The 57,671-nt window shown below is 53.5% G+C and carries 55 protein-coding genes and 1 riboswitch (2 of these 56 cut by a window edge); of the genes, 33 read left to right on the forward strand and 22 right to left on the reverse strand.

Translation table 11 applies throughout. The annotated features are described in order from the left end of the window. A protein-coding gene (locus OGY18_RS13675; protein WP_032934199.1) for an AraC family transcriptional regulator crosses the window boundary here: on the reverse strand, window positions 1–600 show its 5' portion. 300 nt of this gene lie to the left of the window's left edge; 600 of the gene's 900 nt are visible here — the first part of the coding sequence; its start codon is at window positions 598–600; its stop codon lies off the left edge, out of view. 194 nt (window positions 601–794) lie between these two features. Here OGY18_RS13675 and yqhD point away from each other — a divergent pair, with 194 nt between their 5' ends. From yqhD to OGY18_RS13695, 4 genes are all read left to right on the forward strand, one after another. Further along, window positions 795–1,958, forward strand: a complete 1,164-nt coding sequence (gene yqhD / locus OGY18_RS13680; protein ID WP_286553357.1) for an alcohol dehydrogenase — start codon at window positions 795–797, stop codon at window positions 1,956–1,958. Between the two features lie 104 nt (window positions 1,959–2,062). Next, the gene (gene dkgA / locus OGY18_RS13685) at window positions 2,063–2,890 is read left to right on the forward strand and encodes a 2,5-didehydrogluconate reductase DkgA (protein ID WP_008785816.1); all 828 of its coding nucleotides are present in this window, start codon (window positions 2,063–2,065) and stop codon (window positions 2,888–2,890) included. Window positions 2,891–3,078: 188 nt separating this feature from the next. Then, a complete protein-coding gene (locus OGY18_RS13690) occupies window positions 3,079–4,533 on the forward strand; it encodes a DASS family sodium-coupled anion symporter (protein WP_286553358.1) in 1,455 nt (484 codons plus the stop codon). 44 nt (window positions 4,534–4,577) lie between these two features. Then, complete coding sequence (locus tag OGY18_RS13695; RefSeq protein WP_181510211.1) at window positions 4,578–5,033, forward strand: HIT family protein; 456 nt, start codon at window positions 4,578–4,580, stop codon at window positions 5,031–5,033. A gap of 68 nt (window positions 5,034–5,101) precedes the next feature. Here the strand turns inward: OGY18_RS13695 and OGY18_RS13700 are convergent, their stop codons facing one another. Continuing rightward, a complete protein-coding gene (locus tag OGY18_RS13700) occupies window positions 5,102–7,273 on the reverse strand; it encodes a YgiQ family radical SAM protein (protein ID WP_003024532.1) in 2,172 nt (723 codons plus the stop codon). Window positions 7,274–7,472: 199 nt separating this feature from the next. Here OGY18_RS13700 and OGY18_RS13705 point away from each other — a divergent pair, with 199 nt between their 5' ends. After that, complete coding sequence (locus tag OGY18_RS13705; RefSeq protein ID WP_286553361.1) at window positions 7,473–8,948, forward strand: TrkH family potassium uptake protein; 1,476 nt, start codon at window positions 7,473–7,475, stop codon at window positions 8,946–8,948. A 16-nt stretch (window positions 8,949–8,964) separates the two neighbouring features. Here the strand turns inward: OGY18_RS13705 and ftsP are convergent, their stop codons facing one another. From ftsP to OGY18_RS13725, 4 genes are all read right to left on the reverse strand, one after another. Beyond that, complete coding sequence (gene ftsP / locus OGY18_RS13710; protein WP_008785819.1) at window positions 8,965–10,377, reverse strand: cell division protein FtsP; 1,413 nt, start codon at window positions 10,375–10,377, stop codon at window positions 8,965–8,967. A gap of 71 nt (window positions 10,378–10,448) precedes the next feature. Then, window positions 10,449–11,186, reverse strand: a complete 738-nt coding sequence (gene plsC, locus OGY18_RS13715; protein WP_003024540.1) for a 1-acylglycerol-3-phosphate O-acyltransferase — start codon at window positions 11,184–11,186, stop codon at window positions 10,449–10,451. A gap of 195 nt (window positions 11,187–11,381) precedes the next feature. Further along, on the reverse strand, window positions 11,382–13,640 hold the full coding sequence (gene parC, locus OGY18_RS13720) for a DNA topoisomerase IV subunit A (protein WP_003828391.1): 2,259 nt from the start codon (window positions 13,638–13,640) through the stop codon (window positions 11,382–11,384). A gap of 118 nt (window positions 13,641–13,758) precedes the next feature. Next, window positions 13,759–14,157 carry a YgiW/YdeI family stress tolerance OB fold protein gene (locus tag OGY18_RS13725; RefSeq protein ID WP_003024544.1) on the reverse strand — a complete coding sequence of 133 codons (399 nt, stop codon included), beginning with the start codon at window positions 14,155–14,157 and terminating at the stop codon, window positions 13,759–13,761. Between the two features lie 150 nt (window positions 14,158–14,307). On the opposite strand from OGY18_RS13725, the gene qseB reads away from it, so the two are divergent. From qseB to OGY18_RS13745, 4 genes are all read left to right on the forward strand, one after another. Further along, window positions 14,308–14,967, forward strand: coding sequence for a quorum sensing response regulator transcription factor QseB (gene qseB / locus OGY18_RS13730; RefSeq protein WP_003024547.1), 660 nt, complete (start codon window positions 14,308–14,310; stop codon window positions 14,965–14,967). Next, entirely contained in the window at window positions 14,964–16,313 is a 1,350-nt protein-coding gene (gene qseC, locus OGY18_RS13735; RefSeq protein ID WP_286553363.1) for a quorum sensing histidine kinase QseC, read from the forward strand. Before qseB ends, qseC begins: the two co-directional genes overlap by 4 nt. Window positions 16,314–16,422: 109 nt before the next feature. Next, complete coding sequence (locus OGY18_RS13740) at window positions 16,423–17,004, forward strand: NAD(P)H-dependent oxidoreductase (RefSeq protein WP_003828397.1); 582 nt, start codon at window positions 16,423–16,425, stop codon at window positions 17,002–17,004. 30 nt (window positions 17,005–17,034) lie between these two features. Continuing rightward, window positions 17,035–17,349, forward strand: coding sequence for a putative quinol monooxygenase (locus OGY18_RS13745; RefSeq protein WP_003024557.1), 315 nt, complete (start codon window positions 17,035–17,037; stop codon window positions 17,347–17,349). Between the two features lie 106 nt (window positions 17,350–17,455). Here the strand turns inward: OGY18_RS13745 and parE are convergent, their stop codons facing one another. From parE to nudF, 5 genes are read right to left on the reverse strand one after another with little or no spacing between them, the layout of a single operon-like run. Then, the gene (gene parE, locus OGY18_RS13750) at window positions 17,456–19,348 is read right to left on the reverse strand and encodes a DNA topoisomerase IV subunit B (protein ID WP_003024571.1); all 1,893 of its coding nucleotides are present in this window, start codon (window positions 19,346–19,348) and stop codon (window positions 17,456–17,458) included. Window positions 19,349–19,376: 28 nt separating this feature from the next. After that, window positions 19,377–19,958, reverse strand: a complete 582-nt coding sequence (yqiA, locus tag OGY18_RS13755; RefSeq protein WP_003024575.1) for an esterase YqiA — start codon at window positions 19,956–19,958, stop codon at window positions 19,377–19,379. Continuing rightward, on the reverse strand, window positions 19,958–20,785 hold the full coding sequence (cpdA, locus tag OGY18_RS13760) for a 3',5'-cyclic-AMP phosphodiesterase (protein ID WP_008785825.1): 828 nt from the start codon (window positions 20,783–20,785) through the stop codon (window positions 19,958–19,960). The genes yqiA and cpdA overlap by 1 nt, the downstream gene beginning before the upstream one ends. 24 nt (window positions 20,786–20,809) lie before the next feature. Beyond that, the gene (locus tag OGY18_RS13765; RefSeq protein ID WP_003024582.1) at window positions 20,810–21,232 is read right to left on the reverse strand and encodes a DUF1249 family protein; all 423 of its coding nucleotides are present in this window, start codon (window positions 21,230–21,232) and stop codon (window positions 20,810–20,812) included. Beyond that, on the reverse strand, window positions 21,229–21,861 hold the full coding sequence (gene nudF / locus OGY18_RS13770) for an ADP-ribose diphosphatase (RefSeq protein ID WP_286553365.1): 633 nt from the start codon (window positions 21,859–21,861) through the stop codon (window positions 21,229–21,231). Before nudF ends, OGY18_RS13765 begins: the two co-directional genes overlap by 4 nt. Before the next feature lie 205 nt (window positions 21,862–22,066). On the opposite strand from nudF, the gene tolC reads away from it, so the two are divergent. The 3 genes from tolC to OGY18_RS13785 all read left to right on the forward strand — a co-directional run bounded on the left by tolC (window position 22,067) and on the right by OGY18_RS13785 (window position 25,542). Beyond that, window positions 22,067–23,551: an outer membrane channel protein TolC gene (gene tolC, locus OGY18_RS13775; RefSeq protein ID WP_003828407.1), complete on the forward strand. Its 1,485-nt coding sequence runs from the start codon at window positions 22,067–22,069 to the stop codon at window positions 23,549–23,551. 147 nt (window positions 23,552–23,698) lie between these two features. Then, window positions 23,699–24,376, forward strand: coding sequence for a DUF1190 family protein (locus OGY18_RS13780; RefSeq protein ID WP_003024591.1), 678 nt, complete (start codon window positions 23,699–23,701; stop codon window positions 24,374–24,376). Window positions 24,377–24,381: 5 nt separating this feature from the next. Further along, entirely contained in the window at window positions 24,382–25,542 is a 1,161-nt protein-coding gene (locus OGY18_RS13785) for a glutathionylspermidine synthase family protein (protein WP_003828411.1), read from the forward strand. Window positions 25,543–25,627: 85 nt separating this feature from the next. Here OGY18_RS13785 and ygiD read toward each other — a convergent pair whose 3' ends face one another. After that, window positions 25,628–26,416 carry a 4,5-DOPA-extradiol-dioxygenase gene (gene ygiD, locus OGY18_RS13790; protein ID WP_003828413.1) on the reverse strand — a complete coding sequence of 263 codons (789 nt, stop codon included), beginning with the start codon at window positions 26,414–26,416 and terminating at the stop codon, window positions 25,628–25,630. Between the two features lie 147 nt (window positions 26,417–26,563). Between ygiD and zupT the strand changes: the two genes are divergently transcribed. Next, a complete protein-coding gene (gene zupT / locus OGY18_RS13795) occupies window positions 26,564–27,337 on the forward strand; it encodes a zinc transporter ZupT (RefSeq protein WP_003024600.1) in 774 nt (257 codons plus the stop codon). A gap of 65 nt (window positions 27,338–27,402) precedes the next feature. On the opposite strand, the gene OGY18_RS13800 is transcribed toward zupT, so the two are convergent. Then, complete coding sequence (locus OGY18_RS13800; RefSeq protein ID WP_003828416.1) at window positions 27,403–27,579, reverse strand: hypothetical protein; 177 nt, start codon at window positions 27,577–27,579, stop codon at window positions 27,403–27,405. A gap of 397 nt (window positions 27,580–27,976) precedes the next feature. On the opposite strand from OGY18_RS13800, the gene assT reads away from it, so the two are divergent. Genes assT through dsbI form a run of 3 tightly spaced genes read left to right on the forward strand, consistent with a single transcriptional unit; the run spans window position 27,977 to window position 31,157 of the window. Continuing rightward, window positions 27,977–29,773 (forward strand): arylsulfate sulfotransferase AssT, encoded by a 1,797-nt coding sequence (gene assT, locus OGY18_RS13805; protein ID WP_286553367.1) that lies wholly within the window; start codon window positions 27,977–27,979, stop codon window positions 29,771–29,773. Between the two features lie 23 nt (window positions 29,774–29,796). Then, window positions 29,797–30,465, forward strand: coding sequence for a thiol:disulfide interchange protein DsbA/DsbL (locus tag OGY18_RS13810; RefSeq protein WP_063941833.1), 669 nt, complete (start codon window positions 29,797–29,799; stop codon window positions 30,463–30,465). A gap of 14 nt (window positions 30,466–30,479) precedes the next feature. Then, window positions 30,480–31,157, forward strand: coding sequence for a protein-disulfide oxidoreductase DsbI (dsbI, locus tag OGY18_RS13815; RefSeq protein ID WP_003828423.1), 678 nt, complete (start codon window positions 30,480–30,482; stop codon window positions 31,155–31,157). A gap of 84 nt (window positions 31,158–31,241) precedes the next feature. On the opposite strand, the gene ribB is transcribed toward dsbI, so the two are convergent. Continuing rightward, entirely contained in the window at window positions 31,242–31,895 is a 654-nt protein-coding gene (gene ribB, locus OGY18_RS13820; RefSeq protein WP_003828424.1) for a 3,4-dihydroxy-2-butanone-4-phosphate synthase, read from the reverse strand. A 106-nt stretch (window positions 31,896–32,001) separates the two neighbouring features. Then, window positions 32,002–32,151, reverse strand: a riboswitch (FMN riboswitch). A 132-nt stretch (window positions 32,152–32,283) separates the two neighbouring features. Here ribB and ubiK point away from each other — a divergent pair. Next, on the forward strand, window positions 32,284–32,580 hold the full coding sequence (ubiK, locus tag OGY18_RS13825; RefSeq protein ID WP_003828426.1) for a ubiquinone biosynthesis accessory factor UbiK: 297 nt from the start codon (window positions 32,284–32,286) through the stop codon (window positions 32,578–32,580). 33 nt (window positions 32,581–32,613) lie between these two features. Here ubiK and glgS read toward each other — a convergent pair whose 3' ends face one another. The 4 genes from glgS to OGY18_RS13845 all read right to left on the reverse strand — a co-directional run bounded on the left by glgS (window position 32,614) and on the right by OGY18_RS13845 (window position 38,877). Continuing rightward, window positions 32,614–32,820 carry a cell surface composition regulator GlgS gene (gene glgS, locus OGY18_RS13830; RefSeq protein WP_008785836.1) on the reverse strand — a complete coding sequence of 69 codons (207 nt, stop codon included), beginning with the start codon at window positions 32,818–32,820 and terminating at the stop codon, window positions 32,614–32,616. Between the two features lie 296 nt (window positions 32,821–33,116). Continuing rightward, window positions 33,117–34,550, reverse strand: a complete 1,434-nt coding sequence (gene hldE, locus OGY18_RS13835) for a bifunctional D-glycero-beta-D-manno-heptose-7-phosphate kinase/D-glycero-beta-D-manno-heptose 1-phosphate adenylyltransferase HldE (RefSeq protein WP_003828429.1) — start codon at window positions 34,548–34,550, stop codon at window positions 33,117–33,119. 59 nt (window positions 34,551–34,609) lie between these two features. Continuing rightward, on the reverse strand, window positions 34,610–37,450 hold the full coding sequence (gene glnE / locus OGY18_RS13840; protein WP_164562475.1) for a bifunctional [glutamate--ammonia ligase]-adenylyl-L-tyrosine phosphorylase/[glutamate--ammonia-ligase] adenylyltransferase: 2,841 nt from the start codon (window positions 37,448–37,450) through the stop codon (window positions 34,610–34,612). A 125-nt stretch (window positions 37,451–37,575) separates the two neighbouring features. Continuing rightward, entirely contained in the window at window positions 37,576–38,877 is a 1,302-nt protein-coding gene (locus OGY18_RS13845; RefSeq protein ID WP_048215523.1) for a CYTH domain-containing protein, read from the reverse strand. Between the two features lie 241 nt (window positions 38,878–39,118). Between OGY18_RS13845 and OGY18_RS13850 the strand changes: the two genes are divergently transcribed. Both OGY18_RS13850 and OGY18_RS13855 read left to right on the forward strand, forming a co-directional pair. Next, on the forward strand, window positions 39,119–39,739 hold the full coding sequence (locus tag OGY18_RS13850; protein WP_003828434.1) for a TIGR04211 family SH3 domain-containing protein: 621 nt from the start codon (window positions 39,119–39,121) through the stop codon (window positions 39,737–39,739). A 62-nt stretch (window positions 39,740–39,801) separates the two neighbouring features. Then, a complete protein-coding gene (locus OGY18_RS13855) occupies window positions 39,802–41,037 on the forward strand; it encodes a multifunctional CCA addition/repair protein (protein WP_286553374.1) in 1,236 nt (411 codons plus the stop codon). A gap of 109 nt (window positions 41,038–41,146) precedes the next feature. Here OGY18_RS13855 and bacA read toward each other — a convergent pair whose 3' ends face one another. Together bacA and folB are read right to left on the reverse strand one after the other, a co-directional pair. Next, entirely contained in the window at window positions 41,147–41,965 is an 819-nt protein-coding gene (bacA, locus tag OGY18_RS13860) for an undecaprenyl-diphosphate phosphatase (RefSeq protein WP_286553375.1), read from the reverse strand. A gap of 86 nt (window positions 41,966–42,051) precedes the next feature. Next, window positions 42,052–42,420, reverse strand: a complete 369-nt coding sequence (gene folB / locus OGY18_RS13865; RefSeq protein ID WP_003828442.1) for a bifunctional dihydroneopterin aldolase/7,8-dihydroneopterin epimerase — start codon at window positions 42,418–42,420, stop codon at window positions 42,052–42,054. A 106-nt stretch (window positions 42,421–42,526) separates the two neighbouring features. On the opposite strand from folB, the gene plsY reads away from it, so the two are divergent. After that, window positions 42,527–43,144, forward strand: a complete 618-nt coding sequence (gene plsY / locus OGY18_RS13870) for a glycerol-3-phosphate 1-O-acyltransferase PlsY (RefSeq protein WP_003828443.1) — start codon at window positions 42,527–42,529, stop codon at window positions 43,142–43,144. Window positions 43,145–43,175: 31 nt separating this feature from the next. Here the strand turns inward: plsY and ttdR are convergent, their stop codons facing one another. Then, window positions 43,176–44,117 carry an L-tartrate utilization transcriptional activator TtdR gene (gene ttdR, locus OGY18_RS13875; RefSeq protein WP_063941836.1) on the reverse strand — a complete coding sequence of 314 codons (942 nt, stop codon included), beginning with the start codon at window positions 44,115–44,117 and terminating at the stop codon, window positions 43,176–43,178. Window positions 44,118–44,330: 213 nt separating this feature from the next. Between ttdR and ttdA the strand changes: the two genes are divergently transcribed. The 10 genes from ttdA to ureG all read left to right on the forward strand — a co-directional run bounded on the left by ttdA (window position 44,331) and on the right by ureG (window position 52,406). Then, complete coding sequence (gene ttdA, locus OGY18_RS13880) at window positions 44,331–45,239, forward strand: L(+)-tartrate dehydratase subunit alpha (RefSeq protein ID WP_003828445.1); 909 nt, start codon at window positions 44,331–44,333, stop codon at window positions 45,237–45,239. Next, window positions 45,236–45,841 (forward strand): L(+)-tartrate dehydratase subunit beta, encoded by a 606-nt coding sequence (gene ttdB, locus OGY18_RS13885; protein WP_286553379.1) that lies wholly within the window; start codon window positions 45,236–45,238, stop codon window positions 45,839–45,841. Before ttdA ends, ttdB begins: the two co-directional genes overlap by 4 nt. A gap of 48 nt (window positions 45,842–45,889) precedes the next feature. Further along, a complete protein-coding gene (locus tag OGY18_RS13890; protein ID WP_286553383.1) occupies window positions 45,890–47,353 on the forward strand; it encodes an anion permease in 1,464 nt (487 codons plus the stop codon). A gap of 123 nt (window positions 47,354–47,476) precedes the next feature. After that, the gene (locus tag OGY18_RS13895; protein ID WP_286553486.1) at window positions 47,477–48,301 is read left to right on the forward strand and encodes an urease accessory protein UreD; all 825 of its coding nucleotides are present in this window, start codon (window positions 47,477–47,479) and stop codon (window positions 48,299–48,301) included. 10 nt (window positions 48,302–48,311) lie between these two features. Next, window positions 48,312–48,614 (forward strand): urease subunit gamma, encoded by a 303-nt coding sequence (locus tag OGY18_RS13900; protein ID WP_003024678.1) that lies wholly within the window; start codon window positions 48,312–48,314, stop codon window positions 48,612–48,614. A 9-nt stretch (window positions 48,615–48,623) separates the two neighbouring features. Then, window positions 48,624–48,944 carry an urease subunit beta gene (locus OGY18_RS13905; protein ID WP_003828455.1) on the forward strand — a complete coding sequence of 107 codons (321 nt, stop codon included), beginning with the start codon at window positions 48,624–48,626 and terminating at the stop codon, window positions 48,942–48,944. Further along, the gene (gene ureC, locus OGY18_RS13910) at window positions 48,937–50,640 is read left to right on the forward strand and encodes an urease subunit alpha (RefSeq protein WP_286553385.1); all 1,704 of its coding nucleotides are present in this window, start codon (window positions 48,937–48,939) and stop codon (window positions 50,638–50,640) included. The genes OGY18_RS13905 and ureC overlap by 8 nt, the downstream gene beginning before the upstream one ends. A 9-nt stretch (window positions 50,641–50,649) precedes the next feature. Beyond that, on the forward strand, window positions 50,650–51,108 hold the full coding sequence (ureE, locus tag OGY18_RS13915) for an urease accessory protein UreE (protein ID WP_020996339.1): 459 nt from the start codon (window positions 50,650–50,652) through the stop codon (window positions 51,106–51,108). Beyond that, on the forward strand, window positions 51,108–51,779 hold the full coding sequence (locus tag OGY18_RS13920; RefSeq protein WP_286553389.1) for an urease accessory protein UreF: 672 nt from the start codon (window positions 51,108–51,110) through the stop codon (window positions 51,777–51,779). Before ureE ends, OGY18_RS13920 begins: the two co-directional genes overlap by 1 nt. Window positions 51,780–51,788: 9 nt before the next feature. Further along, complete coding sequence (gene ureG / locus OGY18_RS13925; protein ID WP_286553390.1) at window positions 51,789–52,406, forward strand: urease accessory protein UreG; 618 nt, start codon at window positions 51,789–51,791, stop codon at window positions 52,404–52,406. 87 nt (window positions 52,407–52,493) lie between these two features. Here ureG and tsaD read toward each other — a convergent pair whose 3' ends face one another. Then, window positions 52,494–53,507, reverse strand: a complete 1,014-nt coding sequence (gene tsaD / locus OGY18_RS13930; protein WP_003024694.1) for a tRNA (adenosine(37)-N6)-threonylcarbamoyltransferase complex transferase subunit TsaD — start codon at window positions 53,505–53,507, stop codon at window positions 52,494–52,496. 236 nt (window positions 53,508–53,743) lie between these two features. Between tsaD and rpsU the strand changes: the two genes are divergently transcribed. The 3 genes from rpsU to rpoD all read left to right on the forward strand — a co-directional run. Then, a complete protein-coding gene (gene rpsU, locus OGY18_RS13935; protein WP_001144069.1) occupies window positions 53,744–53,959 on the forward strand; it encodes a 30S ribosomal protein S21 in 216 nt (71 codons plus the stop codon). A gap of 237 nt (window positions 53,960–54,196) precedes the next feature. After that, window positions 54,197–55,942, forward strand: coding sequence for a DNA primase (gene dnaG, locus OGY18_RS13940; protein ID WP_126317393.1), 1,746 nt, complete (start codon window positions 54,197–54,199; stop codon window positions 55,940–55,942). Window positions 55,943–56,106: 164 nt separating this feature from the next. Further along, window positions 56,107–57,671, forward strand: the 5' portion of a protein-coding gene (gene rpoD, locus OGY18_RS13945; protein ID WP_003024699.1) for an RNA polymerase sigma factor RpoD. It continues 283 nt past the right edge of the window; only the first 1,565 of its 1,848 coding nucleotides appear in the window; its start codon is at window positions 56,107–56,109; its stop codon lies beyond the right edge, outside the window.

Below are 57,671 nucleotides of genomic sequence, written 5' to 3' on the forward strand. Positions count from 1 at the left end.
AATCCTCTTTAGCACCCGGCTTATCAAACTGAAATGCGTCTGGCGACTGACCAGCGCAAGCAAGGCACCGCCACGCGGCCCGGTCAACACATGGTAGAGGATCTCGCGAATAATCTGTTTCCCCAGAATACGAGCATCCAGCGGCCGCTCCATCACATCCAGCAGGCGCTCTGCGGCACAGAGAATTTCGTCAGAGAGCGTCGCAGAGTTAATCCCACTGGCAGCCATGGCGGGCTGGAACAGTTCGTCTTCCCCAATGTCCATCAGCAGCTCCTGCAATTGCAGAATATCGACATTCAGGTAAATACCGGCCAGAGGAACCTCCGGCGTCGCATAGGTTTCACATTCAAAGGGTAAAGGTACGGTTAGCAGCAGGTATTCGTTGGCGTCATAGCGAAATATGCGCTCATTGATGTAACCAATTTTATGTCCCGAAAAGAGAAATATGATGCCTGGCTGATACATGACCGGTGTACGTGCCGCCGGCTCCGTACCGTATAGCAGGCGGACATCTGGCAGCAGTTCGTTAAGTCTATTTTCATTGCTTTTCAGCTGCTTAATTTTATCTGTCAGCAGAAGGCAGATCTCATCACGGTTCATGGAGCACCATTTCATCATCGGTTTTCGACCCTGACATAATGCGCAGATTTATCCGTTTTCTCCAGCAGTCTGTAGAAATGGGCAAGACATCGGCAGAAATGAGCATTGAGAGCAGCGCGGCGGGCGACCACAATGTTCATCATCCGGCAGACACTCTCCTGCCCTCTTTTATTACCCACCAAAGGGAACGAGCAATGAACAACTTTAATCTCCATACCCCAACACGTATTTTGTTTGGTAAAGGCGCGATTGCTGAGCTGCGCGATCAAATTCCTCAGGACGCTCGCGTACTGGTTACCTACGGCGGCGGCAGCGTGAAAAAAACCGGCGTCCTGGCACAGGTTCAGGACGCGCTAAAAGGCCTGGATGTGCTGGAGTTTGGCGGTATCGAGCCAAACCCGTCTTACGAAACGCTGATGAACGCAGTAAAAATCGTGCGTGATGAGAAAGTGACGTTTCTGCTGGCAGTAGGTGGCGGTTCAGTGCTGGACGGCACCAAATTCATCGCGGCAGCGGCACAGTACGCTGACAGCATCGATCCATGGCGCATTCTGGAAACCCACGGCAGCGACGTAACAAGCGCCATCCCGATGGGCTCCGTATTAACCCTGCCTGCAACCGGCTCTGAATCTAACTCCGGCGCGGTAATTTCGCGTAAAACCACCGGCGATAAACTGGCCTTTATGACCCCGTTTGTGCAGCCAGTATTTGCCGTACTGGATCCGGTTTACACCTACACCCTGCCGCCGCGTCAGGTTGCAAACGGCGTTGTGGATGCTTTTGTTCATACTGTGGAACAGTATGTGACTTATCCGGTAGACGGGAAAATTCAGGATCGCTTTGCCGAAGGCATTCTGCTCACGCTGTTAGAAGAAGGTCCGAAAGCCTTGCAGGAGCCGGAAAACTACAACGTGCGTGCGAACGTCATGTGGGCGGCAACCCAGGCGCTGAACGGCCTGATTGGCGCAGGCGTACCGCAGGACTGGGCAACGCATATGTTGGGCCATGAACTGACCGCAATGCATGGTCTGGATCATGCTCAAACGCTGGCCATCGTTCTGCCAGCGCTGTGGAATGAAAAACGTGATACCAAGCGTGCCAAACTGCTGCAATACGCAGAGCGTATCTGGAATATCACCGAAGGTTCCGACGACCAGCGCATCGACGCCGCCATTGCCGCTACCCGCACTTTCTTCGAACAAATGGGTGTACCCACTCGCCTGTCTGACTACGGCCTGGACGGTAGCTCTATCCCGGCATTGCTGGAAAAACTGGAAGCACACGGTGGTACGCAACTGGGCGAACATCAGGACATTACGCTTGAAGTCAGCCGTCGGATTTACGAAGCAGCCCGCTAAGGTTTTTTAACCTCCGCCTTTCGTTTTTGGGTATTTATACCAGGCTTAAGTCACACCTAACTCACCGGGGGCTGCCCCGGTGACTGTAATCCAGGGGGGGAATTATGACCGGTCCAACCATTATCAAACTACAGGATGGTAACGTCATGCCGCAACTGGGCCTGGGGGTCTGGAAGGCAAGCAACGAAGAAGTCATCACCGCCATTCATAAAGCGCTGGAAGTGGGGTATCGCTCAATTGATACCGCTGCTGCGTACAAAAACGAAGAAGGTGTCGGCAAAGCAATACGCGATGCTGGCGTACCACGGGACGAGTTATTCATCACCACCAAGCTGTGGAATGATGACCAAAAACGCCCCCGGGAAGCCTTGCTCGAAAGCATGGAAAAACTCCAGCTTGATTACCTCGATCTATACCTGATGCACTGGCCGGTTCCGGCGATCGACCACTACGTTGAAGCGTGGGAAAACATGATCGACCTGCAAAAAGAAGGTCTGATTAAGAGCATAGGCGTGTGCAACTTTCAGATCAATCATCTCCAGCGGTTGATGGATGAAACCGGCGTACCTCCAGTAATTAACCAGATCGAACTTCATCCGCTTATGCAACAGCGCCAACTGCACGCCTGGAACGCAACGCATAAAATCCAGACCGAATCCTGGAGCCCGCTGGCGCAGGGCGGCAAAGACGTCTTTGATCAAAAGATCATCCGTGACCTCGCCGAGAAATATGGCAAATCACCGGCGCAGATTGTCATCCGCTGGCACCTGGATAGCGGGCTGGTGGTGATTCCGAAATCAGTCACCCCGGCGCGTATCGCAGAAAACTTTAACGTCTGGGACTTCCGCCTGGATAAAGACGAATTAGGCGAAATCGCGAAACTCGATCAGGGCAAACGTCTGGGGCCAGATCCGGATCAGTTCGGCGGTTAACCCCTTCCCTCCAGCCCGACACTCTCGTCGGGCCTTTACTGATTTGAAATATCAGGAAACAATTCACGCACATATATTGATGTATTTCTTGCAGTCGCTGGAGCAGCATTACGCAACATAACCTGTTAATTATTAAATAAATATATTTATTTGATGAATATATTCACCATATCCATAGGTGCGTAAACGTGACTGAGAAAAAAAGTAGCGGAGTCAAATGGCTCCCATTAATTCTTATAATATTCATTTCTGCCGGACTGTGGCAACTTACCCCTCCCTCGGGGTTAAGTGCGCCAGCCTGGCATTCGGCAATTATCTTCGTCGCGACGATTGCCTCTATCGTGGCAAAAGTTTTACCCATCGGCGCGGTCGGCATTATTGGGATTACGGTTTTTGCACTCGCCTATGCTGCCGGGGATAAAACCGCCAGCGGCGCTATCACCACGGCACTGAGTGAGCTGAACAGTTCACTTATCTGGCTTATCGTCGTGGCTTTTATGATTGCCCGCGGATTTATCAAAACTGGCCTCGGACGACGCATTGCGCTGCAGATGATCCGTCTGCTCGGCAAGCGCACGCTGGGACTCGCCTATGGTCTGGCTTTTGCCGATCTGATCCTCTCCCCGGCAATGCCGAGTAATACAGCACGCTGCGGCGGCGTCATCTATCCGATTGCTGACTCTCTGGCACGCAGTTTCCATTCAAACCCGGAAGATGAGTCCCGCAGTAAAATCGGTACCTTTCTTATCACCTGTATTGGCAACGTCAACGACGTCACCGCCGCGCTCTTTATGACCGGCTATACCGGCAACCTGTTGGCGGTGAAACTGGCGGCCAATGCAGGCGTCACGCTGACCTGGGGCAGTTGGTTCATGGCGGCGCTGCTGCCTTGCCTGGTCTCTTTGCTGCTGGTTCCACTGCTGGTCTACTGGATTGTACGCCCTGAAATCAAACACACGCCGGATGCCCCGAACCTGGCGCGCAAAGAGCTGGCGGAAATGGGCAGTATGTCTCGCGGCGAATGGCTGATGCTGGCTACCGTCGGCGTACTGCTGGTGTTATGGATTTTTGGCGATACGTTAGGCGTCGACGCCACCACTGCCTCGTTCGTGGGGCTGTCCATTTTATTGCTAAGCGGTGTTCTGAGCTGGGAAGATGTGAAGAGCGAGAAAGGTGCATGGGACACACTGATTTGGTTTGCCGCGCTGTTGATGATGGCGAACCAGCTGAAAAAACTGGGCTTCACCACCTGGTTTGGCAATCTGATCGGCGATAGCCTGAGCAGTACTATGCACGGTACCAGTTGGGTGATCGTCCTGCTGCTGCTGAACGCCGCCTACTTCTATACCCACTACTTTTTTGCCAGCGGTAATGCACAGATTGCCGCGCTGTACGCCGTTTTCCTCGGCGTCGGTCTGCATCTGAATATTCCCGCAGCCCCCACGGCATTAATGCTGGCCTTCACCAGCAGTTTGTACTGCTCGCTCACCCAGTACACCCACGCTCGCGGTCCAATCCTATTTGGTGCCGGGTATGTTCCAACGGGCGTCTGGTGGCGCACAGGATTTATCATCAGCTTGTTTAACCAGGCGGTGTTTATCACCGTGGGTCTGGTGTGGTGGAAGGTGTTGGGTCTGTACTAAACTGACTGCGTCCTGACGAATCACCTTACCTGCGGAGAAAAGGAATGACCTGTATTTTCTGTCAAATCGTTGAAGGTAAAGCACCCTGCCACAAGGTCTGGGAAGACGAGCACCATCTGGCTTTTCTGTCGATTTTCCCGAACACCGACGGTTTTACCGTGGTGATCCCGAAAAAGCATTACCCCAGCTATGCCTTCGATATGCCGCCGCAGGCGTTGGCTGACCTGATGCTGGCAACCCAAAAAGTGGCTAAGAAACTGGATAAGGCTTTCCCGGATGTCAGTCGTACGGGGATGTTCTTCGAAGGTTTCGGCGTAGACCATGTGCACAGCAAATTAAGCCCCATGCACGGTACTGGCGATCTAACCCACTGGAAACCGATTGAAGCGCGGCAGACCAAATTTTTCGAGCAGTATGAAGGATATCTGTCGTCACACGATCATGAACGGGCAGATGATGCAAAACTGGCCGCATTAGCGGCCAGAATTCGTGAAGCATAAATACTGAGTCTCTCTGCCGGATGGCGGTCTTCAAGCCCGGTAAGTATTTCACTACCGGGCAAGACAGATTAGCGTCCCGCTACTTTCCCGCGTTTTTTGTTTGCGGCAGGCGTCTGACGCTGGTGCGCCACCGGAGTGTGCTTGGTCAACGCTGGACGGGTATGACGATTCTGGCGACGCGCTTCGCGCATCTCTTCCAGCGTAGGTGCCGGAACCAGACATTCGCGACGACCACCGATCAGATGCTTTTTACCCATATCTTCCAGCGCCTGGCGGATTAACGGCCAGTTAGCTGGATCGTGGTAACGCAGCAGGGCTTTATGCAAACGACGCTGCTTATCACCTTTCGGCACCACCACGTCTTCACTCTTATAACCAATTTTACCCAGCGGGTTTTTCCCGGTGTAATACATGGTTGTGGAGTTCGCCAACGGCGATGGGTAGAAGTTCTGCACCTGATCCAGGCGGAAACGACGTTGTTTCAGCCACAGCGCCAGATTCACCATATCCTCGTCACGCGTACCCGGGTGCGCGGAAATAAAGTACGGGATCAGGTACTGCTCTTTACCCGCTTGCTTAGAGTAGGTATCGAACAATTCCTTAAAGCGATCGTAGCTGCCCATCCCCGGCTTCATCATCTTCGACAGCGGGCCTTCTTCAGTATGCTCTGGCGCAATCTTCAGATAGCCGCCAACGTGATGGGTCGCCAGCTCTTTGATATAACGCGGGTCTTCAACCGCGATGTCATAACGCACGCCCGAAGCGATGAGGATCTTTTTAATGCCTTTCAAATCACGCGCTCGACGATAAAGGTTAATCGTCGGTTCGTGGTTGGTGTCCATATGCGGACAGATATCCGGGTAGACGCATGACAGACGACGGCAGGTCTGTTCCGCGCGCGGTGACTTACAGCGCAGCATATACATGTTTGCCGTTGGGCCGCCGAGATCGGAAATCACGCCGGTAAAGCCCGGAACGGTGTCGCGAATGGCTTCGATTTCATTGATGATCGAGTCTTCAGAGCGGCTCTGGATGATACGACCTTCGTGCTCGGTGATCGAACAGAACGAACAGCCGCCAAAGCAGCCACGCATAATGTTGATCGAGAAACGGATCATCTCATAGGCCGGAATGCGGCTGTCGCCATACGCCGGATGCGGCACGCGCTTGTACGGCAGCGCAAAGACGCTATCCATCTCTTCGGTAGAGAGCGGAATGGCTGGCGGGTTGATCCAGATGTAGCGATCGCCGTGCTTTTGCATCAGCGCACGCGCACAGCCTGGGTTGGTTTCGTGGTGCAGGATACGCGACGCATGCGCATACAGCACTTTATCGCCCTTCACTTTTTCGAAGGACGGCAGCAGCACGTAGGTTTTTTCCCACGGTTTCGGGCGCGGCGGCTGTACGGTTACCGCTTTCGCTTCCTGCTTTTTCGGTGCGACCGGTTTGTTGTCAGCACACGGCAGATCTTCACCATACGGATGCGGGATCGGGTCAATCTTGCCCGGCGTGTCGAGGCGCGTGGAATCCACCCCACTCCAGCCCGGCAGCGCTTCTTTAACCATAATCGCAGTGTTACGCACGTCGCGGATCTGATCGATGGTTTCGCCCATCGCCAGACGATGCGCCACTTCCACCAGCGGACGTTCGCCGTTGCCGAACATCAGCATGTCGGCTTTGGAATCCACCAGAACAGAGCGGCGAACGGTATCAGACCAATAGTCATAGTGCGCGGTACGGCGCAGGCTGGCCTCAATACCGCCGAGAATAACCGGCACATCTTTCCATGCTTCTTTACAGCGCTGGGTATAGACCAGCGTGGCGCGGTCCGGACGTTTGCCCGCAACGTTGTCCGGTGTGTAGGCATCGTCATGGCGCAGTCGGCGATCTGCGGTGTAGCGGTTGATCATCGAGTCCATGTTGCCTGCGGTCACACCAAAGAACAGGTTCGGTTTACCCAAACGCATAAAATCGTCTTTGTTGTTCCACTCCGGCTGGGCGATAATCCCTACGCGAAAGCCTTGTGCTTCCAGCATACGTCCGCAAATTGCCATGCCAAAGCTGGGATGATCGACGTATGCATCGCCGGTAACCAGAATGATGTCGCAGCTATCCCAGCCAAGTTGGTCCATTTCGTCGCGTGACATCGGCAAAAACGGTGCCGGGCCAAAACAGGCAGCCCAGTACTGCGGCCAGGAGAAAAGGTCTCTGTCCGGCTGGATCAGGGATATTGCGCTCATAATGCTTCCAAAAATGGTAAAAAAATAATCAAAGGCCGAGGATTATACGCTGTATATCGGCAAGAAATGAAGTGGAGTCTGAACCAGACCAGTAGAAAGTTATATAAATTGTTAAATTTTACGACGATCATTTTTATCAATCATAATTAACACCATGCCAGCCAGCTGAGATAACTCTTTTTCGGCGGGGGATTTTTCATTGCGACTCAACGATTCACTGCATATTTCCCAGTTACGGGTTGTTGTTCACCTGTGCGGATTTCTGGTTCTTCTCTACAGCTTTTCTATGCTGCCACCGATGCTCATCGCTTTGTTAAATAAAGAGCGGAGCTTGTTCGCTTTTTTCAGCACATTTATGACTTTCTTCACCCTCGGCGGCGGGGCGTGGTTGGCAACCAAACATGCGGGTATTCAACTGCGCACCCGGGATGGTTTCGTCATTATCGTCCTGTTCTGGCTGTTGTTTTCGTTTATCAGCGCGATGCCGATGTGGATGGACGATGGCTTAAACCTCTCTTTTGCGGATGCCCTGTTTGAAGGAGTTTCTGGAATTACCACTACAGGCGCAACGGTGATTGATGACGTCAGCGCCTTGCCGAAGTCGTATCTGTACTATCGGGCTCAGCTCAATTTTATTGGCGGTCTGGGTGTTATTGTCCTCGCCGTAGCGGTATTGCCGCTGCTGGGTATTGGTGGCATGAAGCTGTATCAGTCTGAAATGCCAGGCCCTTTTAAAGAAGAACGCCTCACGCCAAGACTTGCTGATACTGCACGTACGCTGTGGATGACCTATGTCATTCTGGGTCTGATCTGTACTCTGGCCTACTGGGCTGCCGGGATGTCGTTTTTCGACGCCTTATGCCACGGGCTTTCGACGGTCTCTCTCGGCGGATTTTCCACTCGCAGCGAGAGCATCGGCTTTTATAACAGCCATGCCATTGAGCTTGTCGCCGGGATATTTTCACTGCTGTCTGCATTTAACTTCACCCTCTGGTACGTTGCTATCGTGAAACGTACCTTCAAACCCTTTCGTCGTAATGCCGAATTGCGTTTCTTTTTGCTTATTGCGTTGGTGGTCACTCTGATCGCCACCTGGCAAGTTTGGCGGGCAGGCATGTACGGATTAACGGACAGCCTGGTGCATGCTTTTTTTCTGGCCAGTTCGATGCTGACAGATAATGGCCTGTCGACGGCGGATTACGCGCAGTGGCCTTCGCACACGATCTTCATGCTGCTCAGCGCCAGTTTCTTCGGCGGTTGTGTGGGATCGACCTGCGGGGGGATTAAGGTGCTGCGCTTTTTGATTATGTTCAAGCAGTGCCGTCAGGAGTTACACCAGCTCGCGCATCCCCGTGCCCTGCTTAACATCAAAGTGGGCAATAGCGTGGTAAGCGACCGGGTGGTGCGTTCGGTATGGAGCTTTTTCTTTCTCTACGTTTTGTTCACCAGCTTTTTTATCTGGGCGCTCAATCTGATGGGCTACGATCTATTCTCCTCTTTCGCCACCGTCGCCGCCTGCATCAACAATATGGGGCTAGGATTTGGCGTCACCGCCACGACATTTGGCACCTTAAACGAGGAAGCAAAGCTACTGATGTGCACGGCCATGATCATGGGGCGTCTGGAGATTTACCCCATTCTGATCCTGTTCTCGCGCATGTTCTGGCGGGCGTAACGAATATCCTGGCGCATTACGGCGCCGGGTTCACCAACATCTGTCCGATTGAGCCACGATCCGCCATTTCCAGCGTCTGGCTATTAAAGTAGAACGGGAAATGGGCCCAGGAAGGCTGTCCGTAATAAACCAGTAATTCAACCTGGCCATCAACCCAGACAGTATCTTTCCAGCCTCTGTCTTCCGGGAACGGCATCGCGCCATTCACATTACGGATCAGGAACGAGACGCCTTCAATATGGAAGGACTGGGGCATATCCGCCCGCACCGTCCAGCGCTCCCAGGAGCCCTGCTGGGCAGTAATATCCATACGATTGACGTCCCACAGCTGACCGTTGATGCCAGGATCGTCGTCCAGGCTGATATCACGGCTGCGAATCGGCGAACCGCTGAGGATTTCCGTTGGCAGCAGGCGCATTGGCAGGCTGTCAGTCACCAGCGGCAGAAGACCTGTCGGGCGCAACGTCAATACCAGCGTGGAGATGAGAATACTGGAAGGCTCAAAGAACCCGCGGATCCTGTCGACAATACTGGCCGCCTCACCACAGGTGATAGAGACCTCATTACCATTAGTCATATCCACCAGGATCTCACGACGCTCGCCCGGAGCCAGCGAGAGCTGCTTCACCGAAACAGGCGCAGGTAAAAAACCCTGATCGCCGGAAATCACATGCAGAGCACGGCCATCACTCATTTGCAGCTGGTAACGACGCGAGTTTGAAGCGTTCAGCAAACGCAAGCGCACCCAGCCGCGGGAGACTTCGACATACGGGCTTTGCGCCCCATTGACCAGCAGCGTATCACCGACAAAGCCACCGCTGCCGGGCTCGCTGTATTCCGGCGTGCCAAAGTTGTCCAGCCGCTTGTCCTGGATAATGACCGGAAAATCATCCACGCCATAGTGGTTGGGAATAGATAGTGATTTACTCACTTCATCTTCAACCAGCCACATCCCGGCAAGACCGTTATAGACCTGCTGAGCAGTACGATTTGGCGTATTAGCGTGATACCACAACGTGGCGGCATTCTGGCGAATCGGTAGCACCGGCGCCCAGTCAGCATTCGGGGACATCATGCGCGCCGGGCCGCCCATCAGCGGGCCAGGTACCTGTAACCCGGCGACGGTCATCGAGACATTTTCAGTCAGACGGTTGCTGTAGATAAGCTTGACGTCATCCCCTTTCCAGACGCGGATTGTCGGTCCCAGATAGCGGCCGTTAATTCCCCAGACAGGTGCGCGCGTGCCTTGCGTAAAGGACCAGTGCGCACGTTGCAGCGTCATAAATAGCGGCTGCCCCCGGCGGGATTCCAGCAGCGGAGGCACGGGTAACGGTTGTTGCTGACCGGCAGCATTAGCCTTCAGCGGAACAGCACCTGCACACAGTGCGATCCCCGATGCCTGAATGAACTGACGCCGACTGAATGACATATAAACTCCATAAAAAACTGGCTATTAACACGCAGGAAGCCATTTCCTGTAAAAAACCCGAATTGCGCGGATTAAACCTTACCGGCGGCTTCCCGCTCAGCAACTTCTTTATCGAGTTCTGCGATTTTTTGTTCCATCAGCGTGCGGCAATGCGCTGCCAGTTCACGAACCTGATCTTTCCCAAAGTGGCTAATATCCACCGGCGGCAACATCTCGACAATCGCCAGACCATTATTGAGTCGATTGAGTTTTATCTTGTTCGAGGTCGTGGAAACGCACACCGGAATGACCGGGACACCAGCAGCAATCGCTGCATGGAACGCGCCGGTTTTAAACGGCAGCAGACCGCGACCACGGCTACGCGTTCCTTCCGGGAACATCCAGATAGAAATGCGGCGTTTTTTGAAATGATTCACCACGGCAGCAATGGTGCTGTGTGCTTTTGCGCGGTTGTTTCTGTCAATCAACAGGTTACCGGTTAACCAGTACAACTGCCCGAAGAAAGGGATCCACAGCAGGCTTTTTTTACCTACTGTCACCGTCGGCGGCTGAACGATATTCGCAGCGGTAACCATGTCATAGTTGTTCTGATGGTTACAAATATAGATAGCATTACCATAGTTCTGCGCGTCTGCCGGCATGCGGCACTCGACCTTCAGGCCATAAAGGGGAGCCAGGCGGCCAAACATATGACCGAACGTTGCGACGTGTTTTGGATTTCGTGGGCTGAACAGACAGTATATGCAACCGAAAATACAGACCAGAACGCAGTAAATAACAGTAATAATTAAACGAAAAATATATAGCATAACAACCTCTAAGGCCTAAGAGCCTGGCATTTTACGTCACCTGATTCATCATGCGGTATCAGGTTAGGGCTTTGTTAAGGGCGGCTCTCTGGAAAAGCGTATTGTTAATCGCAACGCACGAATAAACAACGGTTTCACGGGAATTTTTAACGTAGGCTCTCCCTGGGCTTTAACAGGGAGAGCCGGACGGTAGCGTTATTCTTCGCTGTCGCCGTGACTGGCGCGTCGAGGCGAGTCAATCTCAATGCTGTCGATACGCTGCAGACCACGCATTAGCGTGCCGCGACGACCGCGCTCACCGGTCACTTTCTGCAACTCTTCAGGACGCAGTTTGATTTTGCGCTTACCGACGTGGATGGTCAGCGTGCTCTGCGGCGGCAGCACGTAAAGTTGCGCCAGACCATCCTCGCCTTTCGCCGCTTCCGCTGAAGGGATATTAATGATCTTGTTCCCTTTGCCTTTCGACAACTGCGGTAAATCGCTCACCGGGAACATCAACATGCGACCGGCCTGGGTAATAGCCAGTAGCATGTCGGTTTCATCTTCAATCACCACCGGCTGCATCACGCGCGCATTTTCTGGCAGCGTAATCAACGCCTTACCAGCACGGTTACGTGCGACCAGGTCATTGAAGGTGCAGACAAAACCGTAGCCCGCATCGGAGGCCATCAGCAGTTTCTGATCGTCACCTTCCATCAGCATGTGCTCAACCGTCGCGCCTGGCGGCAGCGTGAGCTTCCCGGTCAGCGGTTCACCCTGACCACGCGCCGACGGCAGCGTAATCGGGTCGATGGCATAGCTGCGTCCGGTCGAGTCCACGAACACCACCGGCTGGTTGCTCTTACCCTTCACTGCCGACTTAAAGCTGTCGCCCGCTTTATAGCTTAATCCCGGTGCATCGATGTCGTGGCCTTTGGCGCTACGCACCCAGCCACTCTGGGACAACACAATGGTCACCGGCTCAGATGGCAGCATGTCGTGCTCGCTCATCGCCTTCGCTTCTTCGCGCTCCTGCAACGGAGAACGACGATCGTCGCCATAGGCGTCTGCATCGGCCTGCAGCTCTTTCTTCAGCAGGTTACTCATTTTACGTTCGGAAGCCAGAATGGCCTGCAACTGATCGCGCTCTTTCGCCAGCTCATCCTGCTCACCGCGGATTTTCATCTCTTCGAGTTTGGCAAGGTGGCGCAATTTCAGCTCAAGGATGGCTTCAGCCTGGGTTTCAGAAATGCCAAACCGCGACATCAGCTCAGGCTTAGGTTCATCTTCATGACGAATAATTTCGATGACTTCGTCAATGTTGAGGAACGCCACCAGCAAACCTTCAAGGATGTGCAGGCGCTTGAGCACTTTTTCCAGACGATAATTCAGGCGGCGACGCACGGTATCGCGGCGGAACGCCAGCCATTCGGTGAGGATCTCCAGCAGGTTTTTCACCGCCGGACGACCATCAAGACCGATCATGTTCAGGTTGATACGGTAGCTCTTTTCCAGATCGGTAGTGGCAAACAGGTGGTTCATCACCTGCTCCATATCCACACGATTCGAGCGCGGGACAATCACCAGACGGGTCGGGTTTTCGTGATCCGATTCGTCGCGCAGGTCGTCTACCATCGGCAGCTTTTTATTGCGCATTTGAGCAGCGATCTGCTCCAGCACTTTTGCCCCGGAAACCTGATGCGGCAGCGCGGAAATCACCACCGCGCCGTCTTCTTTCGTCCATACCGCACGCATACGTACGGAGCCGCGCCCGTTTTCGTAAATCTTACGAATTTCCGCGCGAGAGGTAATGATCTCCGCTTCGGTCGGGTAATCCGGCCCTTGCACGATATCCAGCAACTGATCCAGCGTCGTTTTCGGCTGCTCAATCAGGGTAATCGCTGCTTTTGCCACTTCACGCAGGTTATGTGGCGGAATGTCCGTTGCCATACCAACGGCAATACCGGTCGTGCCGTTCAGCAGAATATTTGGCAGACGCGCAGGCAGCATCTTCGGCTCCTGCATGGTGCCGTCGAAGTTTGGCACCCAGTCCGACGTTCCCTGACCGAGTTCGCCCAGCAAGACTTCCGCATATTTAGACAGGCGTGATTCGGTATAACGCATCGCCGCGAAGGATTTCGGGTCGTCTGGCGCCCCCCAGTTCCCCTGCCCGTCAACCAGCGGGTAACGGTAAGAGAACGGCTGAGCCATCAGCACCATCGCTTCATAGCAGGCGCTGTCGCCGTGCGGATGGTATTTACCCAGCACGTCACCGACGGTACGGGCGGATTTTTTAAATTTGGCGCTGGCATTCAGCCCCAGTTCGGACATCGCGTACACGATGCGACGCTGAACGGGTTTCAAACCATCGCCAATAAACGGCAACGCCCTGTCCATGATGACGTACATGGAATAGTTCAGATAGGCGTTTTCCGTGAATTCATGCAGCGCCAGGCGCTCTGCCATATCGCTCATTAATCGTGGTTCCTCAACTTTGTACCCCTCTATTGAAGGGCAATATTGCCGCAGATACTACCCTATCTGGCGTGTTGAGTCACAAAGAAAAGGGCCGCGAATGCGGCCCTGATGGGGATTACTTAGCAACTTTGGTAATCTGTTTCACGTCGATTTCAACGGAGTTCCAGTCTTTATCCACTTCACCCTGGATTTCAACCACATCCTGCGGTGTGACGGTTACGCCGTTCCAGCGCTTGTGGTCGATATCCACATTCACCGTGCCGGTCGCATCTTTAAACACGTACAGGTCGTCGGAAATACGCTCAACGATGTTCCCGCGCAGGGTAACCCAGGTGTCATCACGCAGTGATTTGGCGCTTTCTACCGTCGTGCTGCTACCGTTCGGGCCGACAAATCCGCCGTTTTGGCTCTGCGTGGTGGTTGTCGTTGGCCCAGAGAAGCCGCCCTGCTGAGCTGCCAGAACAGGTGCGGAACACAGTGCCATTACGGCAACCATTGCAGCTAATTTTTTCATCGTCATGTCTCCCTTTCATGTTGGTTTACGACTATTAAATAAGTTAATCCTTAACAAGTTCTTAAGGCAAAAAAAGATACTTTTTTTGCTGTACAGAGACTGTAGCCACAGGTTTACTGACTGCAAATGAGTTATCGCAGGGATGAACATATGCGTATTTTACTGATCGAAGATGACACGTTGATTGGCGATGGACTGAAAACAGGTCTGAGTAAAATGGGTTTCAGCATCGACTGGTTTACCGAAGGTCGTCAAGGGAAAGAAGCACTCTACAGCGCACCTTATGATGCGGTAATCCTCGACCTGACGCTGCCAGGCATAGACGGACGGGACATTTTGCGCGAATGGCGAGCCAACGGAAAGCAGGAGCCTGTGCTGATTCTGACCGCTCGCGACGCGCTGGCAGAACGCGTTGAAGGCCTGCGCCTGGGCGCAGATGACTATCTGTGCAAACCCTTTGCGCTGATCGAAGTTGCCGCCAGACTGGAGGCACTGGTACGTCGTGCCAGCGGCCAGGCCAGCAACACATTGCGCCATGGTCAGGTAACGCTCGATCCCGGCGCATTGGTTGCCACGGCGGCGGGTGAACCTTTGTCACTTAAACCTAAAGAGTTCGCGCTGCTGGAACTGCTGATGCGTAACAAAGGTCGCGTCCTGCCCCGCAAACTGATTGAAGAAAAACTGTATACCTGGGACGAAAACGTCTCCAGCAATGCGGTTGAGGTCCACGTCCATCACTTACGCCGTAAGCTCGGCAGCGACTTTATCCGTACCGTGCATGGCATTGGCTATACCCTGGGTGACGCATGAAACTCACACAACGCCTCAGCCTGCGAGTCAGGCTAACGCTTATTTTTCTGATTCTGGCATCAGCGACCTGGGCCGTATCCAGTTTTGTGGCCTGGAGGCAGACTACCGATAATGTCGATGAACTGTTTGATACGCAGCTGATGCTGTTCGCCAAGCGGCTTAGCACGCTGGATATCAGCGATGTCACCACCTCAAGCACGATGGCCCGCACGCCAAAAAAACTGAAACATGGCCATATTGATGACGACGCACTGGCGTTTGCCATCTACTCCACCGACGGCAAAATGGTGCTACACGATGGCGACAATGGCCAGGATATTCCCTACAGCTACAGCCGGGAGGGGTTTAGCTACGGCCAACTCAGGGGAGACAACGATTCCTGGCGCTTCCTGTGGCTGAATTCCGCTGATGGAAAATATCGCATTGTGGTGGGCCAGGAGTGGGAATACCGGGAGGATATGGCGCTGTCGATCCTTACCGCACAGTTAACCCCGTGGCTGGTTGCGCTGCCGCTGATGTTGCTGATCCTGGTGGCCATGCTGAGTCGCGAACTCAGGCCGCTAAAAAAACTGGCGCAAGCTCTGCGCTGGCGCGCCCCAGAGTCAGAAGAACCGCTCGACCCGAAAGGTGTGCCAAGCGAAGTGCGCCCGCTGGTTGAATCGCTTAATCAGCTGTTTACCCGTATCCACTCTATGATGGTCCGCGAACGACGCTTTACCTCTGACGCTGCTCACGAGCTGCGCAGTCCGTTGACCGCGCTGAAGGTGCAAACCGAAGTGGTGCAACTGTCAGACGACGACCCGCAAACGCGGGAAAAAGCGCTGGTGCAGCTGCATGCGGGAATTGAACGCGCCACCCGACTGGTCGATCAGCTCCTGACGCTTTCGCGCCTCGACTCCCTCGATAATCTTCAGGATGTGGCAGAAATCTCGCTGGAGGAGCTACTGCAATCCGCGGTGATGGATATCTACCACCCGGCCCAGCAGGCGCATATTGACGTACGTTTGCAGATTAACGCACACAATATAACGCGCACAGGACAGCCGCTGTTGCTGAGCCTGATGGTACGAAATCTGCTGGATAATGCCATTCGCTACAGTCCGCAGGGGAGCATTGTGGAAGTGACACTCAACGCCCGTAACTTCAGCGTCAAAGATAATGGTCCTGGCGTTGCGCCGGAGGTACTTACACACATCGGTGAACGCTTTTATCGTCCGCCGGGACAAAGCGTGACTGGCAGCGGTCTCGGTCTGTCGATTGTCCGCCGTATCGCGATATTACATGGGATGTCAGCCTCGTTTGGCAATGCCCCGGAAGGTGGCTTTGAAGCAAAAGTCAGTTGGTAATTGCGTTATTGTTGCTCACATAGCAAAAGACTTTGCACATTTTGCTAATTTCACCGCACCGCTGGTGGGAGTAAAATCGTCCTCAAACGTATTTCCTTGAGGACACAAAATGAGCAACATTCTAATTATCAACGGGGCGAAAAAATTCGGCCATTCTAATGGTCAACTGAATGACACCCTGACCGAGGTCGCGGACGGTATCCTGCGCGACCTCGGGCATGATGTTAAAGTCGTACGCGCAGACAGCGATTATGACGTAAAAGCAGAAGTGCAGAATTTCGTCTGGGCCGATGCGGTTATCTGGCAGATGCCTGGCTGGTGGATGGGCGCACCGTGGACCGTGAAAAAATACATCGATGACGTGTTTACCGAAGGTCACGGTACGCTGTACGCCAGCGACGGCCGCACACGTTCAGATGCCTCTAAAAAATACGGCTCCGGCGGGCTGATTCAGGGCAAAAAATACATGCTGTCCCTGACCTGGAACGCACCGATGGAAGCCTTCACTGAAAAAGACCAGTTTTTCCATGGCGTTGGCGTTGATGGCGTCTATCTCCCGTTCCATAAAGCAAACCAGTTCCTGGGAATGGAAGCGCTGCCGACCTTTATCACCAATGACGTGATTAAAATGCCGGACGTCCCGCGTTATATCGCAGAATATCGCAAGCATCTGACCGAAATTTTTGGTTAACTGGTAACCTGGAATTAGAAGGAGTTAACCATGCTTACCGTTATTGCAGAAATCCGTACACGTCCAGGTCAACATCACCGCCAGGCGGTACTGGATCAGTTTGCCAAAATCGTTCCGACCGTACTGAAAGAAGAAGGCTGCCACGGCTATGCGCCGATGGTGGATCATGCCGCAGGTGTGAGTTTTCAGACCACAGCGCCAGATTCAATCGTGATGGTTGAGCAGTGGGAAAGCATCGCGCATCTTGAAGCGCATTTGCAGACCCCGCATATGAAAGCCTACAGCGAAGCCGTGAAAGGTGACGTGCTGGACATGAATATTCGTATTCTGGAGTCGGGCATTTAAGATTGTCGATTTGCCGGGTGACGCTTAGCTATCCGGCATAAATCGCTTCGTCAGATGAGAGCCGGATAAGGCATTTTACGCCCGTCTCCGGCTTTTCTACATGCAATTACCCTTCGAGATCCGCCAGGTCGCCTTTCTCTTGCAACCAGTTTCGACGATCTTCAGAACGCTTTTTGGCCAGCAGCATATCCATCATTGCGTTGGTACGCTGATCGTCTTCATCATCGATAATGAGCTGCACCAGGCGACGGGTGTTTGGATCCAGCGTAGTTTCACGAAGCTGCATCGGGTTCATTTCACCCAGACCTTTAAAGCGCTGCACGTTCGGCTTGCCTTTCTTGCGCTTTAACTGCTCCAGTACGCCCGCTTTCTCTTCTTCCGTCAGCGCGTAATACACCTCTTTACCAAGGTCGATACGGTATAACGGCGGCAGCGCCACGTAGACGTGACCGTGTTTCACCAGCGTGCGGAAGTGTTTCACAAACAGCGCGCACAGCAGCGTGGCGATGTGCAGGCCATCGGAGTCCGCATCCGCCAGGATACAGATCTTGCCGTAGCGCAATTGGCTCAGATCGTCGCTGTCCGGATCGATGCCGATCGCCACGGAGATATCGTGAACCTCCTGCGAAGCCAGCACTTCATCGGAAGAGACTTCCCAGGTATTGAGGATCTTACCTTTCAGCGGCATGATCGCCTGATATTCACGATCGCGCGCCTGCTTGGCCGATCCGCCCGCCGAGTCACCTTCGACAAGGAACAGTTCGGTGCGATTAAGATCCTGTGCGGTACAGTCCGCCAGTTTACCCGGCAGCGCCGGACCGCTGGTCAGCTTTTTACGCACTACTTTTTTCGCCGCACGCAGACGACGCTGCGCGCTGGAAATCGCCATCTCAGCCAGCAGTTCGGCTGACTGCACATTCTGGTTCAGCCACAGGCTGAATGCATCTTTCACCACGCCAGAGACGAATGCCGCACACTGACGCGAAGAGAGGCGCTCTTTGGTTTGTCCGGCAAACTGCGGATCCTGCATTTTTACCGACAACACATAAGCACAGCGATCCCAGATATCTTCCGCCGACAGCTTCACGCCACGCGGCAGGATGTTACGGTATTCACAGAACTCGCGCATCGCATCCAGCAGTCCCTGACGCAGACCGTTAACGTGCGTACCGCCCTGCATGGTTGGGATCAGGTTCACATAGCTTTCGGTCAGCAGCTCGCCGCCTTCCGGCAGCCAGAGCAGCGCCCAGTCCACCGTCTCCGTCTCACCGCTGAAATTACCGATAAACGGTTTTTCCGGCAGCGTCGGTAGGCCATTCACCGCTTCGCTCAGATAGTCATTTAAACCATCCTGGTAGCACCAGCGCTGCTCGCTGTTGTTGACCTCATCCTTAAAAGTGATCTCAACGCCTGGGCACAGTACCGCTTTTGCTTTCAGTACGTGCGTTAAGCGCGAAACAGAAAAACGCGGGCTGTCAAAGAAGCTTTCATCCGGCCAGAAGTGCACGCTGGTCCCGGTATTGCGTTTGCCGCAGGTACCGACTACCTGTAAATCCTGCACTTTATCGCCATTCTCAAACGCGATGTTGTATACCTGCCCGTCGCGGCGCACGTTCACTTCCACACGTTTGGACAGGGCGTTGACGACGGAGATACCCACACCGTGCAGACCGCCGGAGAACTGGTAGTTCTTGTTAGAGAACTTGCCGCCCGCGTGCAGACGACAGAGGATCAGCTCAACCGCCGGAACGCCTTCTTCAGGGTGAATATCTACCGGCATGCCGCGTCCGTCATCAATGACTTCCAGTGACTGGTCGGCATGTAAGATCACGTCCACGCGTTTTGCGTGACCCGCCAGTGCTTCATCCACACTGTTATCAATCACTTCCTGTCCAAGATGGTTCGGACGGGTCGTATCGGTGTACATCCCAGGGCGACGGCGTACCGGCTCAAGCCCAGTGAGTACCTCAATGGCATCAGCATTATAAGTTTGCGTCATGGTTTAAATAAGCAATTCGAATTGATCGTCAGAAACTGTGCAGTCCAAGGAAATCGACAATCGGGTTGAAATAATCTTCGAAGCCCGTGAATGCGTGGTTTCCGCCCTCAATAACTGTCTGACGGCAGGAGGCGTAATACGCCACCGCCTGGCGGTAGTCCAACACTTCATCGCCCGTTTGTTGGAGCAGCCAGATCAAATCCGGCGCTTCCAGCGGGTCAATCTGCATGACTTTAAGATCGTAAATATGGCGTGACTCTAGCACATATTGCTGCCCCGTGTAGGGGTTCTCGTTTTGACCGAGATAGTCGACCAGCAGTTCATAAGGCCGTACGGCAGGGTTCACCACCACTGCCGGCAGCATAAAACATTGCGACAGCCAGGTGGCGTAATAACCGCCTAAAGAGGAACCGACAATCCCCAGCGACTCTCCGCCATGTTCAAGAATGATCGATTCCAGCATCTCTGCGGCCTGCGCTGGATACGGCGGCAACTGCGGTACGATCATCTCAACGTGCGGATGGTGCTCCGCCAGCCAGTTTTTCAGTAAACACGCCTTCGCCGAACGAGGAGAGCTATTAAATCCGTGAAGATAGAGAAGCGTAGACATCAGTAGCCTTCTGAAGCGGTATCAGGGTGGAACCGATTACCCTGCAGACGACGTACCTGAGTCTGCAATGTTCCGTCGGCAAAAAGCTCCAGCGTCCGCCAGCCTGGGCTGATGGTATCCAATGTGAAGTTGGAACAGTGCGGTTTAAACTGCACGCAGGTCGACGGCGTCGCCAGCAGACGGCGACCGTTCCAGTCCAGATCCAGTTCCTGATGAATATGCCCGCACAATAGATACCTGGCGCGAGGATAATTCACCAGCACGTTATCCAGCTCAGCGGCATTACGCAGACTGTGCTGATCGAGCCAGCTGCAGCCTGCAGGCAGAGGATGATGATGCAGAAGCAACAAGGTATTACGCTCTGGCGCATCAGCAAGTTTACGCTCCAGCCATTCGAGCTGGAATTCACTTAACTCACCGTGGGGAACGCCGAACACCTGGCTGTCCAGCAACAATATTTGCCACTGTTCGCCAATGAAAACGCGTTTGGCCGGGGAAATGCCCGCATCCTGCAGCGCGCTGTACATTGCCGGCTGAAAATCGTGATTGCCCGGTAGCCAAACGCAAGGCGCACGAAAACTTGCGATGCCCTCAGCAAAATGCTGATAAGCCGCAGCGGATTGATCCTGCGCCAAATCACCCGTCGCGACGATCAGATCGTACTCAGGCGACTCTGCATGTATTGCATCCAGTACGGATTGATAGCTGTCCCAGGTGTTCACACCCAGCAGCGTTTCATGCTTTTCGGCAAACAGGTGAGTGTCTGTAATTTGTAAGATCCTGACTCTGGCCTCACCAGCCAAAGGAAGGGTTAACAGGCTTTCCAAATGGTGTCCTTAGGTTTCACGACGCTAATAAACCGGAATCGCCATCGCTCCATGTGCTAAACAGTACCGTAACCAGTCGGCCAGAAACTGATTAATTTGATGCTTTTCGTCGCGTTGATGCAACTTTTTATTTGGATAATCATACCGCGCTTTGAAGCGAAAGATCTGCTGACTTGAACACACTTCAGCCACCCTTGCGTCATGATACAGGCGCACAGTCAATGACGGCAGGCTCCAGTAAGTGACGGCCGGTGCCGTTTGTTCGATCGCGACAAGCGTAGTGTATCGGGTCGATTCAACGATCGTTAACCGATATTGTGCGTTTGCTACCTGATAGCTCACTGTTTCACCGGCTGCATCATTACGTGGCAGCAGGCGGCGCAATTGCGAATAGTTGGTTTCGCACAGACGCATCATTTCAGGGAAGTCAGGTGTGTAACGCTTCATTTTTTCCACTCAGTTTTTAACTCTTGATAGTGCAGCTGTAACCATTGCAAGGCGATGACAGACGCTGCGTTGTCGATTTTCCCCTCTTCTACCCATTGGTAAGCCTGTTCCCGGCTTACCACATGAACACGAATATCTTCGTTTTCATCAGCCAGACCGTGTATTCCGCTCGCGGTCGTGCCGTCCACTTCGCCGACTAAAATAGACAGACGCTCACTGGTGCCACCCGGGCTTGCCAGATAGCTCAGAACGGGTTTCGTCCTTTTAACTTCCAGCCCGGCCTCTTCCATTGCTTCACGACGGGCTACATCTTCAACGGTTTCGCCCTCTTCGATCATTCCGGCTACCATTTCCAGTAGCCACGGGCTTTCGCTGGTATCAAATGCCGCAATACGAATCTGCTCGACCAGCACAACTTCATCCCGCTCAGGGTCAAAGGGTAGCAAGACAGCCGCGTGTCCGCGCTCAAAAATTTCGCGCGTTACCTCACCGCTCATCCCCCCGTTAAACAGGCGGTGGCGAAACCGATAAAGATCCAGTGAAAAAAAACCGCGGTATAGCGTTTCTCGTGCAATAATTTCTACATCATTTTTAGTGAAAGTCATTGGCAAGTTGTCTGGTTTACGCATTGTGCTGTCCTGAAACCAATAGTGATTAAAATGTGAATTTCAAGGTCGTTTGACTGATGTTTGAACGCCCTTGTGTTAAATTGATGCAAATTAACGCCGTATGGCACGTAACGCCAACTTTTTGAAGTGGCGGATTCTGCTAGAATCAGCAAATATTTTTACAATTTGATCAGCGCTAAATACTGCTTCACAACAAGGAATGCAAATGAAGAAATTGCTCCCCATCCTTATCGGCCTGAGCCTGTCGGGGTTCAGTACTTTGAGCCAGGCAGAAAACCTGATGCAGGTTTATCAGCAAGCACGCCTGAGCAACCCGGAATTGCGTAAATCCGCCGCCGATCGCGATGCTGCATTCGAAAAAATTAACGAAGCGCGTAGTCCATTGCTGCCGCAACTGGGTTTAGGTGCCGATTACACCTACAGCAATGGCTACCGTGATGCAAATGGCGTCAACTCCAATGCAACCAGCGCATCTTTGCAGTTAACTCAGTCTATTTTTGACATGTCTAAATGGCGTGCCCTGACGCTGCAAGAAAAATCAGCGGGCATCCAAGACGTGACCTATCAGACCGATCAGCAAACGCTGATCCTGAATACCGCCACAGCCTATTTTAACGTATTGAACGCAATTGACGTGCTTTCTTATACCCAGGCACAGAAAGATGCGGTCTATCGTCAGTTAGATCAGACCACTCAGCGTTTTAACGTTGGCCTGGTTGCCATCACTGACGTACAGAACGCCCGTTCACAATACGATACTGTACTGGCGAACGAAGTTACCGCGCGTAACAATCTGGATAACGCGGTAGAACAGCTGCGCCAGGTAACCGGTAACTACTACCCGGAACTGGCTTCACTGAACGTTGATGGTTTTAAAACCAACAAACCGCAGGCGGTGAACGCGCTGCTGAAAGAAGCAGAAAACCGCAACCTGTCATTATTGCAGGCCCGTTTGAGCCAGGATCTGGCGCGTGAGCAGATTCGTCTGGCGCAGGATGGTCATTTACCGACTCTGGACCTGACCGCCTCTACCGGGGTATCTGACACCTCCTACAGCGGGTCAAAAACCCACGGTGGCGCGACGGGTAATCAGTACGACGACAGCAATATGGGCCAGAACAAAATTGGTCTGAGCTTCTCGCTGCCGCTGTATCAGGGTGGAATGGTTAACTCGCAGGTGAAACAAGCGCAGTACAACTTTGTTGGCGCGAGCGAACAGCTGGAAAGCGCGCACCGCAGCGTGGTGCAGACCGTGCGTTCTTCGTTCAACAACATTAATGCGTCTATCAGTAGCATTAACGCGTACAAACAAGCGGTTGTCTCGGCCCAAAGCTCTTTGGATGCGATGGAAGCTGGCTATTCCGTAGGTACACGTACCATCGTGGATGTGTTGGATGCCACCACCACGCTGTACAACGCCAAGCAGCAACTGGCGAATGCGCGTTATACCTATCTTATTAACCAGTTAAACGTCAAATCTGCGCTCGGTACGCTGAACGAGCAGGATCTGGTAGCACTGAACAATACGCTGGGTAAACCCGTATCCACGACTCCGGATACGATCGCGCCGGAAAACGCGCAGCAAGATGCCGCGGCGGACGGTTATACGTCCAACAGCGCGACGCCTGCGGCTCAGCCAACGGCCGCGCGTTCAACCAGCAGCAACGGCAACAACCCGTTCCGTAACTGATGCTGATGACGGGGCTTCGGCCCCGTCTGAACGTAAGACAACGTAAAGATCCGCCTCTTCTTCCGCATTCTCGCCTCTTCCCGCTTCAATTTCGACCAGTCATCCTCTATTCTGAGCAGAGTTACCACTGGGTACTGGAAGACATAAATGAAACGGACAAAATCTATACATCACGCCTCGTTCCGCAAAAGCTGGAGCGCGCGCCATCTGACTCCTGTCGCCCTGGCAGTTACCGCTGTGTTTATGCTCGCGGGCTGTGAAAAGAGCGACGAAACGGTTTCGCTTTATCAGAACGCTGACGACTGCTCTGCAGCTAACCCGGGTAAAAGCGCCGAATGTACTACTGCGTTTAACAATGCGCTGAAAGAAGCTGAACGTACCGCGCCAAAATACGCCACTCGTGAAGACTGTATCGCTGAATTCGGCGAAGGCCAGTGCCAGCAGGCTCCTGCGCAAGCAGGTATGGCGCCGACCGGTGAAGGCCAGGCTCAGGCGCAGAATCAAAGCAGCGGCAGCTTCTGGATGCCGCTGATGGCGGGCTACATGATGGGCCGACTGATGGGCGGCGGAATGGGCGCTCAGCAACCGCTGTTCAGCTCGAAAAACCCAGCCAGCCCGGCTTACGGCAAATACACGGATGCCAGCGGTAAAAACTACGGTGCAGCAACGCCGGGTCGCACCATGACCGTACCGAAAACCGCTATGGCACCGAAACCTGCCACCACCTCTACCGTAACCCGCGGCGGATTTGGTGAGTCTGTGGCCAAACAGAGCACCATGCAGCGTAGCGCAAGCGGCACCACCACACGTTCAATGGGTGGCTGATCGTCATGGAAAGAGTCAGTATTGTTGAGCGCCCGGACTGGCGCGACAAAGCCACCGAATACGGTTTCAATTTTCACACGATGTACGGCGAGCCGTACTGGTGTGAAGACGCGTACTATAAGCTCACCCTTGCTCAGGTCGAAAAGCTGGAAGAGGTCACCGCAGAGCTGCATCAAATGTGCCTCAAGGTGGTGGAAAAGGTCATCGCCAGCGATGAGTTGATGACCAAGTTTCGCATTCCGAAGCATACCTGGGGCTTTGTCCGCCAGTCCTGGCAGACGCAGCAACCGTCGCTCTATTCACGTCTCGATCTGGCATGGGACGGCACGGGTGAACCCAAGCTTTTAGAAAACAACGCCGATACGCCAACCTCGCTGTACGAAGCCGCGTTTTTCCAGTGGATCTGGCTGGAAGATCAGCTCAATGCGGGCAACCTGCCGGAAGGCAGCGATCAGTTCAACAGTCTGCAGGAAAAACTGATCGAGCGTTTCACCGAGCTGCGTGAGCAGTATGGTTTTCAACTGCTTCATCTGACCTGCTGTCGTGATACGGTGGAAGATCGCGGTACGATCCAGTATCTACAGGATTGCGCGGCCGAAGCTGAGATCGCTACAGAATTCCTCTATGTAGAAGATATTGGTCTTGGTGAAAAAGGTCAGTTCACCGACATGCAGGATCAGGTAATCGCTAACCTGTTCAAGCTCTATCCATGGGAATTCATGCTGCGTGAAATGTTCTCCACCAAGCTGGAAGATGCTGGCGTTCGCTGGCTGGAACCGGCCTGGAAGAGCATTATCTCCAATAAAGCACTGTTGCCGCTGTTATGGGAAATGTTCCCGGACCATCCGAACCTGCTGCCAGCGTACTTCGCCGAAGACGATCATCCGCAGATGGATAAATTCGTCGTCAAACCGATCTTCTCACGCGAGGGGGCTAACGTCTCCATTGTTGAGAACGGTAAAACGATCGAAGCAGTGGAAGGACCGTACGGTGAAGAAGGTATGATCGTGCAGCAGTTCCATCAGCTACCGAAGTTTGGCGACAGCTATATGCTGATTGGCAGCTGGCTGATCAACGATCAACCAGCCGGGATCGGCATTCGTGAAGACCGCGCGTTGATCACACAGGATCTGTCACGTTTCTATCCGCATATTTTTGTCGAATAATTGAGAGTGCCGGGTGGCGGCTCCGCCTTACCCGGCCTTCAGCATGAACTTATTGCCCGATAAGCGCAGTGCCATCGGGCATTCATCATCCAACCTGCACCGACAACATACTTAAACTTCCCATCTCAATACCATCTACCGGGATCGTGACAGACTCTTTACCGTCCCATGCCCCGAGTACATACAGCAGCGGCAGATAGTGATCCGGCGTCGGGTTTGATAACGATCCACCTTCATGATCGAGATAGTTCACCAATGGGTGCTGCTCAACCGGTCCCTGCCATGTCAGGTTTGCCTTAACATAATCATTGAATGAAGTCGCCCACGGATAAGGCGTGTTCTCACCGTGCCAGCGCGCAGTGCGCAGGTTATGCACCACGTTACCACTGGCCACCAGCATAATGCCCTCATCACGCAGTGCCGCCAGCTTACGGCCCATCTCAAAATGCCATGCCGCGGGTTTGGTGCTATCAATGCTCAGTTGCACCATCGGAATGTCCGCATTCGGATACATCTTGATCAGCACGCCCCAGGAACCGTGGTCAAAACCCCAGGCTTCTTTGTCCAGGGTCACAGGCACTGGAGCAAGTAAGTCAACCAGATGCTGCGCCAGTTCAGGAGAACCAGGAGCCGGGTAATGGGTGTCATATAATGCTTGCGGAAAACCGCCAAAATCGTGGATCGTTTTGGGGGCTTCCATCGCAGTCACACCCGTTCCACGGGTGAACCAGTGCGCCGAGACCACCACAATGGCTTTCGGACGCGGCAACGTTTCCCCCAGTTGCTGCCAGGCACGGGTATAAACGTTATCTTCCAGAACATTCATCGGGCTACCGTGGCCCAAAAACAATGCTGGCATACGAGTTGAAGACATGATGATATCCTTACTGAGGGAGTCATTTTGATACCACCACAATACGCTTATTCGGTTGATGAAGAACTCAGATAACCATGATGAAGATCATCAGTTATTTTGACGATCCAACCCGGACAGCAGATTGATAAGGAGTTTTATTTGTCGATGTCAGTACCTTTACTTCTGACTTTACTGGCAGGTGCCGCCACGTTTATCGGCGCATTTCTCGGCGTGTTAGGGCAAAAACCGTCTAACCGCGTTCTCGCCTTTTCTTTAGGCTTCGCCGCCGGGATTATGCTACTGATCTCCCTTATGGAGATGCTACCTGCTGCGCTGGCCGCTGAAGGTATGTCGCCAGTGCTGGGCTACGGAATGTTTATCGTCGGCTTACTGGGCTACTTTGGTCTAGACCGTCTATTGCCGCACGCGCACCCTCAGGATCTGGTACAAAAAACAACGCAGCCTCTACCCGGCTCTATTAAACGCACCGCGATTTTATTAACGCTCGGCATCAGCCTGCACAACTTTCCTGAAGGGATTGCGACGTTTGTTACCGCCAGTAGCAACCTTGAGCTGGGCTTTGGTATTGCCCTCGCCGTTGCATTGCACAATATTCCTGAAGGATTAGCGGTGGCGGGTCCCGTCTATGCCGCCACAGGCTCCAAACGTACGGCGATATTCTGGGCAGGGATTTCAGGTATGGCAGAAATACTGGGCGGCGTACTGGCGTGGTTAATTCTCGGTAGCCTTATATCACCGGTGGTGATGGCGGCAATAATGGCGGCTGTCGCAGGTATTATGGTGGCGCTGTCCGTCGATGAATTGATGCCGTTGGCAAAAGAGATCGATCCCAATAATAATCCCAGCTATGGGGTGTTATGTGGAATGTCGGTGATGGGGTTAAGCCTCGTCATCCTCCAGTCGATGGGAATCGGATAATCCAGAGGGCGGATGCCACTCTGCAAATTTACAGCATCCGCTCATCCATAGCAGAATATGAAGGACTAATCCTGTTCCTTAATCGCGCTGTTATCTTCACCAGAGCGGCGAAAGAGTTTGTTTCGCGCTTCAAGTAAGGCATCTCTGTCCTGGCGGAATGCCCGACAATAACGTTTCATATGACAATAATAACCCACCGCAACGAGTGCAATTAATACAATCCAATACCAGGCAATAAACATTCTTCTACCCTTAAAATTTAACATCATTAAACATTTAACGTTAAAATTTTACATAACCTTATTCTGACATACTCATATAGTGGCATATTTCAGAAACAAATATATGATTTCGATCATATAAATCAGCGGCTAAGCTATTAGCCAAACTCGTTATAAACAATTAAAACAATGTCGACAAGATCACACTACGCAATAATAAATATTGTTCTTAAAATATCGCACTCATACTATCCAGAAAATAATAAAAATTAGCTCCTGCAGAATAATACATTTCATCAACATTAATTAATACATTGTGAAATGTAGCATTAGTAATACCATTTTATTTTATCAAAATAGTAAAAACATAATATATTCAGCAAAATTATATTTATAGGTAATATAAGGAGATATATCCATGTATACACAATACCGAAAAACACTTCTGGCTGGGACTCTGGCACTGACATTTGGATTGGCAGCAGGAAACTCTCTTGCCGCTGGTTTTCAACCGGCCCAGCCTGCAGGAAAATTGGGCGCAATAGTAGTTGACCCTTATGGAAATGCCCCGCTTACTGCGCTGGTTGAATTAGATAGCCACGTTATTTCAGATGTTAAAGTTACCGTCCATGGTAAAGATGAAAAAGGCGTTCCGGTGACTTATACCGTCGGCAAAGAGTCACTCGCCACGTACGATGGCATTCCTATTTTTGGCCTTTATCAAAAGTTCGCAAATAAGGTAACCGTTGAATATAAAGAAAACGGTAAGGCCATGAAAGATGATTATGTGGTGCAAACTTCCGCCATCGTAAATCACTACATGGATAACCGCTCAATATCTGATTTGCAGCAAACAAAAGTGATTAAAGTAGCACCGGGTTTTGAAGATCGTCTTTATCTGGTGAATACCCACACCTTTACCCCGCAGGGTGCAGAATTCCACTGGCATGGCGAAAAAGATAAAAATGCCGGCATCCTGGATGCGGGTCCAGCTGGCGGCGCACTCCCCTTTGATATCGCACCCTTTACCTTTGTCGTCGATACGGAAGGCGAATATCGGTGGTGGCTGGATCAGGACACCTTCTATGACGGCCACGACATGGATATCAACAAGCGCGGCTACCTGATGGGTATTCGTGAGACACCGCGCGGCACATTCACCGCCGTACAAGGCCAGCACTGGTATGAATTCGATATGCTGGGCCAGATTCTGGCCGACCATAAACTACCGCGCGGATTCATGGATGCATCACATGAATCGATCGAAACGGTCAATAACACTGTATTGCTGCGCGTAGGTAAACGCGACTATCGCAAAGAGGATGGTCTTCACGTGCATACCATCCGCGACCAGATTATTGAAGTCGATAAATCTGGACGTGTTGTTGACGTGTGGGATCTAACCAAAATTCTCGACCCGATGCGTGACGCGCTGCTGGGTGCGCTGGACGCAGGCGCGGTATGCGTCAACGTGGATCTCGCTCACGCAGGCCAACAGGCGAAACTGGAGCCAGATACCCCCTATGGTGACGCCCTCGGCGTTGGTGCGGGCCGTAACTGGGCTCACGTCAACTCCATTGCCTATGACGCTAAAGATGACTCCATCATTCTTTCTTCCCGCCATCAGGGTGTCGTCAAAATCGGTCGCGATAAACAGGTGAAATGGATTCTGGCACCGTCTAAAGGCTGGAATAAGTCGCTGGCAAGCAAATTGTTAAAACCGGTTGATGATAAGGGCAATGCGCTGAAGTGTGATGAAAACGGTAAGTGCGAGAATACTGATTTCGATTTTACCTACACCCAACACACCGCCTGGCTCTCCAGCAAAGGAACGCTAACCATCTTTGACAATGGCGATGGGCGTGGACTCGAACAACCGGCGCTACCAACAATGAAATATTCCCGGTTCGTCGAATATAAAATTGACGAGAAAAAAGGAACCGTTCAGCAAATTTGGGAGTACGGGAAAGAGCGCGGTTATGATTTCTACAGTCCTATCACGTCGGTAATTGAATATCAAAAAGACCGCGACACCATGTTTGGATTTGGTGGTTCTATTAATTTATTTGACGTTGGACAGCCAACCACCGGCAAAATCAACGAAATTGACTACAAAACAAAAGAAGTCAAAGTCGAAATTGATGTCCTTTCCGATAAACCAAACCAAACGCACTACCGCGCATTACTGGTTCGCCCACAACAAATGTTTAAATAGTATCGTTAGGTTAAGGATTAATTATGTCATCTAAATGGATTACTTCATTATTTAAAAGCGTGGTATTAACGGCGGCGCTGGTAACACCATTTGCAGCATCGGCTTTTACTGAAGGTACTGACTATATGGTGCTGGAGAAACCGATTCCCAATGCTGATAAAACGTTGATCAAAGTATTCAGCTATGCCTGCCCATTCTGCTACAAATATGATAAAGCCGTGACCGGCCCGGTGTCAGAAAAAGTTGCCGATCTCGTCGCCTTCACACCTTTTCATCTCGAGACCAAAGGAGAATACGGTAAACAGGCCAGTGAAGTATTTGCAGTAATGATTGCGAAGGATCAGGCCGCAGGGGTCTCATTGTTTGACGCCAAATCACAGTTCAAAAAAGCCAAGTTTGCTTACTACACTGCCTACCACGACAAGAAGGAACGCTGGTCTGACGGTAAAGATCCCGCTTCATTCATCAAAACAGGGCTGGATGCTGCGGGTATGAGTCAAGCAGACTTCGAGAACGCCTTAAAAGAACCCGTAGTTCAGGAGACCTTGGAAAAATGGAAAGCGGCCTATGATGTTGCCAAAATCCAGGGGGTTCCGGCTTACGTCGTCAATGGTAAGTACCTGATCTACACCAAAAGCATCAAATCGATTGATTCCATGGCTGAGCTTGTCAGAGAGCTGGCGACAAAATAAACAGGGAACCGGCTATGGATTTTATCAAAGGATTGTGGCGAGACTTATGTACCGCACCGGTTGATACCCTGGTGAGATGGCAGGAGCGACGCTTTTTGTGGTTGCTAATGGCTTGTGCCATGGGTGGGTTAATTATTCTGGCGCACTCGTTCTTCCAAATCTATCTCTACATGGCCCCTTGCGAGCAATGTGTATACATCCGCTTTGCCATGTTTGTGATGGTTTTCGGTGGGCTGATCGCGGCAATAAACCCTAAAAACCTCATCCTAAAACTGGTCGGCTGCATTGCGGCATTTTATGGCAGCATTATGGGCATTAAGTTTTCAATCAAACTTAATGGCATCCATTATGCAGTACATAACCCGGACCCGGATTCACTCTTTGGTGTACAGGGATGTTCCACCGATCCGACATTCCCTTTCAATTTGCCACTGGCAAACTGGGCTCCAGAATGGTTTAAGCCCACTGGAGATTGCGGCTATGACGCACCTGTCGTTCCCGATGGCGTAGCGCTCAGCAGTACGCAAAAGTGGTTTGTCGATCTGTACCAGCAGTCCGAAGGCTGGTATCTGCTCCCGCCATGGCATTTTATGAATATGGCGCAGGCCTGCCTGCTCGCCTTTGGTTTGTGTTTAGTGCTGTTGCTGGTAATGAGCGGAGCCTGGGCACTTAAACTGGCCAGAAAAAAATAGCCAGGCCGCAATAACAAAAAACCGAAGCCAGAAAACTGACTTCGGTTTTTTTATCCCTACCACGGTTGTCGCGGTAGTCAGCAATTAGCTGGCTTTGCGCTCATGCGCCTGACGGTAAGCCACCAGGTCTTCGATAGTAACCACAGCCATATTATGCTTACCGGCAAATTCGATGCATTCTGGCGCACGCGCCATGGTGCCATCGTCATTGGTCAGTTCGCACAGCACACCCGCCGGTTTAAACCCTGCCAGCGTCATCAGGTCGATGGTTGCTTCAGTATGACCACCGCGGGTCAACACGCCACCTGCCTGAGCACGCAGCGGGAAAACGTGCCCCGGACGGTTAAGATCGGAAGGTTTAGCGCCATCCTTAATTGCCGCACGTACCGTAGTAACACGGTCTGCAGCGGAAACGCCGGTGGTCACGCCTTCTGCGGCTTCAATGGTCACGGTAAAACCGGTACCGTAAGCGCTGGTGTTGTTTTCCACCATCATTGGCAGATCGAGCTGTTTGCGTCGGTCTTCAGTGATGCACAGGCATACAATACCGCTACCGTGACGGATGGTCAGCGCCATCTGTTCAACAGTCATGGTTTCTGCCGGGAAAATCATATCGCCTTCGTTTTCACGGTCTTCGTCGTCAAGCACCATTACACCGCGTCCTTCACGCAGCGCAGACAGCGCATGTTCAACACGTTCGAAAGGCGTACCAAAAGAGGAAAGTAGCGTCTGATTCATGGTAAAAAAACCTCACTAAAATTATGGTTACCAGAATCAGGGCAGTCTTAGGAGTACCGTCTAAGCGGCAAAAAAATAACGTGAGCGGGTCCATGCCCGACTGGATCGTTACTCTCTCCCATCCGGACTCTAACCGTCGGCCCCGGAATTACACCGGATCTGCTGACCTTTTTGCCGTAACAAAAAGCGCTCGCGGGCTTTCAACATCAGTTGATTTACCGCCGGTGGGGAATTTCGCCCCGCCCTGAGAATAAGCGGGTTAACTATAACGCTATTGATTACCTTCATCAACGCCTTTACTCGTCTTAGCTTCACACAATTCTGGTTTATGCCTGTGCCAGTTCGCACTACAATAGGCAGCAACACGTACCAGTTCAGGGAAACCACAATGATTGACCCGAAAAAAATTGAGCAGATTGCTCGTCAGGTTCACGAGTCGATGCCGAAAGGGATCCGCGAGTTTGGCGAAGACGTCGAGAAGAAAATTCGTCAAACGCTGCAGTCACAGCTGACCCGTCTGGATCTGGTAAGCCGCGAAGAATTCGATGTACAGACTCAGGTTTTATTGCGCACGCGCGAAAAGCTGGCGATGCTTGAGCAACGTCTGACTGAGCTTGAATCACGTGATAAAACGGCAGAAATTAAACCTGCCCCCGCGATCCCGTCAGTCGATCCGCAAGAGTAAAAACGACAACGGGCCGCAAGGCCCGTTTTTCTGTTAGTGTTCCAGTTCTAGCTTCCTGGCTTCCGTCGCCTGCTGGCAGTACAGCGCATAGCGTTTGCAAAACCAGCTACGATGTTCTTCATCCATATTCCCGGTTATCGCCTGGATATCAATGGGATGGCCCTCAGCCTGCATCCTGGCAAAACTACGGGCCAGGAAATCGAAATTGTTTAGTGAATACATATTGCTGTTCATGAGCATACCCTCCAGTTATTGAATATCTGCTAAGGCCATATGCTTTTTCTAATTTCAGTATTTCCCTGGATACGAAGTTATTCTGTACATATTGTGCGCAAAACTACTGCGCGGGTTCACAGTTTCCTATGAAATCTAAGAAGGCTTGAAGTATGGCGGGTATATCAGGGAAAGAGGCGCAGCGGCTGAAGAATAAAGCGAAAAAAAGCCGGATTGTGACGCGCAAACGTCTTATCCGGCCTGTAATCGGTACATCCTGTAAGCCTGAAGGAACTTCGCTTATCCGGCTATCAGGTCAGGGTTCACTTATCGCTGTCTTTCTGGATCTTCTTGATGATATTAGTCGTGGAGCAGCCATCTTCGAAGTTCAGCACCAGCACTTCACCGCCGTTCGCCCACACCTCTTCACTGCCCGCAATCTGCTCCGGCTTATAGTCGCCGCCTTTGACCAGCAGATCCGGCAGAATGCCAGCAATCAGACGCTGCGGCGTATCTTCTTCAAAAGAGACCACCCAGTCGACAGATTCCAGCGCGCCCAGTACGATCATACGCTGTTCCAGCGGGTTGACCGGACGAGTTTCACCTTTCAGACGTTTGGTCGAAGCATCGCTGTTGACCGCCACGATCAGGCGATCGCCCAGCTTGCGCGCATTCGCCAGATAGGAAACATGGCCCGCATGCAGGATGTCGAACACACCGTTGGTCATTACCACTTTCTCGCCGCGCTTGCGGGCGCTGGCAACGGCCTGTTTCAGCTCAGATTCGCTCATCACGCCAAAGCCAGTATCAGCCCGACCGCGCACGGCGTTTTCCAGCTCGATCGGTGAAACGGTAGAGGTCCCCAGCTTACCAACGACAACACCGGCTGCGGCGTTAGCAAAATAGCACGCCTCTTCCAGTGAGTTACCCGCCGCCAGCGTCGCCGCCAGCACGCCAATAACCGTATCGCCTGCACCGGTCACGTCATACACTTCCTGCGCCTGCGTCGGCATATGCAGCGGCGATTTGCCCGGTTGCAGTAACGTCATCCCCTGCTCGGATCGCGTGATCAGCAGTGCGGAAAGGTCGAAATCAGCAATCACTTTCATGCCGCGTTCAACCAGTTCATCTTCGCTTTTGCACTTGCCCGCCACCGCTTCAAACTCAGACAGGTTCGGCGTCAGCAGCGTTGCGCCACGGTAGCGTTCAAAATCGGTTCCTTTCGGATCGATAAGCACCGGCACCCCAGCCTTACGCGCCAGAGCAATCATCTGCTGCACGCTTGCCAACGCGCCTTTGGCGTAGTCGGAGAGCACCAGAGCACCGATAGAACCCAGCGCCTGGTTAATACGCTCGTGCAGCGGCTGCGGATCCACACCTTCAAAACCTTCTTCGAAATCCAGGCGAATCAGCTGCTGATTACGGGAAAGCACGCGCAGTTTGGTGATCGTCGGATGGGTCGGCACGGATACGAAATCGCATTTTACGTTTACATCCGTCAGCGTTTTGCTCAGCGCACGCGCCGCGTCGTCAATACCGGTCAGGCCCACCAGGCGCGAATTCGCTCCCAGAGAGGCAATGTTCATCGCCACGTTTGCTGCGCCACCGGGACGTTCTTCGATGGTATCCACTTTTACCACCGGAACAGGCGCTTCAGGTGAAATACGGCTGGTAGGACCGTACCAGTAGCGATCCAGCATCACATCACCGACAACCATGACTCCTGCACGTTCAAACTCTGGCAGAGTTACTTTCATTCCTGTCTCCTGAGAGATTCTCTGAGTGTCTTAAAATTTGCGCGCGATAATAGCACACTTCACTCGGCACCCAGCCACTTCTGCCAGCTGTCACGCACTAGTGTACGTTCAGCGTCGAAGTGCTCCGGCGCCACATGGCCCGGAAGTTCCTGCAATGCAAGATGGTGAAGTTCATCACGCAACGTCGTATAAGCACGGGTAAGCGCCAGCGCTTCCTGCTCGTCCATAATGTCGTTTTGCGCCAGTAATTCCAGAATGCGCACGTTATCCGACCAGCGCGTCAGCTTCGGTTTTTCATGCGCATAGCGCAGCACCAGATACTGCGTAATAAACTCAATATCTGTGATGCCGCCTTCATCCGCTTTGATATCAAAACGATCGCGATGCTTATTACCCAAATGGGCACGCATTTTCTCACGCATTTCGCGCACCTCGGTCTGCAAGGTTTTCCCATCACGGACGAGGGTCATGATATCGCGACGAATCGCATCAAACTGAGAGGTCAACTGCGGGTCGCCGTACACTACGCGAGCACGCACCAGCGCCTGATGCTCCCATGTCCAGGCTTCGTTACGCTGATAATCGGCGAAAGCGTCAGCTGATGTCACCAGCATCCCCGCCGCCCCTGACGGACGCAAACGCGCATCCACTTCGTATAAAATACCGGACGAAGTACGGGTACTAAAGAGGTGCATAATGCGCTGCGCCAGGCGCAGATAGAACTGTCGCCCGTCAATCTCACGCTCACCGTCCGTCATCACGTCCATCGGACAGTCATGCAGGAAGATCAAATCGAGATCCGAGCTGTACCCCAGTTCCCAGCCGCCCAGCTTGCCATAACCGACGACGGCAAAACCACGCCCCTCGCGTTCGCTAAGATGAGTGGGTTGACCGTAGCGCGCGACCATCTGCGTCCACGCCTGCTGGACTACCGCATCAATAATAGCTTCCGCCAGCCAGGTTAAATGGTCGCTCACCTTCATCACCGGCAGTGTACCGGCGATATCAGCCGCGGCAATACGCAGTAGCTGCGTTTGCTTAAACTGGCGCAGAGCCTCCAGTTGCTGCTCTTCATCATCTTCAGGCACGCGCAGCAAATACTGGCGCAGCTCATCACGGTAGGCGTCCGTCGCGGTGGGTTGATACAGGGTGTTCGGATCCAGCAGTTCATCAAGCAACAGCGGATACCGCGCCAGCTGGCTGGCGACCATCGGCGAGGCCGCACAGAGCGAAATCAGATGCTTCAGCGCCCCGGGGAATTCGCTTAGTAGTTCCAGATAGGTCGTACGGGTAACAATCCCCACCAGCAGAGGGGTAATGCGCGACAGCGGGACTGAGGCGTCGTCACGCGTACAGACATCGCTCAGCAGATGCGGCATTAAATGGTCCAGCACCTGGCGTCCGCGTGGGCCAATAGTGCGTTTATCCAGCTCTTTGCGGAAATCGGCTATCAGAGACAGCACGCGCCGACGATCGTCATCCGCCAGATGCGTCAGCACCGGCGTGGTGTCATCTTCCTGTAATGCATCCTGCCACAGTTCGCGCCACTGTTCTGAGAGCGACTCTTCCTGAGTTTCGGCCTCGTCATCGCCAATCAGCTCGTTAAATACCCGGCGTACGTTGTCCATATGATTGGCCAGCACATCAGTTAATTGCTGCCAGTCATCAACGTTCATCCCCCACGCCAGCCGCGCGCGATTCAGTTCATCGCCTGGCAGCGTCTGGGTCTGTTCATCATTGATACTTTGCAGCAGGTTTTCCAGGCGGCGTAAATAGAGATAGGCTGCTCGCAGTTGTTCCGTATCGGTATCAGACAGCAGGTGCAGCGCATTGATGGCGCTAAGCGTCGGTAACAGCGAGCGGGATTGCAGCGACGGCTCGCGCCCACCGCGAATAAGCTGGAATACCTGCACGATAAATTCAATTTCGCGAATACCGCCCGCCCCCAGCTTGATGTTGTCTTTCAGACCACGGCGGCGCACTTCACGCGCAATCATCCCTTTCATGTTACGCAACGACTGGATCACGCTGAAATCAATATAGCGACGGAAAACAAAAGGCCGCAGCATGGCACGAAGCTCGCTGACGTAAGTGCCGTCGGCATCGCCCATAATGCGGGCTTTGACCATCGCATAGCGTTCCCAGTCGCGCCCTTGCTCCTGGTAATAATCCTCCAGCGCAGAGAAGCTCAGTACCAACGGACCGCTGTCGCCAAACGGGCGTAAACGCATATCCACCCGATAGACAAACCCATCCATTGTGGGCTGATCTAATACCTTGATGAGCCGCTGGCCCATACGGGTAAAGAACTGGGCGTTATCCAGCTCGCGGCGCCCGCCCTGTGTGCTGCCATGTTCTGGCCAGGCAAAAATCAGATCGATATCGGAGGAAAAATTCAGCTCGCCGCCACCCAGTTTCCCCATGCCTAAAATCAGCAGCGGCTGCGCCACACCTTCAGGATTACAGGGCGTACCCCATTCGCGACAGCAGGCGGCGTATAACCAGTCACGCGCGGCGACGATCAACGTTTCAGCCAGATGGCTTAGCTGCTGCAAAATACTCTCTTCGGTCACCAGCGACAGCGTCTGTGCCCAGGCGATACGCACCATAATGCGACGGCGAAACAGGCGTAACTCACGCATCAGCGTGTTTTCGTCACTAACGTCAGCCAATGCTTGCTGTAACCAGTCGGCATAGTGTTGCCATTCATCCGCCAGGGGTGGGGTGCTTTCCAGCTCAACCAGCCATTCGGGATGGGCAATAATGCTGTCACGGACAAAATCACTGAATGTAAGTACTGACTTCGCCTGAACGCTAAGCGAGGACTCAGATATTGCTGCTGGCAGCCGCTCAACAACGGTCGGCCAGTACTGCTGTAACGGTGAAGAGAGCTGCTTCATTTACGGGTTATCCTTTGAATGGTGCCGGATGCGTCTTTTCGCCTTATTCGGCCTACATGACAGTTACACACATCGCGTAGGCCTGATAAGCGCAGCGCCATCAGGCATCCCGGCCTCGGCCCTGATTATCGTTTTCCGCTGTGCAGCCAGAACGGTTCCAGTGCAATTGCCTCGTTACGGAAGTGTTCAATTTCAATATATTGGTTGGCCGCAATGGCGTGGCGCAAACCCTGCCAGTTGGCGATCCATTCTGATGCGACATTTTCATCGTAGTATCCCGCCAGCATCAGCATGCTATCAATGTTGCGCGTCAAACGAGGAAGCTGATCGGCGTACTGATCGCCCAGCGGCTGCGCAAAAGCGGTCTTCAGCTCAGCGGCATGGCGTGAAAGATGGGTATCCGAGAAACGCTTAAAGGAGTCGGCAATTTTTCCCTGCGCCTTCGCATCAAGGAACGGCTGCCATCCTTTGGTCACCAGCCATTCGGTCAGCGCCAGCTTGGCCATTGCCGTTTGCGTGCTGTAAACCGCCGAAACAGCAGAAACGTCCGACGAAATGATCGCTTCCGACTGGGTCAACAAATCACGTAAGTGAGCGCTCGCTTTTCGCGGCACATTACCGCCAAAAAGCATCAGAATGTGACGCACCAGGCCCATAGCCGCCAGCACCTCGGCTTTCGCCCCTTTAACGCCGCGCACCCACAGCTCTTCATGGTACTGCCACTGTGATAATGCCAGCTCCAGCGCCGCTTCCAGCCCCTGCTCAATACTCGCTTTCGCCGGAACTTTCAAAATGCGTGTCGGTTTGAGTTCGCGCGGCGCATTCCCCTGAGCCAGGTGATAACCGCGCGCTGCTTTGCTCAAGCTACCCTGGCGTAAACCGGTTTGCGAAACCAGCTGGTTTGCCAGCTTCAGTACCGCACGGGTATCGCCGCTTAGCAGTTCAAGTTCAAGCTCACAGATAGGTTCTGCAAACTCGCCCGCTTTCACCTCCCCCAGATCGAGGGCCATTTCAATCCGGCTGCCATCAACATCAACCAACCATTTCTCACGGTAAAAATCGGTGCTGAACAACGGCTGCACTTGAGAAGCAAGTTCAGCAGGCAGCTCGCCATCAGGCCAGACTTCCGTTGGGAACAAGGTGAGGTCCAGCTCAGGCGCGTTTAGCGCAACGTTATATTCTGGCCGCTGGTGCAGTCCGCCCGTCACGCGTCCGGCAATTTTCATGGTCATTTCGTAATGACCATTTTCACCGCGAATACGCAGCCCCATATCGTGACCACGCAACCACGCATCCGGTGTTTCGTAGTAGATATTCAGCAACTGACTGGGCGCATGATGCTCTCCCCCCAGCGTATTCAGACGTTCACGTAGCGCATCTACAGCGTCACTATTGACGATAAATTTTAATTCGATTTCCTGGGCCATGGTCTTGTACTTATGGGTTATGTCACAGTTGAGAAAACTGACTGCGAACTAAGTTCGTTCTTTATGGTCAGTAGATAGTATTTTGCGCCAAATTGCCATGCAACGAGCAATTTGACGGGCGTAAAAGTTTCGAGTGGTGGCAAAAAGGACACAGATGATTCCGATTGATGTCGAATGCTTTGCGTAGAGACACTGATGCCACTACTATCGTTCCACTTTCTATGACAATAACGACAGCCTGATGCCAAAATTACGCCTGATTGGATTAACTTTACTCGCACTTAGCGCCACTGCAGTCTCTCATGCCGAAGAAAAGCGCTATGTCTCTGACGAACTGAACACCTGGGTCCGCAGCGGTCCGGGAGATAATTATCGCCTCGTGGGTACGGTTAACGCCGGCGAGGAAGTCACGCTATTACAGACTGATGCCAACACTAACTACGGCCAGGTGAAAGACAGCACCGGACGTACCGCCTGGATCCCGCTGAAAGAGCTGAACAGTACGCCGAGCCTGCGTACCCGCGTTCCCGACCTGGAAAACCAGGTTAAGACCTTGACCGATAAGCTCAATAATATCGATACCACGTGGAACCAGCGCACCGCCGATATGCAGCAAAAGGTAGCGCAAAGCGACAGCGTGATCGACGGGCTGAAACAAGAAAACCAGAAGCTGAAAAACGAGCTTATCGTGGCGCAAAAGAAGGTCAGCGCAGCCAACCTTCAGCTTGATGACAAACAGCGCACCATCATCATGCAGTGGTTTATGTACGGTGGCGGCGTGTTGGGTCTTGGTCTGCTGCTCGGCCTGGTTCTGCCACACATGATCCCAAGCCGTAAACGCAAAGATCGCTGGATGAACTGAATCGCCTTCTCCGCCACACTGACATATGATTAAGGGATCATAGTTTTCAAAAGGAAAGTGGCGTGAAGATTTATCTGGTCGGTGGTGCTGTTCGGGATGCGTTATTAGGGCTACCGATTAAAGATAAAGATTGGGTTGTTGTTGGCGCCACGCCGCAAGAAATGCTCGACGCGGGCTACCAGCAGGTAGGCCGCGATTTTCCCGTGTTTCTGCATCCGCAAACCCGCGAAGAGTATGCGCTGGCGCGTACCGAACGTAAGTCAGGCTCGGGGTACACCGGATTCACCTGCTATGCCGCCGCAGATGTCACGCTGGAGGCCGATCTTCAGCGTCGTGACCTGACCATCAACGCAATGGCCCGCGATGACAACGGGGAGATTATCGACCCGTATAACGGACGCGACGATCTGGAAAACCGTCTGCTGCGCCATGTTTCATCTGCCTTTAGCGAAGATCCGCTGCGCGTGCTGCGCGTGGCGCGTTTTGCTGCCCGCTATGCGCACCTCGGTTTTCGTATCGCTAAAGAAACCATGACGCTGATGCGTGACATGACCATCGCTGGTGAACTGGAGCATCTGACACCAGAGCGGGTGTGGAAAGAAACCGAAGGCGCATTAACCACCCGTAACCCACAGATATTTTTTCAGGTCCTGCGCGACTGCGACGCACTGCGCGTCCTGTTTCCGGAAGTAGATGCTTTGTTTGGCGTTCCTGCCCCCGCGCAGTGGCATCCGGAAATCGACACCGGTATTCATACGCTGATGACGCTGTCGATGGCAGCCATGTTAAGTCCGGAAGTCGACGTGCGTTTTGCTACGCTGTGCCACGATCTTGGCAAAGCATTGACGCCTAAAGCGCTGTGGCCGCGCCATCACGGCCACGGTCCGGCGGGTGTTAAGCTTGTCGAACAACTGTGCCAGCGCCTGCGCGTACCGAATGACATCCGTGATTTAGCCAAACTGGTTTCCGAGTTCCACGACCTCATTCATACCTTCCCGATCCTGCAGCCAAAAACCATCGTTAAGCTGTTTGATTCCATAGATGCCTGGCGCAAACCGCAGCGCGTGGAGCAAATCGCCCTCACCAGCGAGGCTGATGTGCGTGGGCGAACCGGTTTTGAAGCGGCAGATTATCCGCAAGGCAGGCTGTTGCGCGAAGCCTGGCAGGTTGCGCAGGCGGTGCCAACGAAAGACGTGGTTGAAGCTGGATTCAAAGGTCAGGCAATTCGTGAAGAACTGACCCGGCGTCGCATCGCGGCGGTAGCCAGTTGGAAGGAGCAGCGTTGCCCGAAAGCGTAGACACTGCGTTGCCGAATGCGCTGTGCTTATCCGGCCTACAGGTTCGACACGGATATAACCCGTAGGCCGGATAAGGCAGAACGCCGCCATCCGGCACCACGGTAAGTCATCAGAAGAACACGACGTAAACGGCAGCCGCCACAATAAAGCGGTAAATCGCAAACGGAATGAACGAGATGCGTTTAATCAGTTGCAGGAAGGTTTTGATCGCCACCAGCGCCACGATAAACGCCGTCACAAATCCGACTGCAAACATCGGGATATCTGATGCGCTGAGGAAAGCCCAGCTCTTGTAGAGATCCAGCGCCGTCGCGCCCATCATCATCGGCACAGCCAGTAGGAAGGAGAATTCCGAGGCCGCGTAACGACTCACGCCCATCAGCATGCCGCCAGAAATCGTCGCCCCGGAGCGAGAAAAACCCGGCCACAGCGCCAGACACTGGAAACAGCCAATCATAAACGCCTGGCGATAGGTCATATCATCCAGCCCCGGCGCACGTGGCTCCTTCGGCTTCAGGCATTCTGCGGCAATCAGCAGTACACCACCTACCACCAGCGCATACATCACGTTGATCGGGTTAAACAGCGATTTGATAGTGTCGTGGAAGATTAGCCCCAGTACCACGGCTGGAATCATCCCCAACAGGATATGTCCCAGCGTCAGTCGACCTTTGCCAGTGCCTTCATGCGGAGCCTTGCCGAAGTGAATACCGATCAGGCCAAACAGACGTCGCCAGAACATGACCACTACGGCCAGGATAGAACCTAACTGGATAACCACTTCGAATGTTTTTGCAGTGTCACCCTCAAAACCCAACAGGTGGCCAACAATAATCATATGGCCGGTACTGGAAACGGGTAAAAATTCCGTCAATCCTTCGACCACACCCAAAATTGCCGCTACCAGCAGCGAGTGCATATCACTCATTAATAAACCCCTAGATAGAGAAACCACGGCAAAAAAGAGCCGACGAAAGGACCCTTTTATACCCGTTTGTTTTAGAAATTATTAAATTAATTATTTTCTTTCAGATTATTGCCACGCTCAATGATAACCCCGACGTTCGCCGCACGGGCTACCGCGCCAGGTTTACTGAGTTTGATCCGTACCCAGGGAGAATTAAAGCGGCTAAGCAGCAGATCCGCCACCTCTTCCGCAACCCGTTCTACCAGCGCAAAGCGCCCACCTTCCACATGATTAACAACCGTTTGAGCAATATCAGCATAGCTCAGGCAATCAGCCACATCATCGCTTTTAGCCGATTTGCGGTTATCCCATGCCATTTCGATATCGAACACCAATTGTTGTTCGATCGTTTGTTCCCAGTCGTAAACACCAATAGTGGTGATTACAGAAAGTTGCTCTATAAATACAATATCCATCACGACCTGCCTGCTTTTTGGCTAACCCGGATACCACTTCCGGCGAAATATGCGTATTATCCACAGAAGTAGCGTTTTACACGACATTTTCAAAACGGAACAGCTTATGAGTGCAATCGCGCCTGGAATGATTATCTTCGCGTACCTCTGTGGCTCAATTTCCAGTGCTATTCTGGTATGCCGCCTTGCTGGATTGCCGGACCCGCGCGACAGCGGCTCTGGGAATCCGGGCGCGACAAACGTGCTGCGCATCGGTGGCAAGGGAGCCGCCGTCGCGGTGCTGATTTTCGACGTCCTGAAAGGTATGTTACCCGTCTGGGGGGCCTATGCGCTAGGCGTCAGCCCCTTCTGGCTGGGATTGATCGCAATCGCCGCCTGTCTGGGCCACATTTGGCCGGTATTCTTCGGCTTTAAAGGTGGGAAAGGCGTTGCCACCGCTTTTGGCGCGATTGCGCCGATTGGTTGGGACTTAACCGGCGTGATGGCCGGGACCTGGCTGCTGACCGTCTTATTAAGCGGCTACTCGTCGTTAGGCGCTATCGTCAGCGCGCTGATCGCCCCTTTTTACGTCTGGTGGTTCAATCCCCAGTTCACTTTTCCGGTGTCCATGCTGTCGTGCTTAATTCTGCTTCGTCACCACGACAACATTCAGCGTCTGTGGCGTCGTCAGGAGCCGAAGATCTGGACCAAGCTGAAGAAAAAACGCGAACGAGACCCCGAGTGATTTTATTGTCGGATAGCGACGCAACGGCGTCTTATCCGGCGTGGGGGATGTGATACCCCTCCACTGGCTTGCCTAATCGGTTCTGACACCACATCGCCAGAAATTCCACGCACACGCGCAGCTTCACGCTGCGATACAGAGGCTCCTGATAAACCGCCCAGATATTAGCGCTCTGCGCATAGTCCGGCAGCACACGCACCAGTTCACCGCTGGCCAGAAAAGGCTGCACATCCCATTCGGAACGCAACATAATCCCTTTTCCCTGTAGCGCCCACTGCAACACAATCTCACCGCTGTTAGAGGAAAGATGTCCCGCCACCTTGACCGACTTTTTCTCCTGACCATTGTCCAGTTCCCACACCCCGTGAGTCATATCTCGTTCTTTAGTGACCAGACAATCATGACGACTTAATTCCTGTAACGTCGTCGGCTCACCGTATTTTTGTAAATACGGTGGGGCCGCACACAATATTCTTTTGTTTTTCGTTAACAAATGCGCAATATAATAATCCGGAATCTCATCATTAATACGAATATCCAAATCTATATTATCCTGTGCCAAATCAATTTGCCGATCGTAAAGCTCAAAATGCACCTGTAATTCAGGGTAGCTATGCATCAATTCGGTAATTGCCGGTGCAATATAACTGCGCCCAAAGCCAAAACTACAGCCAATACGAATCATCCCTGCCGGGCGCGTTTTGAGTTGCGTGACGTCATCGACCAGATGCTGATAACTCGCGAGGATCGCCTGCGCATGTTCATAGCAACGTTGACCACTCTCCGTGAGCGCTACGCCACGCGCTGAGCGGCTTAGCAGCGTCGTCCCCAGCGTGGACTCTAGGATCTGAATGCGTTTTGTCACAAACGCCGGCGTTTGTCCCAGCGTCGCGGCTGCGGCGCTGAAGCTGCCGCTATGCACAATTTCAACCAACACCTGCAGGTCTTTCGCCAGGGGATACGTGTTCAGCATGATCGGTCTATCCGTAATGTTGTTCACCGCAGTGTAATTCTCTCATGCGTCTTAAACCCTGCCTTTGCGCAATTTTTATTGCCTTATCCGGACATCATTCACGAACTGTTAATTGGATATTCACAGTGGCAAATAATATTAATCCACATTTTTAGTGGTAGTTTGTGGCGGAGAATTTATTTCCAGATAAATAAAAGAACTGGAGTTAACAAGATGAGCAATCAAAATAACCAAAATGCGATAAATACGCTGACGAACATTGTCGCTGATTTTACCGCCATGATTTCTACCCGCATGCCCGATGACGTCGTGGATAAATTAAAACAGCTGCGTGAAGGCGAAACCTCGCCGATGGGTAAAATCATCTACCACACCATGTTTGACAACATGCAGAAAGCTATCGACCTGAACCGCCCAGCCTGTCAGGACACCGGGGAGATTATGTTCTTCGTGAAGGTCGGTTCCCGTTTTCCACTCCTCGGCGAACTGCAAAGCATCCTGAAGCAGGCCGTTGAAGACGCCACGGTAAAAGCGCCGCTGCGCCATAACGCGGTCGAGATTTTTGACGAAGTGAATACCGGCAAAAATACCGGTACCGGTGTGCCGTGGGTCACCTGGGACATCATCCCTGATAACGATGACGCGGAAATCGAAGTCTACATGGCAGGCGGCGGCTGTACGCTGCCGGGACGCTCAAAAGTGTTAATGCCTTCTGAGGGATACGAAGGCGTCGTGAAATTTGTTTTTGAAAATATCTCCACGCTGGCAGTCAACGCCTGTCCGCCAGTGCTGGTGGGCGTAGGTATTGCCACCTCCGTAGAAACCGCCGCCGTTCTTTCTCGTAAAGCGGTGCTGCGCCCTATCGGCTCACGTCATCCGAATCCGAAAGCGGCCGAACTGGAACTGCGTCTGGAAGAAGGACTTAACCGTCTGGGCATTGGTCCGCAAGGATTGACCGGTAATAGCTCGGTGATGGGCGTGCATATCGAATCCGCCGCGCGCCACCCGTCGACTATCGGCGTTGCCGTCTCTACCGGCTGCTGGGCCCACCGTCGCGGCACGCTGTTGGTTCATGCTGACCTCTCCTTCGAAAACCTGTCTCACACCCGGAGCGCGTTATGAAAAAGATCCTCACAACCCCGATCAAAGCCGAAGATCTGGCAGACATTCGCGTTGGCGATGTCATTTACCTGACCGGTACGCTGGTGACCTGCCGTGACGTTTGCCACCGCCGCCTGATCGAACTGAAGCGCCCGATTCCTTATGACCTGAACGGCAAAGCCATTTTCCACGCGGGCCCGATCGTACGTAAGAACGGTGAAAAATGGGAAATGGTTTCCGTCGGCCCAACCACCAGCATGCGTATGGAAGCGTTTGAGAAAGACTTTATCAAACAGACTGGCGTCAAACTGGTGGTCGGCAAGGGCGGCATGGGACCGCTGACGGAAGAAGGCTGCAAGCAGTTTAAAGCGCTGCACGTCATCTTCCCGGCAGGCTGCGCAGTCGTGGCGGCAACCCAGGTTGAGGAGATCGAAGAGGTGCACTGGACGGAACTCGGCATGCCGGAGTCCCTGTGGGTGTGTCGGGTAAAAGAGTTCGGCCCGCTGATCGTTTCCATCGATACCCACGGCAATAACCTGATCGCTGAAAACAAAAAGCTGTTCGCTGAACGTCGCGACCCTATCGTCGATAAAATCTGCGAGCACGTGCACTACATCAAATAACCGTCCCGGAGAGGCGCTACGCCTCTCCCCTTTCGCAGGGATACAACAATGGCACCTTTAGCTGGTTGGTGGCGATACCTGGCTCCGCTGGTGGTCATCGCCATTATTGCTGTTCTGCCCGTTCCCACCGGTCTTGAGAGCCACACCTGGCTCTATTTTGCCGTCTTTAGCGGTGTGATTGTGGGGCTCATTCTGGAACCTGTACCCGGCGCGGTAGTGGCGATGATTGGTATTTCGATCATCGCCGTGCTTTCACCGTGGATCCTGTTCAGCCCGGAGCAGCTCGCGCAGGACGGTTTTAAATTTACCGCCAAATCGCTGTCGTGGGCCGTGTCTGGCTTTTCTAACTCGGTTATCTGGCTGATTTTCGCGGCCTTTATGTTTGGTACCGGCTATGAGAAGACCGGCCTCGGTCGGCGTATCGCGCTGATGTTAGTGAAAAAGATGGGGCACAGGACGCTGTTTCTCGGCTACGCGGTAATGTTCTCCGAGCTGATCCTCGCCCCCGTCACGCCTTCCAACTCCGCGCGCGGAGCCGGAATAATCTACCCGATTATCCGCAACCTACCGCCGCTGTACAACTCCCAGCCCAATGACGCCAGTTCACGTTCTATTGGCTCCTACATCATGTGGATGGGCATAGTTGCCGACTGCGTCACCAGCGCGATTTTCTTAACGGCAATGGCGCCGAACCTGCTGCTGATCGGTCTGATGAAAGGCGCGTCCCACACCGCGCTGAGCTGGGGGGACTGGTTCTTAGGCATGCTGCCGCTGAGCATTTTACTGGTGCTGATCGTGCCGTGGCTGGCGTACGTGTTATATCCACCGGTGCTGAAATCCGGCGATCAGGTGCCACGCTGGGCGGATGCGGAGCTAAAAGCGATGGGACCGCTCTGCGCTCGCGAGAAAAAGATGCTGGTGCTGATGGTCGGCGCGCTGGTGCTGTGGATCTTCGGCGGTGACTATATTGACGCCGCGATGGTCGGATACAGCGTGGTAGCGTTGATGCTGGTATTGCGCATCATTAGCTGGGATGACATCGTCAGCAATAAAGCCGCGTGGAACGTCTTTTTCTGGCTGGCCTCACTGATCACGCTGGCCACCGGGCTCAATAACACCGGTTTTATTACCTGGTTCGGTAAGCTGCTGGCAAACGGGCTGAGCGGTTATTCGCCGATGATGGTGATGGTAGCACTCATCGTAGTGTTCTATCTGTTGCGTTACTTCTTTGCCAGCGCCACGGCCTATACCTCCGCCCTCGCGCCGATGATGATTGCCGCCGCGCTGGCGATGCCGGAAATCCCGCTACCGGTCTTCTGCCTGATGGTCGGCGCCGCCATTGGTCTGGGCAGCATTCTGACCCCGTACGCCACCGGCCCTAGCCCTATCTACTACGGCAGCGGCTATTTACCAACGGCGGATTACTGGCGACTCGGTGCTATTTTGGGCCTGATTTTCCTCGTGCTGCTGGTGACTACCGGTCTGGTCTGGATGCCCCTCGTTTTACTGTAAAACCCTGGTGGGGCGACGTATTGTCGCCCCTTTATCCATAAGCTTCTCGTATGATCGATTTCCCGATGCGCTGAGGCATACTTTTTTGTATGCAAACACCCTCATGCTGATAAGGGAAACGCTCTGGACACGGTTGCGCACGAGACACTCACACGGGGCTGGCAGGCAGAACTGGATCTGCATTTTACCTGCACCGGGCACAAAACGGTGCTCGCCTCGGCGCGTCATCATGGTCCATTGACGGTTCAACGCCCGTTTTACCCGGAAGAGGACGTTTGCCATCTCTATTTGCTTCATCCACCGGCGGGGATCGTCGGCGGGGATGAGCTCCATATCGCCGTAACGCTCGACGAAAACAGCCACGCGTTAATCACCCAGCCTGGCGCGGGAAAGTTTTACCGCAGCCGCGGACCGCAGGCATTGCTGCGCCAGCATTTTACCCTCGCCCCCCACTCGACGCTGGAGTGGCTGCCGCAGGATACGATCCTCTTTCCCGGCGCCAACGCCGCTATTCAGACCGTCTTTCATCTGACATCCGCAAGCCGCCTGCTGGCCTGGGATCTGCTGTGTCTTGGCCGACCGGTTATGCAAGAGACTTTCAGTTACGGCACGCTGCAAAACCGCCTGGAAGTGTGGCGAGATGGGCAGCCACTGCTGATAGAACGCTTGCAGTTGCAGGAGGGGAATCTGAGCGGCGTCGCGCATCATCCCTGGGTCGGTACGTTGCTGTGTTATCCGGCCAGCGAGCACATGCTCGAGGGCACGCGGGAGCGGCTTACGGCGCTTGGCGATTACGCCGGGGCAACGCTTAACGACTCGCTGCTGACAATCCGTTTTCTTGCTGACGACAACCTGATTGTTCAGCGTGTTATGCGTGGCATCTGGCAATTTCTGCGCCCGCTGCTGACACACAAAGCGCCCGTACTCCCGCGAATCTGGCAAACCTAAGAGAATCCTTATGGAACTGACCCCCAGAGAAAAAGACAAGCTGTTGCTGTTTACCGCCGCGCTGGTGGCGGAACGTCGCCTGGCCCGCGGGCTGAAGCTGAACTACCCGGAATCGGTGGCGCTGATTAGCGCTTTCATCATGGAAGGGGCACGGGACGGGCAAACTGTGGCCGCGCTGATGGAAGACGGGCGTCACGTCCTGCGCCGCGATCAGGTGATGGAAGGCGTACCGGAAATGATCCCGGATATTCAGGTTGAAGCCACATTTCCGGACGGATCGAAGCTGGTCACTGTCCACAACCCGATCGTCTAAGGAGCAGCAATGATCCCAGGTGAATATCAGATCGCAAAAGGCAATATTGCGCTTAATCAAGGGCGGGAGATCTGCACGATCGTGGTGGAAAATCATGGCGACAGACCCATACAGGTGGGATCGCACTATCACTTTTACGAAGTGAACCCGGCGCTGCGCTTTGACAGGCTGGCCGCACGCGGCTTTCGTCTGAACATTGCTGCGGGCACGGCAGTACGTTTTGAGCCGGGACAAAAACGCGAAGTCGAACTGGTGCGCGTTGCTGGTGCACAAAGGATCGTGGGTTTTCGCAGCGAAGTGATGGGCGCACTGGAGGCAGATAATGAGTGACATTTCCCGGCAGGCGTACGCCGACATGTTTGGCCCAACCACCGGCGATAAAGTGCGCCTGGCGGATACCGACCTGTGGATCGAGGTGGAACAAGACTTCACCACCTACGGGGAAGAGGTCAAATTCGGCGGCGGAAAAGTGATCCGCGACGGCATGGGCCAGGGACAAATGCGCACCGATGCATGCGTGGATCTGGTGATCACCAACGCGCTGATCGTCGATCACTGGGGGATCGTGAAAGCGGATATCGGCATCAAAAACGGCAGGATCTTCGCCATCGGCAAAGCAGGTAATCCCGATATTCAACCCAACGTGACGATCCCGATAGGCGTAGGAACTGAAGTCATTGCCGGGGAAGGCAAGATCGTCACCGCGGGCGGCGTGGATACGCATATTCACTGGATCTGCCCACAGCAGGCGCAGGAGGCGCTGGTTTCTGGCGTGACGACGATGATCGGCGGCGGTACCGGTCCGGCGGCAGGCACTCACGCCACCACCTGTACGCCGGGTCCGTGGTACATCGCGCGTATGCTGCAGGCGGCAGACACGTTGCCGGTTAACATTGGTTTGCTGGGTAAAGGCAATGGCTCAAATCCAGACGCCCTGCGCGAGCAAATCAGCGCGGGCGCAATTGGCCTGAAAATCCATGAAGACTGGGGCGCCACGCCTGCCGCTATCGACTGCGCGCTGACCGTGGCCGACGAGATGGACATCCAGGTCGCGTTGCACAGCGATACGCTCAATGAGTCCGGTTTCGTTGAAGATACGCTGGCGGCGATTGGCGATCGCACCATTCATACCTTTCACACCGAAGGCGCGGGCGGCGGCCATGCGCCGGATATCATCACCGCCTGCGCGCATCCGAATATTCTGCCCTCCTCCACGAATCCGACGCTGCCCTATACCGTCAACACTATCGACGAGCATCTCGACATGCTGATGGTTTGCCACCACCTCGATCCGGATATCGCCGAAGACGTGGCCTTTGCCGAATCCCGCATTCGCCGGGAAACAATCGCTGCCGAAGATGTGCTGCATGACATTGGCGCGTTTTCCCTGACCTCGTCCGATTCACAGGCGATGGGGCGAGTGGGCGAAGTGATCCTGCGTACCTGGCAGGTGGCGCACCGCATGAGGGTTCAGCGTGGCCCGTTGGCAGAAGAAACCGGTGACAACGACAACCTGCGCGTTAAACGCTACGTCGCCAAATACACCATCAACCCGGCATTAACCCACGGTATCGCCCATGAAGTCGGCTCCGTTGAGCCTGGCAAACTGGCCGATCTGGTGCTGTGGTCGCCCGCCTTTTTTGGCGTAAAACCGGCGACGATCGTCAAGGGCGGGATGATTGCCTGCGCGCCAATGGGCGATATCAACGCCTCGATCCCCACCCCGCAGCCGGTGCATTATCGCATGATGTTCGGCGCGCTTGGCGCGGCACGGCACCACACCCGGCTGACCTTTATTTCGCAGGCCGCTGACGCGCAAAACATCCCGCAGCAGCTCAATCTGCAAAGCGCTATCGCCGTCGTCAAAGGCTGTCGGACGGTGAAAAAGGTCGACATGATCCACAACGGCCTGCAACCCAATATCACCGTCGATGCTCAGACTTACGAGGTGCGTATTGATGACGAACTTATCACCAGCGAACCGGCAGATGTTTTGCCGATGGCGCAACGCTATTTTCTGTTTTGAGGAGTGACGATGATCTATCTGACACAACGCCTTGACCACGCTCACCGCGTTACTGCAAGCGTCACGCTGCCCATTGATGTCCGGGTAAAAAGTCGCGCCAGGGTAGCACTGAACGACGGTCGCGAAGCCGGGCTAATGCTACCGCGTGGTTTGCTGCTGCGCGGTGGCGATCTGCTAAGTACCGAAGATGGCAGCGAAGTGATCGAAGTGATCGCCGCACCGGAGTCGGTTTCCGTGGTGCGCTGCGCCGATCCTTTCCTGCTCGCCAAAGCCTGTTATCACCTCGGCAATCGCCACGTTCCGCTGCAAATCCTGCCGGACGAACTGCGTTACCACCACGATCATGTGCTGGACGACATGCTGCGCCAGTTCAATCTTGAGGTGACGTTCGCCCAGTTGCCGTTTGAACCTGAAGCAGGCGCTTATGCCAGCGAATCACATGGGCATCATCATGGCCATGCGCACTGATGCATAACAGCCAACAGCTACGTCTGATGCAGCTCGCCAGCAGCGCTCTCCCGGTGGGGTCGTTTACCTGGTCCCAGGGCCTGGAATGGGCGGTGGAAATCGGCTGGGTGAAAAGCGTCGATGACTTCTCTGCCTGGCAAATCCAGCAGATGGAGCAGAACTTTTTTACCGTCGACCTGCCGCTGCTGGCAAGACTGTATCGCGCCTGCGAGCAGGACGATCTCGCCGCCGCACGCCGCTGGAGCACTTACCTGTTGGCCTGTCGCGAAACCCGCGAATTACGAGATGAAGAACGCAGTCGGGGCGCGGCGTTTACACGGCTGGTCACCGACTGGGAAGCGGACTGCTCGCGGGAGTGGCGCGCGCTCTTTATCGACAGCCAACTCTGCGGCATGGCCTGGCTGGGCGTGCGCTGGAAAATCCCCCTGACGCAGCTGGCGTTAAGCCTCGGCTACAGCTGGATTGAGAGCGCTGTCATGGCCGGCGTCAAACTTGTTCCCTTTGGACAACAGGCGGCCCAGCGTTTGATTATTGCGCTCTGCGATCGCTATGCGCAGGGTCTGGCGCAGGCGCTGGCGTGTCCTGACGCCAGCCTCGGCTCCGCAACGCCGCTGGCCGCTATCGCGTCTGCCCGGCATGAAACCCAATATTCCCGATTATTCCGCTCCTGAGGAGAAAAAATGAGTAATAACAAGCATCCCCTGCGTGTGGGCGTTGGCGGCCCGGTTGGCTCGGGCAAAACGGCGCTGCTGGAAGCGTTATGCAAAGCCATGCGCAAGAGCTATCAACTGGCGGTGGTGACCAACGATATCTACACCAAAGAAGATCAGCGCATTCTCACCGAGGCAGGCGCACTGGAACCGGACAGGATCGTCGGCGTGGAAACCGGCGGCTGTCCGCATACCGCCATCCGCGAAGATGCGTCGATGAATCTGGCCGCCGTAGAAGCGCTGAGCGAGAAATTCGGTAATCTGGATCTGATTTTTGTGGAAAGCGGCGGCGATAACCTGAGCGCCACCTTCAGCCCGGAACTCGCGGATCTGACGATCTATGTGATCGATGTTGCTGAAGGCGAGAAGATCCCGCGTAAAGGTGGTCCGGGGATCACCAAATCCGATTTTCTGGTGATCAATAAAACCGATCTGGCCCCTTACGTCGGCGCATCGCTGGAGGTGATGGAGCGCGATACCTTGCGCATGCGCGGCGAGCGTCCATGGACGTTTAGTAATTTAAAATCTGGAGAAGGCCTGGAAAAAATTATCGCGTTTCTGGAAGAGAAAGGAATGTTGCGGATGTAGTGAGAGCTATCGCCGGGCGGCGGATTCGCCTGACCTGGCCTACGGTTTTGTAAGCCCGGTAAACGCAGCGCCACCGGGCAAAAAAACTTATGCTGCCGGTAATTCCGCCAGCGGCCAGCGTGGACGCACGGTCACGCCAAGATCCGCCGTTGCACCCGCTTTAAAGCGCACCATGCCCGCGTAGGCGATCATCGCCCCGTTATCGGTACAAAATTCCGGACGCGCGTAAAACACTTCGCCACGACGTTTTTGCATCATCTCGGCCAGTTTTGCGCGCAGCGTACGGTTCGCACTCACGCCCCCCGCCATCACCAGACGTTTAAAACCGGTTTGATCCAGCGCGCGTTTGCACTTGATCATCAGCGTATCAACTACCGCGTCTTCAAACGCACGGGCGATATCAGCGCGGGTCTGATCGTCATTTTCGTTATTACGAATGGTATTCGCGGCAAAGGTTTTCAGGCCAGAGAAGCTGAAGTCCAGCCCCGGACGGTCAGTCATCGGACGCGGGAAGACAAAGCGTTTTTCAACACCTTGTGATGCCAGCTTTGACAACATTGGGCCGCCAGGATAATCCAGCCCCAGCAGCTTGGCGGTTTTGTCAAACGCTTCACCGGCAGCATCATCAATCGATTCGCCCAGCAATTCATACTGACCGATACCGGTGACGCTGATCAACTGAGTGTGACCGCCGGAAACCAGCAGCGCGACGAACGGGAACGCAGGGGGATTATCTTCCAGCATTGGCGCCAGCAGATGCCCTTCCATGTGGTGCACAGGAATTGCCGGTACGCCCCAGGCGAACGCCAGCGAACGTCCTACGGTAGCGCCAACCAGCAGCGCACCAACCAGACCAGGACCTGCGGTATACGCCACCGCATCGATCTCTTTTGCCGTCAGTCCCGCTTCTTTCAGCGCGGCCTGGATCAACGGTACGGTTTTACGTACGTGATCGCGCGAGGCCAGTTCTGGCACTACGCCGCCGTAGTCAGCATGTAATTTCACCTGACTATACAATTGGTTGGCTAAAAGACCTTTTTCATCGTCGTAAATGGCGATGCCGGTTTCATCGCAGGATGTTTCAATACCCAGTACACGCATGACTTGTTTTACCTCGCTTTATTACCGCGCAGTGTAGGACCAATGCGGGTTGATGTAAAACTTTGTTCGCCCCAGGAGTTTCGCTCGTGTATACTCCTTGTCCTTATAAAAGTCCCTTTCAAAATCGCGTCGGTGCTTTACAAAGCAGCAGCAATTGCAGTAAAATTCCGCACCATTTTGAAATAAGCTGGCGTTGATGCCAGCGGCAAACCGAATTTATTAAAGGTGAGAGTTACATGCCGGTAATTAAAGTACGTGAAAACGAGCCGTTCGACGTAGCACTGCGTCGCTTCAAGCGTTCATGCGAAAAAGCAGGTGTTCTGGCGGAAGTTCGTCGTCGTGAGTTCTATGAAAAACCGACTACCGAACGTAAGCGCGCTAAAGCTTCTGCTGTGAAACGTCACGCGAAGAAACTGGCTCGCGAAAACGCACGCCGTACTCGTCTGTACTAATCCATTGAGAGCCAAAGCTCTCAATTCAGACTGAGTTGTAGTTGTAAGGCCGTGCTTCCGGAAGGAATGCGCGGCTTATTTTCGTTTATACACGTCATCATTCAAGCTGCCTCAGTGTTGGCTGCAGTCGCTCACCCCAGTCACGTACTGCTGTACGCTCCTGAGGATTCGCTTCCTTGCCGCCTTGATGCATCCTGAATGATTTTGTGTATATGAGTCATCAAAAAACAGGGGCTTATGGCTGGACGAATTCCTCGCGTTTTTATCAATGACCTGCTGGCAAGAACCGACATCGTCGATCTCATCGACGCGCGGGTAAAGCTGAAAAAGCAGGGCAAAAATTATCACGCGTGCTGTCCGTTCCATAACGAAAAAACCCCCTCTTTCACCGTAAACGGTGAAAAACAGTTTTATCACTGCTTTGGGTGTGGCGCGCATGGCAACGCCGTCGACTTTCTGATGAACTACGACAAGCTCGAGTTTGTGGAAACCGTCGAAGAACTGGCCGCAATGCACAACCTTGAAGTGCCCTATGAAGCAGGCAATGGCCCCAGTCAGATAGAGCGCCATCAACGGCAAAGCCTTTATCAATTGATGGACGGCCTGAACACTTTTTATCAACAGTCTTTGATGCAGCCCGCCGCTACCCCTGCGCGCCAGTACCTGGAAAAGCGAGGATTAAGTAGCGACGTTATCACCCGTTTTGCTATTGGTTTTGCGCCCCCCGGCTGGGACAACGTCCTGAAACGGTTTGGCGGCAATGCTGAGAATCGCAAATCGCTGGTCGATGCGGGGATGTTGGTCACCAACGATCAGGGACGCAGTTACGATCGCTTCCGCGAACGGGTGATGTTCCCCATCCGCGACAAACGTGGTCGGGTCATTGGTTTTGGTGGACGCGTGCTGGGCGATGCCCTGCCGAAATATCTGAACTCCCCGGAAACCGATATTTTCCATAAAGGTCGCCAGCTGTATGGCCTTTATGAAGCCCAGCAGGATAACGCCGATCCACAGCGCCTGTTAGTGGTAGAAGGCTATATGGATGTGGTGGCGCTGGCGCAATACGGCATTAACTACGCCGTGGCATCCCTTGGGACGTCAACTACCGCCGATCACATCCAACTGTTGTTCCGCGCGACGAACAACGTAATTTGCTGTTACGACGGCGACCGTGCCGGACGTGACGCAGCATGGCGCGCGCTGGAAACCGCACTGCCCTATATGACAGACGGACGCCAGCTACGCTTTATGTTTTTACCTGACGGCGAAGACCCCGATACGCTGGTGCGTAAAGAAGGGAAAGAGGCCTTTGAAGCCCGGATGGAGCAGGCGCTGCCGCTCTCCGCGTTTTTATTTAACAGCCTGCTGCCGCAGGTTGATTTGAGTACCCCGGACGGACGCGCACAGCTCAGTACGCTGGCATTACCGTTGATTACTCAGGTACCAGGCGAAACGTTGCGCATTTACCTGCGACAGGAGTTGGGGAACAAGCTCGGCATTCTGGATGACAGCCAGCTTGAACGTTTAATGCCTAAACTGGCAGAAAATGGGGCTTCCCGCCCTGTTCCACAGCTAAAACGTACGACCATGCGTATACTTATAGGGTTGCTGGTACAGAACCCGGGCCTCGCCCCGCTGGTTCCACCGTTAGGCGCACTGGATAGTAATAAGCTGCCTGGACTTGGCTTATTCAGAGAACTGGTCAACACTTGTCTGGCTCAGCCAGGTCTGACCACCGGGCAACTTTTAGAACACTACCGTGGCACAAATGATGCTGCGACCCTTGAAAAACTGTCGATGTGGGACGATATAGCAGATAAAGATATCGCGGAAAAAACCTTCACCGACTCACTCAACCATATGTTTGATTCGATGCTTGAACTGCGCCAGGAAGAGTTGATAGCTCGTGAGCGCACACACGGTTTAAGCAGCGAAGAACGCCGGGAACTCTGGACACTGAACCAGGAACTGGCCAAGAAATAACAGAAAGACAAAAGTATTTAACGGCTTAACTGCCGAATATCGATCGGGAAGCCCCCGACAGCCGCACGGAGAGGCAGCGGCAAAATATAAGTATGCCCTCGTTTTGCCGTTGGCGGTTTTACCGCCCAACACCAATCAAACGAATTAAGTGTGGATACCGTCTTATGGAGCAAAACCCGCAGTCACAGCTGAAGCTTCTTGTCCAACGTGGTAAGGAGCAAGGCTATCTGACCTATGCCGAGGTCAATGACCATCTGCCGGAAGATATCGTCGATTCAGATCAAATCGAAGACATCATCCAAATGATCAATGACATGGGTATTCAGGTGATGGAAGAAGCACCTGATGCCGATGATCTGCTGCTTGCTGAAACCTCCAACAGCACCGATGAAGACGCGGAAGAAGCGGCTGCCCAGGTTCTGTCCAGCGTTGAGTCCGAAATCGGTCGTACGACTGACCCGGTCCGCATGTACATGCGTGAAATGGGTACCGTTGAACTGTTAACCCGCGAAGGCGAAATCGACATCGCTAAACGCATCGAAGACGGGATTAACCAGGTTCAATGCTCCGTTGCCGAATACCCGGAAGCTATCACCTACCTGCTTGAGCAGTACGATCGCGTAGAAGCTGAAGAAGCACGTCTTTCCGATCTGATCACTGGCTTTGTCGATCCAAACGCGGAAGAAGACATGGCGCCAACGGCGACCCACGTCGGTTCTGAACTCTCTCAGGAAGAGATGGATGACGATGAAGACGAAGATGAAGAAGATGGCGACGACGACAGCAGCGATGATGACAACAGCATCGACCCTGAGTTAGCGCGTGAAAAATTCGGTGAACTGCGTACTCAGTACGAAATCACTCGCGACACCATCAAAGCGAAAGGCCGCAGCCATGCTGCCGCGCAGGAAGAAATTCAGAAGCTGTCCGAAGTGTTCAAACAGTTCCGCCTGGTGCCGAAGCAGTTCGACTACCTGGTAAACAGCATGCGCGTCATGATGGACCGCGTGCGTACTCAGGAACGTCTGATCATGAAGCTCTGCGTTGAGCAGTGCAAAATGCCGAAGAAAAACTTCATCACCCTGTTCACTGGCAACGAAACCAGCGAAACCTGGTTCAACGCGGCAATCGCGATGAACAAACCGTGGTCTGAAAAACTGCATGACGTTGCAGATGACGTTCACCGCGGCCTGCAGAAACTGCAGCAGATTGAAGAAGAAACCGGCCTGACCATCGAGCAGGTTAAAGATATCAACCGTCGCATGTCCATCGGTGAAGCGAAAGCCCGCCGTGCGAAAAAAGAGATGGTTGAAGCGAACTTACGTCTGGTTATCTCTATCGCTAAAAAATACACCAACCGTGGCTTGCAGTTCCTGGATCTGATTCAGGAAGGTAACATCGGTCTGATGAAAGCGGTTGATAAGTTTGAATACCGTCGTGGTTACAAGTTCTCCACCTATGCAACCTGGTGGATCCGTCAGGCGATCACCCGTTCGATCGCGGATCAGGCGCGTACCATCCGTATCCCGGTACATATGATTGAGACTATCAACAAGCTCAACCGTATCTCCCGTCAGATGCTGCAAGAGATGGGCCGCGAGCCGACGCCGGAAGAACTGGCTGAGCGCATGCTGATGCCGGAAGACAAGATCCGTAAAGTGCTGAAAATCGCTAAAGAACCTATCTCCATGGAAACGCCGATCGGCGACGATGAAGATTCGCATCTGGG

It is taken from the genome of Citrobacter sp. Cpo142, assembly GCF_030332425.1.
GTDB lineage: Bacteria > Pseudomonadota > Gammaproteobacteria > Enterobacterales > Enterobacteriaceae > Citrobacter > Citrobacter portucalensis.

Excerpts from the sequence above, each read along its gene's own strand:
- yqhD (WP_286553357.1), top strand. The coding sequence starts at position 795 with ATGAACAACTTTAATCTCCATACCCCAACACGTATTTTGTTTGGTAAA.
- dkgA (WP_008785816.1), top strand. The coding sequence starts at position 2,063 with ATGACCGGTCCAACCATTATCAAACTACAGGATGGTAACGTCATGCCG.
- OGY18_RS13695 (WP_181510211.1), top strand. The coding sequence starts at position 4,578 with ATGACCTGTATTTTCTGTCAAATCGTTGAAGGTAAAGCACCCTGCCAC.
- OGY18_RS13700 (WP_003024532.1), bottom strand. The coding sequence starts at position 7,273 with ATGAGCGCAATATCCCTGATCCAGCCGGACAGAGACCTTTTCTCCTGG.
- ftsP (WP_008785819.1), bottom strand. The coding sequence starts at position 10,377 with ATGTCATTCAGTCGGCGTCAGTTCATTCAGGCATCGGGGATCGCACTG.
- plsC (WP_003024540.1), bottom strand. The coding sequence starts at position 11,186 with ATGCTATATATTTTTCGTTTAATTATTACTGTTATTTACTGCGTTCTG.
- parC (WP_003828391.1), bottom strand. The coding sequence starts at position 13,640 with ATGAGCGATATGGCAGAGCGCCTGGCGCTGCATGAATTCACGGAAAAC.
- OGY18_RS13725 (WP_003024544.1), bottom strand. The coding sequence starts at position 14,157 with ATGAAAAAATTAGCTGCAATGGTTGCCGTAATGGCACTGTGTTCCGCA.
- qseB (WP_003024547.1), top strand. The coding sequence starts at position 14,308 with ATGCGTATTTTACTGATCGAAGATGACACGTTGATTGGCGATGGACTG.
- qseC (WP_286553363.1), top strand. The coding sequence starts at position 14,964 with ATGAAACTCACACAACGCCTCAGCCTGCGAGTCAGGCTAACGCTTATT.
- OGY18_RS13740 (WP_003828397.1), top strand. The coding sequence starts at position 16,423 with ATGAGCAACATTCTAATTATCAACGGGGCGAAAAAATTCGGCCATTCT.
- OGY18_RS13745 (WP_003024557.1), top strand. The coding sequence starts at position 17,035 with ATGCTTACCGTTATTGCAGAAATCCGTACACGTCCAGGTCAACATCAC.
- parE (WP_003024571.1), bottom strand. The coding sequence starts at position 19,348 with ATGACGCAAACTTATAATGCTGATGCCATTGAGGTACTCACTGGGCTT.
- yqiA (WP_003024575.1), bottom strand. The coding sequence starts at position 19,958 with ATGTCTACGCTTCTCTATCTTCACGGATTTAATAGCTCTCCTCGTTCG.
- OGY18_RS13765 (WP_003024582.1), bottom strand. The coding sequence starts at position 21,232 with ATGAAGCGTTACACACCTGACTTCCCTGAAATGATGCGTCTGTGCGAA.
- nudF (WP_286553365.1), bottom strand. The coding sequence starts at position 21,861 with ATGCGTAAACCAGACAACTTGCCAATGACTTTCACTAAAAATGATGTA.
- tolC (WP_003828407.1), top strand. The coding sequence starts at position 22,067 with ATGAAGAAATTGCTCCCCATCCTTATCGGCCTGAGCCTGTCGGGGTTC.
- OGY18_RS13780 (WP_003024591.1), top strand. The coding sequence starts at position 23,699 with ATGAAACGGACAAAATCTATACATCACGCCTCGTTCCGCAAAAGCTGG.
- OGY18_RS13785 (WP_003828411.1), top strand. The coding sequence starts at position 24,382 with ATGGAAAGAGTCAGTATTGTTGAGCGCCCGGACTGGCGCGACAAAGCC.
- ygiD (WP_003828413.1), bottom strand. The coding sequence starts at position 26,416 with ATGTCTTCAACTCGTATGCCAGCATTGTTTTTGGGCCACGGTAGCCCG.
- zupT (WP_003024600.1), top strand. The coding sequence starts at position 26,564 with ATGTCAGTACCTTTACTTCTGACTTTACTGGCAGGTGCCGCCACGTTT.
- OGY18_RS13800 (WP_003828416.1), bottom strand. The coding sequence starts at position 27,579 with ATGTTTATTGCCTGGTATTGGATTGTATTAATTGCACTCGTTGCGGTG.
- assT (WP_286553367.1), top strand. The coding sequence starts at position 27,977 with ATGTATACACAATACCGAAAAACACTTCTGGCTGGGACTCTGGCACTG.
- OGY18_RS13810 (WP_063941833.1), top strand. The coding sequence starts at position 29,797 with ATGTCATCTAAATGGATTACTTCATTATTTAAAAGCGTGGTATTAACG.
- dsbI (WP_003828423.1), top strand. The coding sequence starts at position 30,480 with ATGGATTTTATCAAAGGATTGTGGCGAGACTTATGTACCGCACCGGTT.
- ribB (WP_003828424.1), bottom strand. The coding sequence starts at position 31,895 with ATGAATCAGACGCTACTTTCCTCTTTTGGTACGCCTTTCGAACGTGTT.
- ubiK (WP_003828426.1), top strand. The coding sequence starts at position 32,284 with ATGATTGACCCGAAAAAAATTGAGCAGATTGCTCGTCAGGTTCACGAG.
- glgS (WP_008785836.1), bottom strand. The coding sequence starts at position 32,820 with ATGCTCATGAACAGCAATATGTATTCACTAAACAATTTCGATTTCCTG.
- hldE (WP_003828429.1), bottom strand. The coding sequence starts at position 34,550 with ATGAAAGTAACTCTGCCAGAGTTTGAACGTGCAGGAGTCATGGTTGTC.
- glnE (WP_164562475.1), bottom strand. The coding sequence starts at position 37,450 with ATGAAGCAGCTCTCTTCACCGTTACAGCAGTACTGGCCGACCGTTGTT.
- OGY18_RS13845 (WP_048215523.1), bottom strand. The coding sequence starts at position 38,877 with ATGGCCCAGGAAATCGAATTAAAATTTATCGTCAATAGTGACGCTGTA.
- OGY18_RS13850 (WP_003828434.1), top strand. The coding sequence starts at position 39,119 with ATGCCAAAATTACGCCTGATTGGATTAACTTTACTCGCACTTAGCGCC.
- bacA (WP_286553375.1), bottom strand. The coding sequence starts at position 41,965 with ATGAGTGATATGCACTCGCTGCTGGTAGCGGCAATTTTGGGTGTGGTC.
- folB (WP_003828442.1), bottom strand. The coding sequence starts at position 42,420 with ATGGATATTGTATTTATAGAGCAACTTTCTGTAATCACCACTATTGGT.
- plsY (WP_003828443.1), top strand. The coding sequence starts at position 42,527 with ATGAGTGCAATCGCGCCTGGAATGATTATCTTCGCGTACCTCTGTGGC.
- ttdR (WP_063941836.1), bottom strand. The coding sequence starts at position 44,117 with ATGCTGAACACGTATCCCCTGGCGAAAGACCTGCAGGTGTTGGTTGAA.
- ttdA (WP_003828445.1), top strand. The coding sequence starts at position 44,331 with ATGAGCAATCAAAATAACCAAAATGCGATAAATACGCTGACGAACATT.
- ttdB (WP_286553379.1), top strand. The coding sequence starts at position 45,236 with ATGAAAAAGATCCTCACAACCCCGATCAAAGCCGAAGATCTGGCAGAC.
- OGY18_RS13890 (WP_286553383.1), top strand. The coding sequence starts at position 45,890 with ATGGCACCTTTAGCTGGTTGGTGGCGATACCTGGCTCCGCTGGTGGTC.
- OGY18_RS13900 (WP_003024678.1), top strand. The coding sequence starts at position 48,312 with ATGGAACTGACCCCCAGAGAAAAAGACAAGCTGTTGCTGTTTACCGCC.
- OGY18_RS13905 (WP_003828455.1), top strand. The coding sequence starts at position 48,624 with ATGATCCCAGGTGAATATCAGATCGCAAAAGGCAATATTGCGCTTAAT.
- ureC (WP_286553385.1), top strand. The coding sequence starts at position 48,937 with ATGAGTGACATTTCCCGGCAGGCGTACGCCGACATGTTTGGCCCAACC.
- ureE (WP_020996339.1), top strand. The coding sequence starts at position 50,650 with ATGATCTATCTGACACAACGCCTTGACCACGCTCACCGCGTTACTGCA.
- OGY18_RS13920 (WP_286553389.1), top strand. The coding sequence starts at position 51,108 with ATGCATAACAGCCAACAGCTACGTCTGATGCAGCTCGCCAGCAGCGCT.
- ureG (WP_286553390.1), top strand. The coding sequence starts at position 51,789 with ATGAGTAATAACAAGCATCCCCTGCGTGTGGGCGTTGGCGGCCCGGTT.
- tsaD (WP_003024694.1), bottom strand. The coding sequence starts at position 53,507 with ATGCGTGTACTGGGTATTGAAACATCCTGCGATGAAACCGGCATCGCC.
- rpsU (WP_001144069.1), top strand. The coding sequence starts at position 53,744 with ATGCCGGTAATTAAAGTACGTGAAAACGAGCCGTTCGACGTAGCACTG.
- dnaG (WP_126317393.1), top strand. The coding sequence starts at position 54,197 with ATGGCTGGACGAATTCCTCGCGTTTTTATCAATGACCTGCTGGCAAGA.